Genomic DNA, 57,671 nt, shown 5'->3' with positions numbered 1-57,671 from the left:
CACGGCCCTTCCTCATCGGGCTGCTCGCCGCCCTCTTCGGCGTCGCCACGATCATCATCTGGGCCATGATGGGCCGCGTCATCGCCGACTCCCGCCGCGAGACGGCCGTCTTCCGGGCGATCGGCGCCAAGCGCTCGGACATCATGAAGGTCTACGTCCTCTACTCGATCTGGGTGGCCGTGCGGATCGCCCTCTTCGCTGGCCTGCTCGCCGCCGCCATCGTCGTGGGCATCGAGGTGTTCTTCACCGAACGCGCTACTCGCGCAGCGCAACTCGCCTACGGAGTCTTCGACGGTGACGCGCGCTTCCACTTCCTCGGGATCCCGGGACCGGTGTTCTGGGCGATCCTCGCGGGGATCCTGCTCATGTCCCTCGTCGCCATCACTCCGCCCCTGCTGCGCAACATCCGGCGCAACCCGATCCGCGACATGCGCGACGAGTGAGGGTCACGCCCGGGCGAGGATGACGTCGCGGGTGACCTCGAGCTGGCCCAGGTGCTGGGCCAGCTCCTCGTAGACGTGCAGGAGAATCGCACCCTGCGTGGCGTATGCCGTCCGGTCCCGGCCCGTGGGCGGGTTCACCGGCGCTGCGGCCGGGTCGCAGGCGCGGACGTCCTCGTGGAGACGGGCCCGGCCCAGGTCGAGCAGGGCCAGCGCCTGGTCGACCGTCCCCGTCGCCGTGAACTCCGCATCGCGGTCGCGGGGTACGACGATGCCCCGATTGACCGTGCGTCCCCAACGGCCCATGACACCGACGATGTGAGCAACGAGGGCGAAGGCCGAGTTCGACCCGGGCAGGGGCGACCCGTCTGACAGGGTGACCACCTCGTTGAGGTGCGCCTCTCCCAGGGAACTCACGCACCCGGCATACCCGTCGATGGCGGCGTCGCAGAAGGCGAGGTACTCGTCGATGGTGATCACGCACAGGAGTCTTTCAGCCCGGACCCCTCCCACGACGAGGTCGCGTCGACAACAATGGCGACGACCCCGTCCCGGCAAAGGAGCCAGTCACCATGAGCAGCGCAGAGTCCAACCTCGCCTCACATCTCGTCCGCACCGCGAAGGCCATGCCGGACCGGCCCGCGATCAAGATCAACGGTCAGGACATCACGTACGCACAACTGCACGGGATGGCGGCGAAGCTCGCAGGATCGTTGCGCGCCAACGGAATCGAGCCCGGTGACCGCGTCGCGCTCATCCTCCCGAACGTGCCGGCGTTCCCGGTCGCGTTCTTCGCGACGCTCCTCGCGGGCGGGGTCGTCGTGCCGATGAACCCGCTCCTCAAGTCCGGCGAGATCGACTTCTTCTTCACGAACTCGGGCGCGAAGGTCGCGTTCGTATGGCCCGACTTCGTCGACGAGGCGACCAAGGGTGCGGAGAACTCGGGCACGCGCATCGTGGAGTGCAGCCCGCTCGGGCCGGTCGAGGGATCCTTCGACGGCGGCGACCCGATCGCCGAGGCCACCGAGCGCGAGGGCGACGACACCGCGATCATCCTCTACACCTCGGGCACGACCGGTCGGCCGAAGGGCGCCGAGCTCACCCACGACAACGTCAGCCTCAACGCGATGCGCTGCGCCGAGGTCATCCAGCAGATCACGCCGGACGACGTCATCATGGGCTGCCTCCCGCTCTTCCACGTCTTCGGGCTCGTCGTCGGGCTCAACGCCGCGGTGCGGGTCGGTGCCTCGCTCGCGCTCATCCCCCGCTTCGACCCGGCCGCGGCGATCAAGGTCATCGCCGACGAGAAGGTCACGGTGATGCAGGGCGTGCCGACGATGTATGCCGCGATCCTCAACCACCCGGACTCCGACTCCCTCGACGCGTCGTCCCTGCGCACGTGTGCGTCGGGTGGATCGGCCATGCCGCTCGAGGTGATGAAGGCGTTCGAGGAGAAGTTCGGCTGCGTCATCCTCGAGGGATACGGCCTGTCCGAGACGTCACCGGTCGCGTCCTTCAACATGCCCGACCGCGAGCGCAAGCCCGGAACCATCGGCCTGGCCATCCCGGGCTGCGAGATGCGGGTCATCGACATCGACGGCAACGAGGTCGAGCACGGAGAGGTCGGCGAGATCGCCATCCGCGGCGACAACGTCATGAAGGGTTATTGGTCCAACCCCGAGGCGACCGCAGAGGCGATCCCCGACGGCTGGTTCCGCACCGGCGACATGGCGACCCAGGACGACGAGGGCTACTTCACGATCGTCGACCGCAAGAAGGACATGATCCTGCGTGGCGGCATGAACGTGTACCCGCGCGAGGTCGAGGAGGTCATCTACCAACACCCCGACGTGCTCGAGGTCGCGGTCGTCGCTGTGCCCGACGAGTTGCTCGGTGAGCAGGTCGGTGCCGGGGTCGCGCTGCGACCGGGTGCGACGGCCACCGCCGACGACATCATCGAGTTCACCAAGGAGCGAATCGCGGCCTACAAGTACCCGCGGCAGGTGTGGTTCCTCGACGAGCTGCCCAAGGGACCGACGGGCAAGATCCTCCGGCGTGAGGTCAAGGCCCCGGCCTCGCCGTGACCCGGGGCCCCCGGTGGGTCGGGGCGGCCTGCGCCGCCCTGTGGCTCGTGCCCGTCGCGGTGGTGCTGTGGCTGACCGTCAACGCGTGGTTCTTCCGGGACGAGCCGGCGGACGACCCCCACGGTTACGTGGGGATCTTCGGCCTGCTCTTCAGCGTGCCCGCGCTGATCTTTGCCGGACTGGCGATCCGCGCCCTCTGGCTGCTCGCGCCGGGCCGTCGCGGCGCCGGGACGTGGCTGCTCGTCGTGGGCATCCTCGGCGGGGGCATCGGTGTGATGCTCCTGCCCGGGGCCCTGATGCCCATGACTGGCCCCGGCACTCCCGGCATCGAGCAGTCCTGGCCGGACTGGCCGCTCGTCGGCATGGCCGTCGCTCCACTCGCACTCGCCGTGGTCACCATCGTGGCCGCGGCGCTGCTCATGCGCGCTGAGCGACCGGCTCCTCCGGCGCTTCCGCTGCCGGCGGAACAGTCACCTTCCGCGCCGGGGCGTTGATCACGGCCGCTGCCCCGAGGACGATCACGAAGCCAAGGAGTTCCCACACGCCGAGCGACTCACCGAGCACGAGCACACCGAGGAGCACGGAGACGATGGGGATGAGATAGGTGATGGTCGAGCCGATGACCGGTCCGGCACCACGCACGACGTCGAACTGGAGAATGTAGGCGGCGCCCGTCCCGATGATGCCGAGCGCGAGGATGCAGAGCAGCGGCAGCCAGACCCAGCCGCCTCCGTCGCTGCCCGCCTCGATCGCAGACGTGCCGAGTCGTGCCCGGTCGTAGGCCCAGATCGACGCGATGCCACCGGGCTGCAACGCTCCCCACACGAGCGTCACCGGAACCATCAGCACCGTGCCCATGAGCAGGGTGGCCGCGGGCTGGCTCAGCCCGCCGAGGTCGGCCCGCGCGAGGAAGCGACGGTTGTAGGTCCAGCCGAGGCCGTAGCAGACACCTCCGCCCAGGGCCATGCCGAAGCCGACGAGGTCGGGTCGCACCGACGTCCACGGCTGCATGATCGTCACGACCCCGATGAAGCCGACGACGATGGCGGCGACCTTGTTGCGCGTGACCCTTGCGCCGGGGAGGAACGCCATCGTCGCGAGGACCGTCGCGATCGGGGTCGTCGCGTTGCCGATACCCGCGAGGGCCGAGCTGACCCGCGTCTCCGACAGGGCGAACAGCGTGAATGGCAGTGTGCCGAGCAGGAATCCGGTCACGAGCAGGTGCCCCCACACCCAGCGCTCCTTCGGCAGTGCCCCACCCCGAGCCCAGAGCAGCACGCCGATCGTCAAGGCACCGGTGAGCAGCCGCAGCATCGCGATCTGCACGGCGGACAACGACTCGAGGCCGACCTTCATGAGCAGGAAGCTCGAGCCCCAGATGAGGACGAGTGCGAGGTACTTCGCCTGCCACGGGACGCGCGGTGCGGGTGACATCAGTCCTGCTCCTTCTCGGTGAGTTCTCGGGCGGTGTCGACAGCCACACGTTGAACGGCGACGGCCCCCCGGGGTGTGAGCGCGGGGAGACCACACGCGGGAGTGACGGTGACGTCCGCGAGGCGGGCGGACGGCATACCCACTGCTCTGAAGCCGTCGACGACGCGAGCGGTCGCGGTGCGCACCGCGTCCGCGGCGGACTCCGGCTCGCTCGTCGGGACGACCCCGGCCCACAGGCGCGTGCCCGCTTCCACGATCTCGGCGACGGACTCCCAACGATGCGGGGTCGCGGACGTGAGGTCGAGGGCGAGGGCCGTCGCGCCCGTCGCGGCGAGGACCGCGACCGGGGCGTCGGGGTGGCACGAGTGGAGGGTCACGTCACCGTCGAATGCCTCACGAACCCTGCGTATGCCGTCCGCGACCTCCGTGCGGTCGACGGCCCGTACGCGTCCGTAGCCGGAGGCGGTGGGCAGCTCTCCGCGCAGGACGGCGACGACGGACGGCTCGTCGACCTGGAGCGTGAGGGTCGCGCCGGGGACGAGCCGCCGCACCTCGGCGACGTGCTGCCGGACCCCCTCGGCGAGGGAGGCCGCGATGTCGCGGCGGGCGCCCTCGTCGGTGACGGCGCGTTCGCCCCGGTTGAGCTCGATCGAGGCAGCGAGGGTCCAGGGGCCGGCGACCTGGAGCTTGAGCGGGCCGTCGTAGCCGTCGTACGCCTCGGCGAGCTCGTCGAGGTCCTGGCGCCAGAGTGACCTGGCGCGGGCGACGTCGCGACCGGGGCGGTCGGTGAAGCGCCACCCCGACGGCTGGAGGTCGACGGAGAGGTCTGCGAGGAGAACTGCGGAGCGGCCGATCATGTCGGATCCCGGTCCGCGAGAAGGGATTTCGGGCAGATAGGGCAGGCCCAGGCCCTCCGTGTCGGTGAGCAGGTCGCGGACCGTGACGATGGCCTCGCGTGCCGACTCGCCGGGCCAGGAACCGATTCCGGATACGTGTGTCACGCGAGAACTCTCGCAGCCGCGAACTCGCGCACGGACTCTGGCACCTTCGCGGCGGACGAGGTCGGCGCCGGCTGGGGTTCGAGCGCCACGGTGCGCAGTTCGACGACGCCGTGCCAGGCATCGGTCTCCTCATCGGGAGCACTCGCGGTGCCGGTGCGGGTCTTGACCATGAAGCCGTCGTCGGTGATGGGGAGTGCCATCACAAGGGTCTTGGCCTGCTCCTGACGGGTCATGGGACGGACCTCGGCGTTGCGACCCGGGAGGATGCGCTCCGAGAGAGCGTCGAGGGCGGCGGGCCGCTCGTCATCGGACAGCGGGGTGAGCGCGCCCCGGACGACCGCCGAGCGGTAGTTCGCCGACGAGTCGAAGGTCGTGTGGCCGACGACCAGCGCGTCGACGGAGATGACCGCGAGGGCCGCCGGGGCGCCGGCCGCGACGTGGCGTAGGGCCCCGGCACCGGTCGAACCGTGGAGGAGGATGCGATCGCCCTGCCGTGCGAAGAGCATCGGCACGACCCAGGGTTCGCCGTCCACGACGGTGCTCAGCGTGCCCGCGAGGACATCGTCGAGGATCGCGTCGAGGGCGGCACGCTCGGTGCTGCCGCGCTCCTTGTGGCGGTTGAGGCTGTGCAGTGGGCCCGGAGGGCGCGACGGGGCAGGGTGGGTCACCGGACCATTGTCCGCGCCAAGTGGTTCGGCTGCGAGAACCACTATCGGGGTTCTGTCAGGACCAGTATTCTGGTCGCCATGCCGCGCGCTCCCCGCTCGACGAGTCTGCCTCTGACCCTCGACGGCAGTGACCGGCCATTGCGCCAGCGCGTCGCCGACGCCGTCGTCGCCGAGCTCCGCGAGGGGCGGGTTCGTCCGGGCGATCCCCTGCCGTCCACGCGGGTGTTGGCGACGGAGCTCGGCATCTCCCGCGGCCCGGTCGTCGCGGCCTATGACGAGCTCGCCGCGGCCGGGTTCATCGAGACGCGCCCGGGCTCCGGAGCGGTCGTGGCATCGGGTGCGGACCGGGCCGCTCGGGCTGGGGCGCTCTCGTCCGTCGAGCCGGTTGCACCGTGTGCGACGGGGCCGACTGCCGGGCCGGCACGGCACGAGGTGCGCTTCGACCTGCGTCCCGGGCGGCCCGACATCGGCTTCCTCGACCGTGCCGCGTGGCGGCGGGCGTGGCGACACGCGGCCTCGCTCGTGCCCGGCAATGACATGGACCAGGCTCCCCCGCACGTCCGTCTGCGCCAGGTGCTCGCCGACCACATCCGGCGCAGCCGCGGCATCGCCCTCGACCCTGACGACCTCCTCATCACGCCCGGCGTGAGCGCGACCCTGCGTGCGTTGCCGTCGGCGCTCGGGCTCGTCGGGCGCACGGTTGCCATCGAGGACCCGGGCTATGTCGAGGCCTGGACTGCGTTCTCGGACAGCGGAGTTCGCACACGCGCAGTGTCGGTCGACGACGATGGCCTCGACCCCGCGCAGCTCCGGCGCACCGATGCCGCCACCTATGTCACCCCGTCGCACCAGTACCCCCTCGGTGCCCGCATGCCCGTCGTCCGGCGGACAGCGCTGCTCGACTGGGCACGCGCCAGCGGCGGCATCGTCATCGAGGACGACTACGACGGCGAGTTCCGCTACGACGTCTCGCCGCTGCCCGCGCTGCGCTCCCTCGAAGGCGCCGACGACCACGTCCTCTACATGGGCACGGCGTCCAAGATCCTCGTCCCCACCCTGCGCGTCTCTTGGGTCGCTCCCCCGCGGCCGCTGCATGACGCCGTCCGTCTCGAACTCGAACGCCACAACCTCGTCGTCAACGAGATGACCGGCGAGGCGGTGGCGGAGTTCATCGCCAACGGGTCACTCGCGTCGCACCATGCCCGCGCAGCGCGCACCTACGCCGGGCGACGGGCACGACTCGTCGCGGCCCTCGACCGCCACCTCCCCCATCACCGCCTCAGCGGGGTCGATGCCGGGCTGCACCTCGTCCTCCTACTGGACTCCGACCTCGACGACCACGAGGTCGCGACGGGGCTACTGCGGCACGGCGTTGCCGTGAACCCGCTCTCGGCCTACGCCGTCGAGTCCGAGCGCCGCGGACTCGTCATCGGGTATGCCGGCCTGCCCGAGTCGCGCGCCGACCTCGCCGTGCGTGCCCTCGCCCGCGGCCTGACGCCCTGAACTCGCCCCAACATTTCCTCCCCATGAGGGCACGTGAAGGGTCCGGAGGCTTATGTGGCCTCCGGACCCTTCACGTTCCCTCCGGTCACCGATCCACAGCGCGTATGCCGTCCGCCCACCCGAGCGACCGCCTGCCGTCGGCTGGCTCGCGCGGTCAGAGGACGTCGTGGCCGGGGTGCGGTTCGGACGGGATCGTGCCGAGGCGACCGGCCTGGAAGTCCTCGAACGCCTGCATGAGCTCGGCGCGGGTGTTCATGACGAACGGGCCGTAGGCCGCGACCGGCTCACGGATCGGCTGCCCACCCATGATGTAGAGGTCGAGGCTCGGGCTGCGGCTCTCCTGGCTCTCGTCGGCTCCGACCTCGATGACGTCACCGGCACCGAGGACCGCGAGCTGGCCCATGCCGATCGGGCGGCGCTCACTACCGACGGTGCCGCGACCGTTCAGGGCGTAGACGAGTCCGTTGTAGTTCGCGTTCCACGGCAGCCGCACGCGCGCCCCGGGAGCAAGCGTCGCGTGGACGATGCTGATCGGGGTGTGCGTGATGCCCGGGCCGTCGTGCCCGTCGAGCTCGCCGGCAATGACGCGCAGCAGCGCACCGCCGTCCGGGCTCGAGAGGAGGGCGACGTCCCCGCCCCGGATGTCCTGGTAGCGCGGCGGCGCCATTTTGAGGGTGCTCGGAAGGTTGACCCAGAGCTGCAGCCCGTGGAACAGCCCGCCGCTCATGACGAGTGACTCGGGCGGCGTCTCGATGTGCAGCAGCCCGGAACCAGCCGTCATCCACTGGGTGTCGCCGTCGGTGATCCGGCCACCACCGCCGTGCGAGTCACGGTGGAGGAACGTGCCGTCGATGATGTAGGTGACGGTCTCGAAGCCGCGGTGCGGGTGCCACGGGGTGCCCTTGGGCTCGCCCGGGGCGTACTCGACCTCGCCCATCTGGTCCATGTGGATGAAGGGATCGAGCGCGGCGAGGTCGACACCGGCGAAGGCGCGGCGGACGGGGAAGCCCTCACCCTCGAAGCCGGCGGGTGCGGTCGTGACGCTCCGGACCGGCCGGGCCACGGCGTCCGCGCGAGGCTCACTGACGCGGGGAAGGGTGAGGATGTTCTCGACGGTCACGGCAGGCATGAGCACTCCTTCGCTCGGTCGCCATCAGAGGTGCGGCGAACTCACCACTGTCAATGTAATTGAATTCTGAACTATTCCGCAAGACCCACTGGGCCCGCATGAGGTCAGGCGGGGACTCCGGCGCGCGAGGTCTCGGCGATCGTCGCCGACCCGATGACCCGCGTCCCGTCGTAGAGGACGACGGACTGACCCGGAGCCACACCGCGCAGCCGCGAGTCGAGGCGCACGTGCACCACCTCGGGGTCATCGGCGTGCACACGAGCAAACGCGGGGACCTCCTCGCCGTGCGCCCGGACCTGGGCACCGACGCGCACCTCCCCCTCGGGAGCGGTCCCGCACCAGCGGGCGTGGTCGGCCCGCAGCACGTCGACGCCGAGCAGGTCCTGGGTGCCGATGAGGACGCGGTTGCTCGACGCCTCGACCCCCACGACGTAGCGCGGGTCGCCATCGAGCGAGGACCGGTCGAGACCGAGCCCGCGCCGCTGCCCGATCGTGAACCCATAGGCCCCCTGGTGCGACCCGACGACGTCTCCCGTCACCGCGTCGACGACTTCGCCGGGCTGCTCCCCCAGCCGCTTCGTCAACCACCCGCGGGTGTCGCCGTCGGCGATGAAGCAGATGTCGTAGGAGTCCGGCTTCTTCGCGATCGAGAACCCGCGCTCGGCCGCCTCCGCACGGATGTCCGGCTTCGTCGTGTCACCGAGAGGAAAGAAGGCCCGCGCCAGCTGATCCTCGTCGAGCACCCCGAGCACATAGGACTGGTCCTTCGACGCATCGACCGCGCGGTGGAGCTCGCGCACGACCTCGCCGTCCGCACTGACCCGCTCGACGATCTGCGCATAATGCCCGGTCGCCACGGCGTCGAACCCCAGCGCCAGCGCCTTGTCCAACAGCGCCGCGAACTTGATCGACTCATTGCAGCGCAGGCACGGGTTCGGGGTGCGCCCCGCCTGGTACTCCGCGACGAAGTCCTCCATGACGTCCCGCTTGAAGCGCTCCGCCATGTCCCACACGTAGAACGGGATCCCCAGCCGGTCGGCCACGCGCCGCGCGTCCCCTGCGTCCTCGATCGTGCAGCACCCGCGCGCCGACTCGCGCAGCGTGGCAGCCGACTGCGACAGCGCGAGGTGCACACCGACGACGTCGTGTCCGGCGTCGAGCATCCGGGCGGCGGCCACTGCCGAGTCCACTCCCCCGCTCATCGCGGCGACGACGCGCATCAGGCCGCCCCGCTCGCCCGTCGCGCACGCTCGACGACACCCGGCAGCGCCGCGAGGAACGCGTCGACGTCAGCCTGTGTCGAGGTCCACCCGAGCGAGAGCCGCAGCGCCCCACGCGCCTCCGCCTCGGGGTAGCCCATCGCGAGCAGCACATGGCTCGGCCGGGGCACCCCGGCCTGGCACGCCGAACCCGTCGAGCACTCGACCCCAGCGGCGTCGAGTAGATAGAGCAATGAGTCGCCCTCGCACCCGGGCACGAGCAGGTGCGCGTTGCCGGCGAGGCGCGACTCCGCGTCGCCCTCGGTCCAGCAGCCGCTCACGGTGATCCCGAGCCCGAGGCCGAGCGCGCCGGTGATGAGCCGGTCGCGCAGGGCGGTCACGCGCGCCGTGGTCGCCTCGCGCTCCGCGACCTCCTCGGTCAGGGCGACAGCGAACGCGCGTATGCCGGCCGCGTCCAGGGTGCCCGACCGCACCTGCCGCTCCTGCCCACCTCCGTGGACGATGGGCACGAGCTTGGCATCGCGTCGGGCGAGGAGTGCCCCGACCCCGACGGGTCCACCGAGCTTGTGGGCGGACACGGTCATGAGGTCGGCGCCGCTGTCTGCGAAGCTGACGGGCAGCTGGCCGATGGCCTGCACCGCGTCGGTGTGGAACGGCACCCCGGCCTCCCGGGCCACGGCGGCGAGGTCGGCCACGGGCTCCACCGTGCCGACCTCGTTGTTGGCCCACATGACGCTGACGAGGGCGACCTGCTCGGCCACACCCGGGTCCGCGAGAGCCGCCGCCAGATCGTCGACGGCGATGTGGCCGCACCGATCCGGCTCGAGCCACGTCACCTCGGCGCCCTGGCGGCGCACCAGGTGCTCCACCGGGTCGAGGACGGCGTGGTGCTCGATCCCGCTCACGACGAGACGGGAGGCACCCACGGAACGGGAGCGGGCGGCATACGTGCCCTTGATCGCGAGGTTGTCGGCCTCGGTTCCCCCGGACGTGAAGACGACCTCGCTGGGACGCGCGCCGAGTGCGGCAGCGATCTGCTCACGCGACTCCTCGACGACCGCGCGGGCGGAGCGGCCGGAGGTGTGCAGCGACGACGGGTTGCCGACCCGCTCACTCTGCTCGAGCCACGCGGCACGTGCCGACGCCCTCATGGGGGTCGTCGCCGCATGGTCCAGATACGCACTCACCGACAAATCGTACGTCCGCTCCCACAACGCGACTGATTGTGAGTTCGCCCCCTCCCGACGCACGTCACCGTGCGCTGGAAGGGGGCGAACTCACAATCAGTCGATTTCAGCCCTTGGCCTTCTTGACGACCTCGGTCGCCTGCGGCAGGACGGTGAACAGGTCACCGACGACGCCGAAGTCGACGAGCTCGAAGATCGGGGCCTCTTCGTCCTTGTTGATCGCGACGATCGTCTTGGACGTCTGCATGCCGGCGCGGTGCTGGATGGCACCGGAGATGCCCGCCGCGACGTAGAGCTGCGGCGAGACCTGCTTGCCGGTCTGGCCGACCTGGTTGCTGTGCGGGTACCAGCCGGCGTCGACGGCGGCGCGCGAGGCACCCACCGCAGCGCCGAGCGAGTCGGCGAACTCCTCCACCGGACCGAAGTCACCGCCGGTGCCACGACCACCGGAGACGACGATCTTGGCCTCGGTGAGCTCGGGGCGACCCGTGGACTCCTTCGGCTTCGACTCGGTGATCTTCGCGGCCTTGGCGGCGTCCGACAGCGTGATGTCAATCTTTTCGACGGCGCCCGCGGCCGGGGCCGGCTCGATCGCGACCGAGTTCGGCTTGACCGCCACGATGGCCGAGCCCTTGGTCACGGTCGCCTTGACCGTGTAGGAACCGGCGAAGACCGACTGCGTCGTCTCGACGCCCTCGGCGCCGGCGACGACGTCGACCGCGTCGGTGATGACACCGGACTCGGTGCGGATACCGAGGCGGGCCGCGATCTCCTTGCCGGCCGAGTTGCTCGGGATGAGCACGGCGAGCGGGGAGGCCTTCTCGACGACGGACGCGAGGATCTCGGCCTGCGGGGCGACGAGGTACTCGAGGGCGTCGGGTGCGTCGTAGACGTAGACCTTGTGCGCGCCGTACTTGGCCAGGGTGACCTGGGCGGTCTCGGCGTTCGGGCCGATGTAGACGGCGGAGGGCTCGCCGAGGCGGCGAGCGATGGTGAGCAGCTCGGCGGTCGCCTTGCGGATCTTGCCGCCGGCGTGGTCGACGAGGACGAGAACTTCAGCCATGGGTGCTAACTCCTCAGAGGAACTTCTGGGCGGACAGGAACTCGGCGAGCTTCGTGCCACCGTCACCCTCGTCGGTGACGATCTGGCCCTGCTCGCGCGGCGGACGCTTGGCGAAGGAGGTCACCTTGGTCCAGGCGGCGTCAAGGCCCACCTGACCGGCGTCCACGCCCAGGTCCGCGAGGGTCCAGGTCTCGACCGGCTTCTTCTTCGCGGCCATGATCCCCTTGAACGAGGGGTAGCGCGGCTCGTTGATCTGGTCCGTGACGGACACGAGCGCAGGGAGGGTCGACTCGATCGTCTCGGAGGCAGCGTCGCCGTCGCGGCGGATCTTCACCGACTGGCCGTCGAGGGTCAGCTCGGAGGCGTAGGTGACGGCCGGCAGGCCAAGGCGCTCGGCGACCATCGCGGGCACGACACCCATGACACCGTCGGTCGAGCTCATGCCCATGAGGACGAGGTCGGGGTTGGCGTCGCCGGAGGCCTTCTTGATGGCCTCGGCGAGGATGAGGGAGGTCGCGGCGGCGTCGGAGCCGTGGATGGCCTCGTCGCTGACGTGGACGGCCTTGTCGGCACCCATCTGGAGGGCCTTCTTGACCGCGTCGACGGCCTGGTCCGGACCGACGGTGACGACGGTGACCTCACCTTCGCCGGCCTCGGCGAGCTTGAGCGCTTCCTCGACGGCGTACTCGTCGATCTCCGACAGGAGACCCTCGACGCCCTCGCGGTCCGTGGTGTTGTCCGCCTCGTTGAAGGTGCGGTCGGACTGTGCGTCGGGCACGTACTTGACGCAGACGACGATGTTCATGCGTGCCTCGTCCTCTTCTCTGGGATCGTTCAGTGGATTTCGGGACTACGACCGAGCGTATGCCGGGTGCTCGCCTCCCGGAGAATCCTCCGGGCGTGATGGTGGGCACAGAAATTGCTTTCCTCTGCTCGTGATCGACCGCTGGACCCTGTGAGTCGGGCAACATCGAGGGGTCAGGAGCCCGTCGATCACTCGAGGAGGAGTGCCCGTGATCAAGGTGCTGCTCCTCGACCTCGACGGGGTCCTGCGGATCTGGGACGACGCCCTGACCGCGGCGGTCGAGAGCGACCACGGTCTCCCTGCCGGCACGCTGCACCGGGTCGCCTGCACGCCCGAACGCCTCCTGCCGGCGATCACCGGAGTCATCGACGACGGCACCTGGCAGGCGATGATCACCGACCTGCTCGTGGCCGAGCACGGCGATCGGGCGCGGGACGCCGTCCACGACTGGCTCGGTCCGGCCGGGACCGTCGACACCGACGTCCTCACCGTCGTCCGGCACGCCCGCACCCGGCTCCGGGTCGCCCTTCTCGTCAACGCGACGAGCCGGCTCGAGGACGACCTCGCCCGCCTGGACCTGACGGGCGAGGTCGACTCGGTGACGAGCAGCGCCCACCTCGGCATGGCGCTTCCCGAGCCCGACGTCTACAGCACCGTGGCCATGCGACACGGGCTGATGTTCAGCGAGATCGCCTACGTCGACCAGTCCACGGTCAACGTCGCGACGGCCGAGATCCTCGGGATCCGGTCGCACCACTACACCGACGTCGACGGACTCCGGACGTTCGTCGACAGTGTGATGGCCTGACCCCGGATCAGGCGCCCTCGAACGTCGCCTTGCCCGGGCCGTTCTCGATGAACGACTGCATGCCCGTCGTGCGGTCCCTGGTGGCGAAGACCGACGCAAAGAGCATCCGCTCGATCTCGAGGCCACTGTTGAGGTCGGTCTCGAGGCCGGAGTCGATGGCCTCCTTCGCGGCGCGCAGAGCGTAGGCCGGCCCACCGGCATACTGCTTCATCTTTGCCTTGGCGGCCGCGAGGATCGGAGAGTCAGTCTCGGAATCCGCGTTGGGGTCGATGACCTCGTCGACGAGGCCGATCGCAAGGGCTTCGTCGGCGTCGACGAATCGGCCCGTGAAGATCAGGTCCTTCGCCTTGGCCGGGCCGATGAGACGCGCGAGACGCTGCGAACCGCCCGCACCCGGGATGACACCGAGGAGGACCTCGGGCTGGCCGAGCTTGGTGCCCTTGGCCGCGATCCGGAAGTCACACGCGAGCGCGACCTCGCACCCGCCACCGAGGGCGTAGCCGGTGATGGCTGCGACCGTCGGCTTCGGGATGGCCGCGAGCGCCTTGGTGAAGTCCTGGAAGAGGACCGAGTGGTCGACCATGTCGGTGTAGGACCAGTCGGCCATCTGCTTGATGTCGACGCCGGCCGCGAAGACCTTCTCACCGCCATAGACGATGACGGCGCCGACGTCCTTGCGCTCGGTCGCCTCGGCCGCCGCGGCGATGATGCCGCGCTGGACCTCGTCGTTGAGCGCGTTCATCGGCGGCCGGTCGAGCCGGATGATGCCGAGGCCGTCCTCGACCTCGAGGCGGACGACCTCGCTCACGGCGCGCCCTGTCCCGGCGTCGAACCGTTGGCGTCCGGGCCGGGTTGGCCGCCCTGGTCGCCGGGGCCGGCCTGACCGCCCTGTCCACCCTGTCCCGGCTCGAGGCCGAGCGCGCGCTCGTGCCACAGCTGGACCGCCGAGAGGATGATCGAGGTGCTCACCTGGACGAGCGTGGCGACGTCCGCGCCGGGCGTGACGAGGTGCTCGCTCGTGACCACGAGGGTGTTGTTGGCGACGCCCGTCTTGACGCAGTTCAGCGACAGGTTGACCTCGTTGCAGGTGGCCGAGACCTTCGCAGCGTCCGCGGCGACCTCGTCCGGCAGCGTCCACTGGCCGAAGACGCGCATGACCGGCAGGTCGCCCTCGGTCGCGCGGATGAAGATCGTCTGCTCGTTGGCCTGGAAGGCGACGTCACCGTCGTTGTCGATGTTGGGCTGGGCTCCCATGTCGACGAGGACGTCGAGCACGCGACCGCGCAGCGGGTGCTCGTTGGCCGGCGGCGGGAAGTTCGGGAGGGAAGTCGGATCGCTCATGTCCCCACCTTGTCACGGGCCCGGCGCGACGCGCGCGAGACCCGGCAGACGATGCGGGCGTCCCACCCCGTCTCTAGGCTGCCGCCATGACGCCGTTGACGTCCGCCACCTCCGTCCCTGCCCTGCGCATTCCCCGCGACCTCCCTCCCGCGCCCGGCGTCACCGTCGTTGACGGTGGCGTCGAAGTGAGTGTGTATGCCGGTCACGCCGGTTCCGTGGAGCTGTGCCTGTTCGACGAAGGAGACTTCGCGGGCGTGACCGAGCGCCGGGTGGCGCTCGTCGACCACGCGTTCGGGTGGTGGTTCGGGTTCGTGCCGGACGTGGGCGTGGGGCAGCGCTATGGCTTCCGCGTCGACGGCGAGTGGAACCCCGAGCAGGGGTTGCGCCACAACCCCAATCAGTTGCTCATGGATCCCTATGCCCGAGCCATCGAGGGCGAGGTGCGGTTCGGGCCGAGCGTCTACGGGCACGAGGTGGACGAGAAGACCTGGCACGGTGACGGGTTCGCGGCGTCGACGTCGGACTCGGCGCCGGACATGCCGCGCAGCGTCGTAGTCGACGACCGTTTCGACTGGGGCAACGACACTGCCCCGGCGGTGACGCGGTCGGAAACCGTCATCTACGAGACGCACGTCCGCAACCTCACGATGGAGCTCCCGGGTGTCCCGGAGGACCTTCGTGGCACCTATGCTGGTCTGGCCCACCCCGCAACGATCGAGTACCTCACCTCGCTCGGCATCACCGCCGTCGAGTTGCTGCCGATCCACTCGTTCGCCTCGGAGCCGTTCCTCGTCCAGAAGGGGCTGGCCAACCACTGGGGCTACAACACGTTGGGCTTCTTCGCACCGCATGCCGCCTATGCCGCGGCGAAGGACCCGCAGGGCGCGCTCGACGAGTTCAAGGGCATGGTCAAGCTGCTCCACGACGCCGGGCTCGAGGTCCTGCTCGACGTCGTCTACAACCACACCGCGGAGGCGAGTGGCACGGGTGCGACGCTCTCGTTCCGTGGCCTCGACAACCGGGCTTACTACCGCCTCGACGAACGCGGTCGCGACATCGACGTCACGGGCACCGGCAACACCCTGGACCTGCGCCACCCGGTCATGTGCCGACTCGCCCTCGACTCACTGCGCTACTGGGTGCAGGAGTGCCACGTCGACGGCTTCCGCTTCGACCTCGCCGTCGCGCTGGGGCGAGGCCGCACGGACGAGTTCGACCCCGACCACCCGTTCCTCGTCGGGTTGCGCACCGACCCGGTGCTGTCGCGCACCAAGCTCATCGTCGAGCCGTGGGACGTCGGCATGCACGGCTGGCGCACCGGTCAGTTCCCGCCGCCGTTCTCGGAGTGGAACGACCGCTTCCGCGACTCGGTGCGCGACTTCTGGTTGGCCGACCACCGCCCGGCCGTGCCGGGCCAGGTGGCCCACGGCGTCCAGGACCTCGCGACGCGCCTGGCCGGATCCCGCGACCTCTTCGGCACCCGCGACCGCGGGCCGACTGCGTCGGTGAACTTCGTGGCGGCACACGACGGATTCACGCTTGCCGACCTCACGGCATACAACGAAAAACACAACGAGGACAACGGCGAGGACAACAACGACGGCTCCAACGGCAACCGCTCCTGGAACCACGGAGTCGAGGGCCCCACGGACGACGAGCAGGTCCTCACGCTGCGGCGACGGTCGATGCGCAACCTGCTGGGCACGTTGTTGCTCTCGTCCGGCATCCCGATGATCAACGCCGGCGACGAGTTCGGGCGGACGCAGAACGGCAACAACAACCCCTACAACCAGGACAACGCGACGACGTGGTTCAACTGGGACCGCGCCCCCTGGCAGGACGATCTGCTCGCCACGACGCAACACCTCATCGCGATCCGTCGCGAGCACCCCGCGCTGCGGCAGCGGACGTGGGCCGAGGGCAAGGAAGTGCACGAGGACGGCTCGATCGACCTGGCCTGGTACGCCGCCGACGGCTCCCCCATGCAGGACTGGACGGAGCCGGGGCAGCGCACCCTCCAGATGCTCGTCAACGGCGCCTGGCTCGGCCATGAATCGGTCCTGGTCGTCCTCCACGGTGGGCTCAACGAGCAGACGGTGTCTCTGCCCGAGGCGCCCGGGCTGTCGGCGTACCGACTGCTCTGGGACAGCGTCTGGGAGCGTCCATCGGACGGCGATGTCGTCACCGCCGGTGCCGACGTCACCCTTGCGCCGTTGAGCATGCGCGCGTATGCCGTGACCGACCCGACCTGAGTCACCGCACCTGCCGCTGTGGATAACTTTCGGGGCGGGTGAGCGGATTTCCCTAGCGTGGACGTATGCCGTCCACGACCACTTTTGACGTCACTCTGCGCTGGCCGAGCCGCCGGCAGGGAGTGGCCGATGTCCGCATCACCGCACCCGAGGGGACGACGCTTGGCGAGGTGCTGCCGCTCCTGGCCGACGTGGCCGGGCATTCGCCCAGCCGGGTGTCGTGCGCGGGTGAGACGGTGACGATGGAGGCGGTTCTCGGTACCCCTCCCCTGCTGCACGGTGTGGTCCTCGCCCTCGACGAGCCACGCCGCGTGACCGAGTCGCCGTCAGGCCCCATGGAACTGACAGTCGTGGCCGGTCCCGATGCCGGACACCGCCTGCCGATCGGGGCCGACCCGGTCGTCGTCGGACGCACGGCCGGGACGGGCCTCAGCCTCGGCGACGTGCGTCTGAGTCGGCGCCACGCGCGAATCACCCTGTCCGACAGTGGATTTCAGGTGACGGACCTGTCCTCGACGAACGGCACGCGATGTGGGGGTGCCGATCTCGAGCAGGGTGGTGCGGCGGCCGTCATGGACTCCGACACGATCGCCATCGGGTCCTCGCGCCTTCGCATCGAACGCTCGCGCGGGCTCGCGGCGACGACACGTCCCCGCGGTGATGGACACCTGCTCGTCAACCGCTCACCCCGCACCGTGGCGCCGGCGACGTTCTCGACGGTGACGGCGCCGACACCACCGACACCCCCGCGCCGGGGCCGGATTCCGTGGGTCGCGGCAGCCCTGCCGGTGCCTTTCGCGGGATTGCTCGCGGTCTTCTTCGGACCCCAGATGCTCGCCTTTGCCCTGTTGTCCCCGCTCATGCTCATCGGCAACGTGGTGAGCGACCGGTGGGGCGCGCGCCGGGAGTACGCCCGCGACCTGGCCGCGCACACCCTCACCCTCGAGGAGCGGCAACGCGAGTTCGACACACTCCGGAACCTCGAGCGCGAGCAGCGGTGGCGAGAGACGCCCGACCCGGCGGAGGTCCTCGCCATCGCGACGCGGCCCGGGAGTCGGCTGTGGGAGCGCAGGCTCGGCGGGGCCGACGTCAGTCGCGTTCGGGTCGGAGTGGGGTCGTTGCCGAGCCGGACCGGCTGGTCGGGCGGTGGGCGCGGGAACTCGAACGGCGGGAGTGTCCGGCTCGGCAGTGGCGGAAGCGTCGAACACCCTGACCTCGACGACCTCCCCGTCGAGGTGGATCTCGAGGAAGCGGGCGGGCTCGGGATCGCCGGCCCCGAGAGCGACGTGGAATCCGTCGTGCGCTCCATCCTCGGGCAGCTCGTCGCCCTCCACTCGCCGCGCGAACTGCGGCTCATCGTGTGCACCTCCGGGGACGAGGGTCGGTCCGCGCTGTCGTGGCTGCGCTGGCTTCCGCACACGGCGACCTTCGGCGACCTCGACGAGTGCCTCGAGGCCCTGCGCGACGTCGTGTCGGGCCGCGAGTCGCGAGCCACGACGTCGGGCGGCGTGCTGGCCGGTTCGGCTCGTTCAGCCGGACCGGGTGAGCCGCGCGTTCTGTGTGTCATCCCGGACGCGGCGATCGATTCCGGCTCCGGACTCGTCGACCTGCTCGAACGTGGACGCGGGTTCGGCGTGTGGTCGCTCGCCGGGGCCTCGTCCACCGCTGCCCTGCCCGCCTCGTGTCGCGCGGTCGTGGGACTGGGCACCAGCGGAGGAGCGGGTCGGGACAGCGCCCGCCTTGACGTCGACGGAGCGACGCCGGTCGCGGCGTTCACGCCCGACCAGGTCGGCTGGTGGTGGGGCGAACGTATCGGCCGCTCGCTCGCGCCCCTCCTTGATGCCACCGGCGAGGGCGAATCCCTGCCGTCGTCCGTGGATCTGCTCGACCTCCTGCCATGGGTCGACCCGGACGCGGGCGTGGAACCCGCACTCCTCGCCGACCACTGGCGCGCGGGAAGCGGTCGCCCCCTCGCCACGCTCGGGCGCGTCATGGGCGATGACTGGACCATCGACCTCGCCGCCGACGGACCACATCTCCTCGTGGGAGGCACGACGGGTTCGGGCAAGTCCGAATTGCTCCGCAGCCTCGTCACCTCGTTGGCCCTCGAGAGTTCACCGCAGGACCTGACCTTCGTCCTCGTCGACTACAAGGGCGGGTCGGCCTTCGGCGAATGTGGCGACCTGCCCCACACGGTCGGCCTCGTCACCAATCTGGACGACGGTCTGGCCCGGCGCGCGCTCGTGAGTCTCGAGGCCGAGATCACCCGCCGGGAGAGTCTCCTGGCGGGATCGGGAGCACGCGACTTCGACGAGCACCGTCGACTTGCGGGTGGGCTCCCGCGTTTGGTCATCGTCATCGACGAGTTCCGGCTGCTCGCCGACGAACTGCCCGACTTCATCGACGGCGTCGTCTCACTCGCTGCCGTGGGGCGGTCGCTCGGGGTCCATCTCGTCCTCGCCACGCAACGACCTGCCGGGGCCATCACGGCCGACATCCAGACCAACGTCAACCTGCGCATCGCGATGCGGATGCGCGACGCTTCCGACTCGCAGGACGTCATCGGTGCCGCCGACGCCGCGCGCATCCCGCCGACCTTGCCCGGACGTGGATACGCACGTGGCGGGGATGGCGAACTCGTCGAGTTCCAGGCAGCTCGCGTCGGTGTCGGTCGCACGACCGGCCCGGCAACGGTCGCGCGGCTCGACGACCACGGGCACCCGCTCGCTCCGCCGGCCCGGCTGAGCACCAACAGCAGTGCAGGGGGAACGGTCGGCACGGGAGACGTTGGCACGGACTCCAACCTCGCTGTCGTGGTCCGGGCGATCCGGGACGCCTCCGCGGCAGCGGGACACGAACGCCCCCACCGCCCGTGGTTGCCGCCGCTCCCCGAGCACCTGGCGTGGGGCTCGGGAGATGGCACGGCCGTCGGTCTCGTGGACAGTCCGGCTCGTCAGCGTCAGGATCGGTTCGCCCACGACGGTCACGGTCACTGGCTGCTCGTCGGGGGCCCGCGATCGGGTCGCACGAGCGCTCTGCGGACCATCCTCGCGTCGCACCTGGCGCAGGCCGACCGGACCGTCCATGCCTATGTCATCGACAGCAGCGGCCGGCTCGACGACCTCGCCTCACTCCCCCAGGTGGGTGCGGTCGTGCGCTCCGACGACCTGCCTCGGGTTCGCCGGCTCGTCGCGCGGCTGCGCGAGCACTCCCGGGCGACTGATGGCGACGCTTCCCATCGTCCGGACGTCCTCCTCCTCGTCGACGGATGGGATCGCCTCGATGCCGACGACGATCTCGCCCTCGACGGTGCGCGCGACCAGCTCCTCGACCTTCTCCGCGCTGGCGAAAGTGGTCTGCGCGCCGTCGTGACGAGCGATCGGTCGGCCCTCTCGAGCCGGCTCGCGGGCCTGTGCGCCGAGACCTTCCTCCTGCCCCTCGCCGATCCGTCCGAAGCCCTGTATGCCGGGCTCTCACCGCGCGATCTCCCGTCCACTTCGGCCCCCGGTCGCGGCGTGAGGTTGCGCGATCGGCTGGAGGTTCAGTTCGCGCTGCGTGACGCCCTCGACGAGGTCGGCTCCCTCCCCGCGGGGTGGACCACTCCCATCGAGGTCGTGGACCTGCCCGACGGTGTCGACCACGCCGAGCTCCTGGCTCGCGCCCCTCGGGATGCGAGGTGGCCCATCGGGATGTCCGCAGACTCCGGCACGACCGCCGCCATCGATGTGGTCGTTCATGGACGCCGGCTGCTCGTGACCGGTGCCGCACGATCGGGCCGGTCCACCGCGCTGGCGACCATCGGCCGGGCCGCAGTGCGAGACGGCCGGGCGGTCGTGGTCGTGGAGCGACCAGGGGCAGGAGTCGCCGCTCAGTGCGGCGCACTCCTGTCGATCGACCCATGGGAGGTCGACCCCCTGGTCCGGGCCAGGCAGGAGCACCGCGACCTCGTCGTGCTCGTCGACGACGCCGACCGCCTCGAAGGCACGCCCGTCGAGCCGCTCCTCACCGAGATCGCGGGCCTCGTCGACCGCGACGGTGGCGCCATCGTGCTGACGACGACGCCCGGCGCGGCCGCACAGGCCTTCCGAGGCCCCATCCACGCGGTGGCCGGGGCCGAGTCCGGGATCGCCCTGTGCCCTCGCACCCCGGGCGACGGGGAACCGTTCGGGATCCGTGCCCCACGAGGACTGCTTGCCATTCCGGGTCGGGCGCTGCTCGTCTCGGGGCGCCGCGTAGAGGAGATCCAGGTGGCTATAGGCGGGGCGGTCGCGGCCGCCCCCGCACCGGCCTTTGCCGCCAGCAGCATCACCGCGGAGCCTGCACCGGGCCAGTCACGCGTCTGAGACTCCCGGTGGCCGGCACGGAACACGTTCGGCCTCCGAGGCGTTGGGCGTGGGGGAGGTCACCAGCGTTCCTCGTCGAATCCGCAGATCAACCCCACAGAACCCGTGCGGAATTGGGTCGCGGGGTCTAGACTGGCGGTTCGGACGTCTGTGTGTCTCGTCCGACGGTTTGCAAGGACGCAACCTCCCGGTTGGTCCTTGCTCACCCTTGTAAGCGGCCAGCACCACTGAACTCCACGGAACAGGAGCACCACCCATGGATTGGCGCGACCGCGCTGCCTGCCTCGATGAAGATCCCGAGCTGTTCTTCCCCATCGGGAACACCGGCCCGGCGATCATGCAGATCGAGGAAGCCAAGGCTGTCTGCCGCCGCTGCGAAGTCGTTGACACCTGCCTCAAGTGGGCACTGGAGTCCGGACAGGACGCCGGTGTCTGGGGCGGTCTCTCCGAGGACGAGCGACGCGCCCTCAAGCGTCGCAACGCCCGCGCTCGCCGCGCAGGCTGACTGACAGCACGACACTCGACGGCCTCGCCTCACGGCGAGGCCGTTCTTGTGTCTCCCCCCCCTTCCACTTCTTGCCCCGCCCCACTTCTTGCCCCCGTGAGACACGCACCGCCCCACTTCTTGCCCCCGTGAGACACGCACCACCCCACTTCTTGCCCCCGTGAGACACGCACCGCGTCGCCACGCATGTCCCAACGGCGCAAGAAGTCGACCCACGAACACACAGCACCGCCCCACCTCTTGCCCGCGTGAGACACGCACCACCCCACTTCTTGCCCGCGTGAGACACACACCGCGCTGCCACGCATGTCCCAACGGCGCATGAAGTCGCCCGACGAACACACGGCACCACCCCACTTCTTGCCTCCGTGAGACACACGCCGCGCTGCCACTCATGTCCCAACGGCGCAAGAAGTCGAACTGACGAGCACGCCCTATGTCCCACTAGCGCAAGGAGTGGTCAGCGCGAGGTGAGGGGGCGCAGGCGCGCCGTGAACTCGACCCGAGTCCCCTGCGGACTCGCCGACTCCCACCGGATGCGGCCCTGGAGGTCCTGGACGAGCGAGGTGACGATGCGCGTGCCGAGACCCGCGAGCACCGGCCGGAACCCCGCCGGCAGCCCCGTCCCGTCATCGGTGATGGTGACCGTGAGGCCATCCACCCCCGGCTCGACCTCCGCGCGCTCGACCTCGACCGCGATCGAGCCACCGCGTGAGGCCAGACCGTGCTCGACGGCGTTCTGGACGAGTTCGGAGACGATCATGGCGAGCGACGTCGCGTCCTCGGCCCGCATCCGCCCGAACGAGCCGCGGACCGTCGAGTCGACTGGGTGCTCCGTGACGGCCACGTCGACCACGGCCCGCAGGCCGCGGAGGGCGATCTCGTCGAAGTCGACCGTTTCGTCGATGCCCTGGCTGAGCGTCTCGTGCACGAGCGCGATCGTCCCGACGCGGCGGACCGCCTCGTCGAGGGCGTTGCGCGCGGTCGGGTCCGGGATGCGCCGCGACTGGAGGCGGAGCAGGGCCGCCACGGTCTGGAGGTTGTTCTTGACCCGGTGATGGATCTCGCGGATCGTCGCGTCCTTGGTGATGAGTTCCTGCTCGCGGCGACGCAGCTCCGAGACGTCACGCAGGAGCAGCATCGCACTCTCGCGCTGACCGGACGCCGTGAGCGGAATGGCCCGCAGCGTCACGCTCGCGGACTGCGTCGACACCTCGGTCCACCACGGGGCCCGTCCCGTGATGACGACGGCGAGGGATTCGTCGACAGCAGTGCCGGACGACTGGAGCAGCTCCGTGACGACGGTGGCAAGCACCTCACCGATGACGTCGCCACGGTGCCCGAGCCGGTGGATCGCGCTGATCGCGTTGGGGCTGGCATAGAGGACCTTGCCCTCGATATCGAGGTGGACGACGCCATCGCCGACGCGGGGCGCGCCACGCCGCGCACCCGTCGGCGCCGACGTGCTCGGGAACTCCCCCGACGCGATCATGGTCGCCAACGCATCGGCCAGGTGGCGATAGGTGAGCTCGAGCCGGCTCGGCGTGCGACCCGAGACGACGTTGGTGTGGCGGGTGATGACGGCGAGCGCGCGCCCCTCGTTGACGACGGGAATCGCCTGCTCGCGGACCGCGACGTCGCCCTGGGTCTCGGGTTCGCGGGCGTCAACGATCCGACGGTGCCGATAGGCCTCGTCGAGGATCGAGTCACGCCACCGACCCGACGTTCGACCGACGACGTCTTCGTAGAACACCATCGGACCGGTGTTGGGCCGCACGTGAGCCACGGCCCGCCACCCGTCGAGGCCGGACGGCACCCACAGGACGAGGTCGGCGAAGGACAGGTCGGCAATGAGCTGCCAATCACCGACGACGAGGTGGACCCATTCGATCTCGTGGTCGTCGAGGGTTGTCGAGGTCCGAAGCGACTCGGCGAGGGTGCTCACGCGCCGAGCCTAGAAGGTCGCCGCCTCACTTGCCGGAACGGACCATGGACCGAAGCGCTCGCAGACCCACCGAGAGTGCCGCACTGTTGGGCTTCTCGAGAGCCCGTATGCCGGTGAGCTGGCCGGAGCCGCGTTCGATGGCGTCCGCGTTGGCTCGGCTCCACGACTCGATGCGCTCGTCCGCGGTGACCGTACCGTCGCCGTCGAGGTCCTCCTCGAACTCGAAGGCACTGCGGGTGAACGCCTCGAGGACGCCGTAGAGGTCATCGCGCAGGGCACCGCGAGCCAGCGAGTCCCACCGGTCGTCACGCGGCAGCGCGGCGACCCGGTTGAGCATCGTGTCGATGCTGAACCGCTCGGACATCCGGAAGTAGACCTCGGCCACCTCGAGTGGCGTGTGGTCGAGGTCCGTGGCGATGTCGACGACGTCGAGGAGCGAGTACGAGTCGAGCAGGGACGCGGCGCGCTGGGCGAGTCCGGCGGGCACGCCGGCCTCCTCCCACGTCGCGACCTGTGCCGTCACGCGCTCGCGCTCGCCGCCCTGGAGCAGCTCCGGGATGCGCGGCCCGAGGTCGGCGACGACCGGCGCGAACCGCTCGACCTCCGTGGTGATGTCGAGCTGCCCGGGCCGTGCCGCGAGGAGCCAACGCACTGCCCGGTCGAGCAGGCGGCGGAACTCGAGGTAGAGCTGGGTCTGCACCGACGTGGGCAGGACGTTGTCGAGCGCCTCGATCTCCTCGACGTAGCCGCGCAGGTCGAAGACCTCACGGCAGACGATGAAGGCGCGAGCGACCTGCTCCGGGCTGCCGGCGGCCTCCTCCTGGGCGCGGAACGCGAAGGTGATGCCGCCGCGGTTGACCATCGAGTTCACGACGGAGTTCGTCACGATCTCGCGGCGCAGGGGGTGATCACCCAGCTCCGCGGCATACGCCTCGCGCAGTGCTGCCGGGAAGTAGTCGGCGAGCGTTCCCGCGAAGTACGGGTCGTCGGGCAGCGCGCTCTCGAGGATGTCCTTCTTGAGGGCGAGCTTCGCGTAGGCGACGAGGACGGCGAACTCGGGCGACTTGAGCCCGATCCCCTCGGACGTACGCTTCTCGATCTCGGCGTCGGTGGGGAGGAACTCGAGTCCGCGGTCGAGTTCGCCACGCTCCTCGAGCCAGCCCATGAGGCGCTGGTGCACCGGCGCCATGGACACCTCCTGCGCGCGGGCGTTGCCCAGCAGGACGTTCTGCTCGTAGTTGTCGCGCAGCACGTGCTCTGCCACGTCGTCGGTCATCGACGCGAGGAGGGTGTTGCGCTCCTCGACCGTGAGGTCGCCGCGGCGGACGACGTCGCCGAGCAGGATCTTGATGTTGACCTCGTGGTCGGAGGTGTCGACGCCGGCGCTGTTGTCGATGGCGTCAGTGTTGACGCGGACTCCGGACAGGGCGGCCTCGATGCGGCCCAGTTGCGAGAGTCCGAGGTTGCCGCCTTCGCCGACGACCTGGACGCGGAGCTCGTCACCGTTGACGCGGATGGCGTCATTGGCGCGGTCACCGATCTCGAGGTGGCTCTCGCTGCTCGCCTTGACGTAGGTGCCGATGCCGCCGTTCCAGAACAGGTCGACGGGCGCGAGCACGATCGCGTGGATCAGCTCGGTGGGCGTCATCGTCGCAACGCCCTCCGGCAGCCCGAGCGCCTCGCGCATCTGCGGCGTCACGGCGATCGACTTCAGCGACCGCGCGAAGACGCCACCGCCCTCGGAGATGAGCGACCGGTCGTAGTCGTCCCACGAGGAACGCGGCAGCTCGAAGAGACGCTTCCGCTCCTGGAACGACTGTGCCGCAACGGGATTGGGGTCGACGAAGACGTGCCGGTGGTCAAAGGCGGCCACCAGTCGGATGTGCTCCGACAGCAGCATGCCGTTGCCGAAGACGTCACCACTCATGTCACCGACACCGACGACGGTGAAGTCCTCGGTCTGGGTGTCGACACCCATCTCGCGGAAGTGCCGCTTCACCGACTCCCACGCGCCGCGGGCGGTGATGCCCATGGCCTTGTGGTCGTAGCCGGCCGAGCCACCGGACGCGAACGCGTCGTCGAGCCAGAAGCCGTAGGACTGAGCGACACCGTTGGCGATGTCCGAGAACGTCGCCGTGCCCTTGTCCGCCGCGACGACGAGGTAGGGGTCGTCCTCGTCGTGCCGAACGACGCGGGTCGGCGGCTGGATCTCGGTGCCGACGCGGTTGTCGGTGAGGTCGAGCAGACCGGAGATGAAGGTCCGGTAGGCCGACTGCCCCTCGGCGAGCCAGTCCTCGCGCGACACGGCCGGGTCGGGCAGCTGCTTGGCATAGAAGCCGCCCTTGGAGCCGGTCGGCACGATGACGGCGTTCTTGACCATCTGCGCCTTGACGAGTCCGAGGATCTCGGTGCGGAAGTCCTCGCGCCGGTCGCTCCAACGCAGCCCGCCGCGGGCGACGGAGCCGAACCGCAGGTGCACACCCTCGACCTGGGGGCTGTAGACCCAGATTTCGTATGCCGGCCGCGGGGCCGGGAGGTCGGGTATCGCCTTGGGGTTGAGCTTGAGTGAGACGTAGGGCTTGCTGTCCGCCACACCGTCCTGGTCGACATCGGTCTCGGCGCCGGCGGCGACCGTCTGGAAGAAGTTGGTGCGCAGCGTCGCCTGCATGACGGCGAGGAAGGCACGGATGATCCGGTCCTCGTCGAGCGAACTCACGTCGTCGAGGGCGCTGGTGATGCGCTCGGCGATCTCGGCCTGGGCTGCGTCGCGCTGGGGCCCGGCGGTGCCGGAGAAGGCGTCCGGGTCGAAGCGTGCCTCGAAGAACGCGACGAGGTCGGTGGCGATGCCCGGGTTCGAGACGAGGGCGTCCTCGAAGTAGGACTGGCTGAACGTCGCCTGCGTCTGGCGGAGGTACTTGGCGACGGTGCGCAAGATGACGACCTGCCGCCAGGTGAGGCGCGCGGCGAGGACGAGTTGGTTGAAGCCGTCGGACTCGGCGCTGCCGTCCCAGACCGCGAGGACGGCGCTCTCGAAGAGGTCACGCAGCCGCTCGTGGGTCACGCCGGACCACACCTCGGGGTCGTTGACGCGCAGTCCGAAGTCGTAGACGTGGAGCTCGGAACCGTCGGTCCGGGTGACCTCGTAGGGCTGCTCGTCGACGACCTCGACACCCATGTCCGTGAAGATCGGGAGGATGTCGGTCAGCGACAGCGGATCGATGCGGAAGAGCTTGAAGCGGCGGAGGTTCTCGGGAGAGTCGGTGGGCCGGTAGAGCGCGACACTCGTGCGTCGGTCGTCGCCGAGCCGGTCGAGGTGGTGGAGGTCGGCCACGCCCTGGACGACGGCAAAAGTCTCCTCGTAGGCCGTGGGGAAACCCCGTCCGAAACGGTCGAAGAGGCGGTCACCCTCGACCTCGCCGAGCCGGTCGCGCAGGCCGTCGCCGAGACGGTCGGCCCAGTTGCGGGAGACCTCGACGAGGCGGCGCTCGAGGTCGGCACGCTGCTCCTCGTCGAGCGACCGGATGTGCTCGCCCGCAGGCATGCGGACGACGAATTGCAGTCTGGACAGCGCTCGCTCACTCACCCGTGCCGTGAACTCCACGCTCTCGCCACCGAACGCGTCCTTGAGGATCGCGGCCATGCGGGTGCGCACGCCGGTGTTGTAGCGGTCGCGCGGGATGTAGACCTGACACGACACGAAACGGCCGAAGTCGTCCTCGCGCAGGAAGAGCTTGGTGCGCCGCCGCTCCTGGAGCTGGGCCACCGCCATGGCCGTCTCGAAGAGCTGGTCCGGGGAGGCCTGGATGAGCTCGTCGCGGGGGTAGGTCTCGAGGACCTCGATGAGGTCCTTGCCCGTGTGGGAGTCGGCGGCCAGGCCGGAGCGTTCCACGACGGCGGCGACCTTCTCGGCGACGACGGGGAGCCGGAGGACGGACTCGGTGTAGGCGGTCGAGGCGTAGAGGCCGAGGAAGCGCTTCTCACCGAGCGTCTGCCCGTCCGGAGAGTACGTGCGCACGCCGACATAGTCGAGGTATGCCGGACGGTGCACCGTGGAGCGCGAGTTCGCCTTGGTGAGGACGAGGACTCCCTGCTCGCGAGCCTTGCGGCTCGACTCGGGCGATAGCGGCACGAGGGGCTTGTCGGCGGGCGGGTCCTGCTGGAGCATGCCGAGACCGGAGCCGGGCAGCGGTCGGATGACGTCGCCGTCGGGGGTCTCCTCGAGGGAGTACTCGCGGTAGCCGAGGAAGGTGAAGTGGTTGTCGGCCATCCAGCGCAGGAAGGCCACGGCCTGGCTGACCTCTTCGGCCGGCACGCCCACCGGGGGCGCGCCCTCGAGTTCGGCGGCGATGACGAGGCAGCGGGTGCGCATGGCCGGCCAGTCGGCGACGGCCTCGCGCACGTCGACGAGGACGTTCTCGAGGATGGCCTGGAGCTCCTCACGACCGGCCTCGTCGCTCTCACGGTCGATGGTGAGCAGGATCCAGGACTCGGCGATGACGCCGTCCGCGCCGTCGGCCGGGGCGACACAGTCCTCGTCGCAGGTCTCGAGCAGCGCGCCCGATGCATCGCGGCGCACCCGGAGCTGCGGGTGGACGACGAGGTGGATGTCGATGTCGCGCTCGACCAGGGCAGAGGTGACCGAGTCGACGAGGAAGGGCATGTCGTCGGTGACGATCTGGATGACGGAGCGGGCGCTCGACCAACCATCGGACTCCGTCGTGGGGTTGAAGACCCGGACGGCGGCCGTGCCCGGCACGCGCTGCTGTGCGAGATCGAGGTGGGACTTCACCGAGCCGGCGAGGGTCTGCGCAGGTCGCGCGCTGAGCTCCTCCTCGGGCACGTGACGGAAGTAGCGGCTGACGACCACCGCCCCGTCGGGTCGGTCGTCAAGCTCGGCGAAAGCCCTGACGATGCTGTCCAGTGTGGTCGATCGGGGGTGGACCGATGACTCAGTCATGGTGCGCTGCAGATCCTTTGAGTTGCCCGTCGCCGATGGCCCTCGGCGGGACACGACAATGTGTCCGAGCCCGAGCGTACCCACCTCCGGGGGCCTGTGGATGACGGCCCGACGGACTGGCCGGACCGCACTACAGTGACGAGGTGCGCAACTCCGTGGACCCCAGTGCCCTCACCGAGGTGAGCGGTGTTCTCGAGGGACTTTCCCGGACTGCCGCATCGGTCGAGAACGACCTTCTGTCGTGCCTCGTGGTCATGGGTGAGCCGGACGCGCAGGCGGTCGTGGACGGCTGGGTCGACCAGTTCGTCGACCTGCTCCGCGCGGTCGACGAGACCACGGAGCGTCACGTCACGACCCTGGCCCGGGTGACCTCCCGCGTCGACGGCCGCCCGACCCACGACGAACCCGCAGCCGATGCCCGGGCGGAGGCCGCAGCGCAGTCCGCGGAGCGGCCGTGAGGAACCCGGTCCCCGGCGATCCCGGCTCCATCGGTGCCGCAGGCACCGCCGCCCGGCGAGCGGCGCGCGAGGTGCACGCGGCCAGCGAGACGGGCACCACGGCATACAGGTCGCTCAAGGAACTGTGGGCGACCGCAACCTCCGTGCGCACGCGCAAGGAGGGACAGCTGTCGCTGAGCGCGCTCGCACGGGGCGGCCGGGAGGCCGACGCCGTCGGCGCCGCACTGCAGGCGTATGCCGCGGACCTCAGTGAGCTTCAGGCGCGCGCCCGCCGCGTGCTCGACTCCGCCGCCACGGCCGGACTGTCCGTCGACGGGGGCAGGGTGAGCCTCGCCTGGGGAGTGACCGGCGAAGCGGACGTCGATGCCGCGCGGGACCGAGCCGCACTCATGCACACCCTCCAGCAGGAACTCGACGGCCTCGCGGCGCAGCACCGGGTGCGCCGCGACCGGCTGGTGGGCGAACTCGAGGCCTCGACGCGCAGGCTCGACGCGATCGCCACCGACGTCCGCCTCGGATGAGCATCGTGGTGAGAGGATCGGATCCCCGCCACGTGAGGAGACGCAGGTGAAGTTCACCCATCGAGCCGAGTACGCCGCCAGCCCCGACGAGGTCTGGGCCACCATGAGCTCCCAGGAGTTCCAGGACGCGAAGTGTGAGGCGACGACGACGGGCGAGTGGACCTCGAACGTCTCGACGACGGGCGATCGGACGACGATCACGAGCGACCGGGTGCTCCCGACCGACGACCTGCCCGACATCGCGAAGTCGTTCGTCGGGTCGAAGCTGACGATCGCCGAGGTCCAGACGTGGGGTCCGGCCGCTGCCGACGGGTCGCGCACCGCCGACCTCAACGTGCACATCAAGGGCGCGCCGATGACCCTCAAGGGCACGGCTCGCCTGTCCCCCAACGGTTCTGGGACGGTTCAGGAGATCCAGGGCGACGTGAAGGTCAGCGTGCCGCTCATCGGTGGCAAGCTCGAGAAGGCCGCCAGCGAGCCGCTCATGTTTGCCGCGAAGACCGAGACCGACCTCCTGCGCGACCGCCTTTCCTGACCTGCCACTTCTTGCGCTGTTGGGACACGCTCGCTGGCGCTCGCGTGTCCCAACGGCGCAATCAGTGCTCAGCCCATGTGGGGGTAGGTGTGGTTCGTCGGGGGGACGAACGTCTCCTTGATCGAGCGCGGGCTCGTCCAGCGCAGCAGGTTCTGCGCCGAGCCCGCCTTGTCGTTGGTGCCGGACGCGCGCCCGCCACCGAACGGCTGCTGGCCCACGACGGCGCCGGTCGGCTTGTCGTTGATGTAGAAGTTGCCGGCCGCGAAGCGCAGGCGGTGCGCCGCCTCGGCAACGGCAGTGCGGTCCTGGGCGAGGATGGAGCCGGTCAGGGCGTAGGCCGACGCGCCGTCGATGACGTCCATGATCTTGCCGAACTGGCGGTCGGGGTAGACGTGGACCGAGAGCAGCGGGCCGAAGTACTCGGTCGTGAAGATCTCGTCGTGCGGGTCCTCGCCGACCATGATCGTCGGGCGGACGAACCAGCCCTCGGAGTCGTCGTAGGTGCCGCCCGCGACGATGTCGATGTTCGTGGCGGCCTTCGCCCGGTCGATGGCGTTCTTGTGCTTGGCGAACGCGCGGTCGTCGATGACGGCACCCATGAAGTTCGAGAGGTCCGTGACGTCACCCATCGACAGGCCCTCGGTGAGGGCGATCAGGTCGTTTTTGATGACCTTCCAGATGCTGCGCGGGATGAACGCACGTGAGGCGGCGGAGCACTTCTGGCCCTGGTACTCGAATGCGCCACGGATGAGCGCGGTGCGCACGACGTCGGGGTCGGCGCTGGGGTGCGCGAGGACGAAGTCCTTGCCGCCGGTCTCGCCGACGATGCGCGGATAGTGGCGGTAGTTCGTGAGGTTGGAGCCGATCTCCTGCCACAGTTGCTGGAACACACGGGTCGAGCCGGTGAAGTGGAGTCCGGCGAACTCGGGGTGCTTCAGGACGACGTCGGACACGTCCGCGCCGTGACCACCGACGAGGTTGATGACGCCCGGGGGCATGCCGGCCTCCTCGAGGATCTCGAGGACGAACTGCGACGCGAGCTGCTGCGTGTGCGACGGCTTCCACACGACCGTGTTGCCCATGAGGGCAGGGGCGGTCGGCAGGTTGCCGGCGATCGCGGTGAAGTTGAACGGCGTCACGGCATAGACGAAGCCCTCGAGCGAGCGGTAGTCCGTGCGGTTCCAGATGCCGGGAGCGTTGGCCGGCGGCTGCTGCTCGAGGATCTCGCGCGCGAAGTGGACGTTGTAGCGCCAGAAGTCGATGAGCTCGCAGGCGCTGTCGATCTCTGCCTGGTATGCCGTCTTGCTCTGTCCCAGCATCGTCGCGGCGTTGACCTTGGCTCGGTAGGGACCGGCCAGCAGATCTGCTGCCTTGAGCAGGATCGCGGCGCGGTCGTCGAAGGACATGTCACGCCATGCGGGGGCCGCGGCCTGGGCGGCGTCGACCGCTGCCGTGGCGTCGGCCTTGGTCGCGTCACGCAGGACGCCGAGCTTCTTCTTCGTGGCGTGGGGCTGGGTGATCGTGATCTTGCTGCCGCGGCCCTCGACGCGCTTGCCGCCGATGGTGTGCGGGAGGTCCCAGGTCTGGCTGCCCACCTCGGCGAGCGCGACCTCGAGGGCTGCGCGCTCGGGGCTGCCGGGCGCGTAGTCGCGGACCGGTTCGTTGATCGGGGCGGGGACGTGGGTCACAGCGTCCATCGGTGGCTTCCTCGATTCCTTCGGGGTCAGGGGTCGCGTCCCATCGTCGCACGGTGTGACGAGCACAACTCTCCCACCTGATCGCGCCGCCTTCCCTCGGTCGGCGACGGAAGCCGGTCAGGCCGTCGGGTGGGCCAGGGCGATGACGTCGTCGAGTTCGGTGATGTCGTACCAGAGCAGGTCCTCGATCCCGCTGCCCGGCTCCTCGTCGACGTGGAACGACGCGATTCTCGGCAGGGGGACGGCGCTGCCGACCTCGACGGCGGTGCCTTCCTCGTCGGCGCGAGTCACCACCGCCGCGTCGACGTCCGCCGAGGCGACCACGCGCCGATCCCCCTGTGCCACAACGGAAGCGGCGTCGTCAGCGGCAGCGGACCACGCGGCATACTCGCGTTCTTCCTCGTCGTTGCCGATCGTCGGCCGGGCAGCCGCGGCCACCGCAGCGTGGGCGGCAACCGGCGCGGGGCCGAGTTCACCGGATCGCCGCAGTGCGGCCAGTCCTTCGCGGTCGAGCGGGACGAAGACGCGGACGAGAGGCACGGCGGTGGTCCTTTCAGCGTTTCCCGGCACGGGGGGCCTCGAGCAGCTCCTGGAGGGCGTCGACGATGGATTGACCGAGGACGTCGACGTCGGGGAGGGCGTCGCGGTCGGCGTTGAGGCCGTAGTAGACGCCGCCGTCATAGGAGGTCAGGCCGATCGACAGCGCCTGCGACTGACCCAACGGCATGACCGGATAGGTCGAGGCCATCTGGGCACCGGCGACATAGAGCGGGTGCTGCGGGCCGGGGACGTTGGTGACGGCGACGTTGTAGAGGCGCCGCGACATCGCGCCACCCAGGCGCGCGGCGAGGGTGTGCATCGTCGGCGGTGCGAAGCCACCCAGCCCGGACAGGGTCTGGGCGTCGACCGCGCGACCGGCCTCCATCTGCTGGCGCATCGCGAAGGCGATCTGGTGCAGCCGCATCGACGCGCCGGGCTCCCCCACGGGCAGGTCGACGAAGCACGCCGTCAGCTGACGCCCGGAGGAGCCGCGTCCGTCCTCGGTGTGCACGCTCACCGGGACCATGGCCCGGACCGTCGTGCCGCCGTGGACGCTCTCACCGCGGGTCATGAGCCAGGTTCGGAACGCCCCGGTCACCGTCGCGAGGATGACGTCGTTGATCGTGACGTCCTCGGCGACCTTGCCCTTGGTCAGGCGGGACCGGATCTTGCGGTAGTCCTCGAGGTCCGTGCCGACCATGACGTAGCGCCGGGCCCGACCGATGCGCGTGTTGAGCGGTGAGGTGGGTGCCGGGCTCGTCGAGGCCCGCGCCAGGGTCGAGGCCACTCCCCCGGCCTGATTGAGCAACCGGCCGGCGGTTGCCTTGACGTCGGTGACGCCGGCCTGGAGGGTCTCGACGATCTGGCTCGGAGTGCGGACGGTGTCGGCGAGAGCGCTCACTACGAGCTCCGTCGTCGAGGGCTCACGGCTGGGGTGCCACGTGTCCGCGACGGCCTCGGCGCTCGGCACTTCGGAGTCCTCGAGGATGAGGTGGGCGATGTCGACGGCATGCACTCCGTCGACCAGCGCCTGATGGGTCTTGGTGATGATGGCGAAGCGGTCCTCGGCCAGACCCTCGACGAGATAGACCTCCCACAGGGGGCGGCTGCGGTCGAGCGGTCGGGGCTGGATGCGGCCGATGAGCTCCTCGAGCTGCTCGTCGTTGCCCGGGCGCGGCAGGGCGGAGCGGCGCACGTGGTAGCTCACGTCGAAGCGCTCGTCGTCGATCCAGACCGGGTTGGCCAACTTGCCGGGGACGGTGCGGACCCGCTGCCGGTAGCGCGGAACGTAGGCGATGCGCCGCTCGATGACCTGCACGAGCCGGTCGTAGTCGAAACCCTCGCTCGGCGTGTCGAAGACCATCACGGAGCCGACATGCATCGGCGTGGTGGGCTCCTCGAGCGCGAGGAAGCTGCTGTCGAGGGTGCTCAGTCGATCGGCCACGGGCCCATCGTTCCAGATGCACCGAGCCGGAGGAGTCTCCGCCGACACGTGGGCGCATTCAGCGCGTCAGCGCGGGCGTTCCGGCTGCGGATCAGCGCTTGGCGGACGCGACACGTCGCCGACCGCGAGCGCGCCCGGCCCGCGTGTCGCCCGTGGCTGCAGTCTTGGGACGCAGCACGTCGACCACGCGCGCGAGCGCCTGCGTCACCGGAGCGTTGGGCGCCGACTCGACGAGACTGCGCCCGGCCAGGAGGGCGGCGTCGCACTCGTCCGGGGCCCACGGCACGAACATCGGGTCCTCGAGTCCGGCGAAACGGCCGAGCACGTCGCCGATCGCCTTCTCCGGCCGAGCGCCGGCCACCGAGGCGCGCACCTTGTTGACGACGATGAGCGGCTCCGGAGACGGCACGACTCCCACGTCCTGGACGGCGCGCACGAGGCGTTGGAGGCCGATCGGATCGGCGCCTCCGACGACGACGAGGGAGTCGCTGCACTCGAGGGCGGTGAGGGTCGTGGCGTTGCGACGCGGCGCTGCCGTGTCATAGCTCAGCTCCTCGTCGTCCTCGATCGCGAACCCGCAGTCGATGACGACGTGGTCGACGAGTCCGCGCGACTTCTCGAGGAGATCCTCGACTGCCGCGGCGCGCAGTTCTGGCCACCTCTCGGGCTTGGGTATGCCGGTCAGCACCCTGAGTCCGGGACTCACCTCGGGTGCCACTCGGGACAGGGCGGCTTGGTCGAGCGTGCCCTGCTCGGAGGCTCGGGCAGCGGCGGCCACTCCCGGCGCCTCGTCGATGAGGGCGAGTGCCTGGGCGACGCTGGCACCCCACGTGTCGAGGTCGACGAGGAGGGTGCGCACGCCCCTCGACGCCAGGCAGGAGGCGATCGTGATCGCGGTCGTCGTGCGCCCGGGGGCACCGGCGGGTCCCCACACGGCGGTCAGAATCGCGCGCCTCGGCCCGTCGGCGTCCACGTGGTCGCGAGGGCCTCCGGACGCGTCGAACTCACTCAGCGCCGAGAGGGCACCGCCGACACCGGCTGCCCCGGCCGACCCGCCGACCGTTGCTGCTCCCCGTCCGCCCACTCCGTCGAACGCACGGGCGTCACGTGAGTCGTGGCCGTCCTCGAGCCACCGGGCGAGGTCCTCGTCGCTCACGGTCGAGCCGGAACCGCCACCAGCACCAGCACCAGCGCCGCCACCACTCGCACCACCCACTGAGCCGGTTGCCCCGTCGACGAGTTCGACGACGAGGCGCGACAGCTCGTCGGGCGCGGTCCCTGGACGGATGAGTGTCGTCACGCCGAGCTGGCGCAACCGCACCTCGGCCGCGTCATCCCCCGCCGAGACGTAGCCCGCCACGCGCACCCCGTGTCCGGCGAGGTGCCGCAGGGCGTCGCGGTCGAGACCCCGGAAGTCTGCCGACACGATCGCCACGTCGGCCACACCCGAGGCGCCGGTCGACAGCAATTCGGCGACGTCGGCGCAGCGCCGCACGACCTGGATGCCGGAGGCCGACTCCACGCTCCGGACGAGCTCCTCCTCGTGGTGGTGGGTCACCCCCGTGATGAGACTCGTCATGACGTCGCGGAGTCGAGGGCGCCGGGCACGGCGACGAGGGTGATCCGGGATCCGAGGTCCACGTCGCCGACGAGCTCGCGCACCTTGTCCTCGGGAACCATGACCTGCACGGCCCGCGTGTCGCCGGCACCGCCCATCATGGAATCGCCCTCGGCGAGGCTGACCACCGTGACCCGCGGCAGGGCCAGGTTGGGTCCTGCGAACGTCGCCGTTCCCACGGCACCCTTGGCCTGGCGGGCGGGGCGGTTGACGTAGACGTCGACGATCGACCCCTCGCGCAGGGTCGAGGCCGAGGTCGCGTCGACCTGGAGGGTGACGGGTCGCGCCGTCGCCTCGTCCTCGCCGCCGACCGCCGTCTGCGGGATGAGCTCACCGGCGCGCACCTCGCGCAGCACGAACGACTTCTCGGGCAGACCCTCGGCGGCCCCGAGGTAGTCGCCGGCCGACTCCCCCAACTGGACGTCGACGCGCACGACGTCCTCGGACGTCAAAGGCTGGCCGGCCATGAGACCGGACTTCGCGGCATACATCGGAACGCGGTCGTCGGCTCGGCTGACGACGTAGGCACCGATGGCCGTCGAGGCCAGCACGAGCAGGAGGCCGACGAGCAGGCGGCTGTCCCGCCACGAGGGCTTGCGCAGTCGTTGGGCGGTGGGCGTGGGCAGGTCACTCATGTGGGCGGGCTCCGGATACGCGGTCAGCGGTCGTGGGAATGCGGAGGATCGCGTCGAGCCGAACCCCCCGCAGAGATTGTGGCCCACAACGGCTCACGGCGCGCGTCGAGGACCAGCTGCCTGTGGACAACGTGCCACGCCACGCGCCCTGTGGACAACCGTCGGGGTCGGTGCACACCTGCGTGGCAAACTGGTCCGGCACGCCCGAGGACGACGAGAGGAGACGACTGTGGCCAAGCGGTTCATCCCGCTCACCGAGGTGTCCGAGGTCCTCGACATCTCCTCGGCGCAGGCCTACGCCCTCGTCCGCTCCGGCGAGCTCCCTGCGATCAAGGTCGGCGGCCGCGGCCAGTGGCGGGTCGAGACGACCGAGCTCGAGAACTACATCCAGCGCATGTATTCACAGACGCGCGAGTTCGTCCGTTCCCACGGCGAGGACTGACGCGGGCGGCTCGGGCGGTCAGCGCGCCTCGACGAGGACGACCGCCCAGAACGGCACCGTATGCCGTTCGCGCACGTTCTCGGGTCGCCGGCTCTCCCCGATCGCGTGCTCGGAGAGGTCGAGTGAGTCGGCTCCCACGACGTCGATGGTCCCCGTGAGGACCTGTCCGCTCGTGTCGGTCATTGCCACTGGGGCGCGATCGCGCGAGAGCGCCCGCAACGCGTAGCCGAGCGCGAACCGGCGTGCCGTCCGTGCCGCCGAGGCGCGCTGCGGGAGGCCGGAAATGCCCACCACCGCGGCGAACGGGACGACGGCCTGGCGACCCGTCTCGAGCTGCACGAGCAACCAGTCCTCACCGAGGTCGAGCAGCTCGCCCCGCAGCTGAGTCCCCGAGACGAGGCGGAGGCGCACTGCGGTCCCGACGGCAGCGGCCAGCCGCGCGCCGAGCTCGACGGTGGCCCGTTCGCGCCGGGTCCGATCGGCGACCTCGGAGTCGCGTTCGCGTCGCTCCTCGGCGCCCAACTGGGCCTCGAGGTCATCGAAGAGCAGGTCCCACCTCATGGTCGGAGCGTAGGGCCACCCCGAGACGGCCTCCTGTTGCGCCCCCAATCGACATGCAATATGGTCATGCGCATGCAAACCGCAGCAAACAGCATCAAACGACATCTTTCGAGCACAAGACCCAACGTTCTCGTGCGGGTCGGGTGCGTTGCTGCGGTCTCCCTCACGGTCGGGGCCATCACCGCTTGGGCCCTGGTCGGCGCCTGGCTCAGTGCCCACTCGGCCGTCACCGCCGCGGGCCCGGCCAGCCTCGACGAGCTCGTCATCCTCACCGCGTCGTCGCTGGCGCTGGCGATCGCCGCCTGGCTCTGCGCTGGCACTCTCCTCGAGCTCCTCTCCCACGTCCCCGGTCGGATCGGACGGGTCGCGCAGCGCTGGTCCGACCGCCTCACACCGGCGCTGGCCCGGCGCGTCGCCGCCTTCGTGCTCGGCGTCGGCGTGGGCGTGGCCGGCGGACCCACCCAGTCGGTGGCTGCTCCGCGTGGGTCGGGTTCCTCCGTCGTGGCCTCGGTGGCCGACCCCGGGTTCCTCCCCGCACCGAGCAGCTCTGCCCCCGCGAACCCGGCGACCCCCGCAGTCCCTGCGGACCCGGGGTTTGCCCCGGCACCGCCCGAGGCCGGCTTCACCCCGGCCTCCCCGACGGTGCGTCCCCAGCCCGACCCCGGCCTCCTCGCCGGTCGCCCCCACCGCACCGGTCAGCCCGGCGACCCGCCGCTCACCGGCGCGCACGACGACGCCCAGGTCGTCGTGCACCGCGGCGACTCGCTCTGGTCGATCGCGGCGCGTCACCTCGGCCCGCGTGCCACCGACGCCGAGATCGCGGCCGAGTGGCCCCGGTGGTTCGAGGCCAACCGATCCGTCATCGGCGACGACCCCGACCGCATCCTCCCCGGCCAGATCCTGCGCGTGCCCGACGCCCAACCGACTGCGAGCGTGAACCGATGACAACGGCCCTGCGATCCCACCTGCGCCCAGTCAAGGTGCAGGCCGAAGCCGCACCCCGCCCACCAGCCGTGCACCTGACCGAAGCGTTGCTGCGCGCGGGCGACGGACTGGGGCACACGGCATACGTGCAGGATTCTCTGGCGGTCGACCTCGCGGCGGCGAGCGACGAGCAGCTCTTCGGACCCCAGAGCACCGCCCGCGTCGACCTGCCGGACCCCGTCCCGTGGGTGAGCCAGATGGCGCAGGCCATCGTCGAGGTCATGTCCGGGCTGCGCCCGGCAGCGCAGGTCGTCCGGTGGACGACCCCTCAGGTGTATGCCGTGATCGCCCGTCGCGGGGCCATCGCGGCACGGCGTCGCGCCGCCAGGACGCCCGCCGCAGCCCAGCGTGCGGTGGTGCGGTCGGTGCACGTGTGCGAGCCGGCCGACGGCGTCGCGGAGTGCAGCCTCGTCGTCAGTGAGGGCGAGCGGGTGCGCGCAATGGCGGTGCGTCTCACCGGGCAGGACCGCCGCTGGCGCGTCGAGGCCCTCCAGATCGGCTGACACCTCCACTGATTGCCCGTTTGGGCGGTTTCCAGCGACGGCTCGCCTCCGCGAAACCGCGCCCAAACGGGCAATAAGTGGAGCAAGAAGTTCTGGGTCAGGCGCCCTTGCCGTGGCACATCTTGAACTTCTTGCCCGAGCCACAGGGGCAGGGCGCGTTCTTGGGCGTCGACGACATCTGCTCGGCGGTGAGGCCACCGTTGCCGCTGGCGCGGTTCAGAACGTCCCGCTCCTCGACCTCACCGGACTCCGACGGCGCCGTGTAGTGCAGCTGCGCGGGCTGGCGCGGACGCTCGAGGCCCACACCGGCGACCTCGACGTGCGGGGTCTCGGCGAGCGTGTCGGACGTACCGTCCGAACCCTCGCCGCCGCCGGCGAGCCCGCCGAACACGTCTGAGACGTGCTGCGGTGCTGTCGCGACCTCGGGCGCCTGCTGCTGGTCGACCTGGACATCGACGTGGAAGATGAGGTTGACGGCCTCTTCCTTCACGGACTCGTTCATGGCCTCCCAGAGCTGGAAGCCCTCACGCTGGTACTCGACGAGCGGGTCGCGCTGGGCCATGGCGCGCAGGCCGATGCCCTCCTGGAGGTAGTCCATCTCGTAGAGGTGCTCGCGCCACTTGCGGTCGAGGACGGAGAGCATGACGCGCCGCTCGACCTCGCGCATGACCTCGCTGCCGAGCTGTTTCTCGCGCTGGTCGTACGCGTGGTGGGCGTCGGAGAGGAGCTCCTCCTTGAGGGTCTCGTTGCGCAGGCCTGAACGACCGCCGGCTGCGTCGATGACCTGTTCCTGCGAGACCGAGATCGGGTAGAGCGCCTTGAGAGCGGTCCAGAGACGGTCGAAGTCCCAGTCCTCGGCGAAGCCGGCCGCCGTCTCGGAGTCGACGTAACCACCGACGACGTCGTTGACGAAGTAGCGCATCTGCTCGTGCAGGTCCTCGCCCTCGAGGACGCGGCGGCGCTCGTCATAGATGACGGTGCGCTGGCGGTTGAGGACGTCGTCGTACTTGAGGACGTTCTTGCGGATCTCGAAGTTCTGCGCCTCGACCTGGCTCTGCGCCGACGCGATGGAGCGGGACACCATCTTGGACTCGATGGGGGTGTCCTCCTCCATCCCGGTCGAGGACATGACGCGCTCGACCATGCCCGCGTTGAACAGGCGCATGAGGTGGTCCTGGAGCGAGAGGTAGAAGCGCGACTCGCCCGGGTCACCCTGACGGCCGGAACGACCACGCAGCTGGTTGTCGATGCGGCGCGACTCGTGGCGCTCGGTGCCGAGGACATAGAGCCCACCGAGCTCCTGGACCTCCTCGTGCGAGGACTTCACGCGAGCCTCGGCGGCCTCGAGCGCGGCGTCCCACGCGGCTTCGTACTGCTCCGGCGTCTCGACCGGGTCGAGCCCGCGGGCCTTGAGGTCGGCGACGGCCATGAACTCGGGGTTGCCACCGAGCATGATGTCGGTGCCTCGACCGGCCATGTTCGTCGCGACGGTGACGGCGCCCTTGAGGCCGGCATCGGCGACGATCGCGGCCTCGCGCTCGTGGTGCTTGGCGTTGAGCACCTCGTGCTTCACGCCGCGGCGACGGAGCTGCTCGGAGAGGTACTCCGACTTCTCGACGGAGACGGTGCCGACGAGGACGGGCTGGCCGGTGGCGTGGCGCTCGACGATGTCGTCGACGACCGCCTTGTACTTCGCCTCCTCGGTCCGGTAGACGAGGTCGGCCTGGTCCTTGCGGATCATCGGGCGGTTCGTGCGGATCGGCACGACACCGAGCTTGTAGATCGAGTTGAGCTCGGCGGCCTCGGTCATGGCCGTACCCGTCATGCCCGAGAGCTTGTCGTACATGCGGAAGTAGTTCTGGAGGGTGATCGTCGCAAGCGTCTGGTTCTCGTTCTGGATCGTCACCCCCTCCTTGGCCTCGATGGCCTGGTGCATGCCTTCGTTGTAGCGGCGACCCTTGAGGATGCGGCCCGTGTGCTCGTCGACGATGAGGACCTCGCCGTCCATGACGACGTAGTCCTTGTCGCGGGTGAAGAGCTCCTTGGCCTTGATGGCGTTGTTCAGGTAGCCGATCAGGGGCGTGTTGGACGACTCGTAGAGGTTGTCGATGCCGAGGTAGTCCTCGATCTTCTCGATGCCGGGCTCGAGGACGCCGACCGTCTTCTTCTTCTCGTCGACCTCGTAGTCACCACGCGACGGGATGCCGCGCATCTGGTCGCCGCCCTCACCGCGCTCGAGGTGCTCGACGGCCTTGGCGAACTCGGTATACCACTTCGTCGGCTGGTCGGCCGGGCCGCTGATGATGAGCGGCGTGCGCGCCTCGTCGATGAGGATCGAGTCGACCTCGTCGACGATGGCGAAGTTGTGGCCGCGCTGCACGAGCTCGTCGGTCGACCACGCCATGTTGTCGCGGAGGTAGTCGAAGCCGAACTCGTTGTTCGTGCCGTACGTGATGTCCTTCGCGTACTGCTCGCGACGCTGGTCCGGCGTCATGTTCGCGAGGATGCAGCCGGTCGAGAGGCCGAGGGCGCGGTGGACGCGACCCATGAGCTCGGCCTGGTATTCGGCGAGGTAGTCGTTGACCGTGATGACGTGGACGCCCTTGCCCTCGATGGCGTTGAGGTAGGAGGGCAGGGTCGCGACGAGGGTCTTGCCCTCACCGGTCTTCATCTCGGCGACGTTGCCCATGTGCAGCGCGGCGCCACCCATGAGCTGGACGTCGAAGTGGCGCTTGCCGAGGGTGCGGCGGCCCGCTTCACGGACGGCGGCGAACGCCTCGGGGAGGATGTCGTCGAGCGTCTCACCGTCGGCCAGACGAGTGCGGAACTCGTCGGTCATGCCACGCAACTCGTCGTCGCTCATCGCGACGAAGTCGTCCTCGATCGCGTTGACCTGGTCGGCGATGTTCTCGAGCTTCTTGACGATCCGGCCTTCACCGGCGCGCAACAGCTTCTCGACGATCTTCACCACGGGTTGGACTCCTCGTTGAACAACATGTCTCGGAACGCGACACCAGTGTCGCGGTCGGCCGCCCCGTTGGCAGTCCACGAGACCTGCCAAGGGTAGTCGAGCCACAGGGCCAACGAGCACCACCCGTTAATCGGTTCCGCCGCCTTCCGCTTCCGTGATGACATTCCGGTATGCCGTTCCCAGACTCAGTCCCTGTCCTCACCGATGGCGTCGTGCGGCTTCGCGCGCACTCCGAGCACGACACCGCCCGCATCGCGGAGCAGTGTGTCGACCCCGAGAGCGTGCGCTGGACGCAGGTCCCGCGCGGCTACACGGAGGACATGGCGCGCGAGTGGCTCATCGACATCGCGAAGGGCTGGGATGAGGGCGGCGACCAGCTGTGGGCGATCGAGGAGGTCGTCGAGGGCGCCGGCACCAGCGAGGGCACCGGCAACGGGGACTTCCTCGGCACGATCGACCTGCGCCCACGTTCGGGCGGTCGGGCGGAAATCGGCTACGGCCTGCACCCGGAGGGCCGAGGGCGCGGTCTCATGGCGCGCGCGCTCAAGCTCGTGTCGCAGTACTGGTTCGACGCCGGTGGCGAGCGCGTCGACTGGTACGCCGAGAAGGGCAACTTCGCCTCGTGGGGTCCGGCGCGGTCGGCCGGGTTCGAGTTCGTCGCGACCCTCCCCGGGCACGTCGTCCACGGCGACGGCGGGCTCATCGACGCGTGGTTCGGGTCGCTCGGCAAGGGCGACGCGATGTCTCCCCGCGCGGAGTGGATCACTCCCCCGGTTCTGGAGGCGGACGGCATACGCCTCCGTCCGTGGCGCGACGACGACAAGGCGAGCACGGAACCGCACGACCACCCCACGCACCACCTGCCGTCGCGCGCGATTCCCGTGTCGGAGACGTGGGAGCCGTGGCTGGAGCGGCGCCGGGAGTTCATGGCGCGCGGGTCGAGCGTCAACTGGGCGATCGCCGACGCCGAGACCGACCGCGCGCTCGGCGAGATGCTCGTCTTCGTTCACGCGGGTGCGCTGGCCGATGGGGACACGGCGGAGTTCGGCTACTTCCTCTATCCGTCGGCGCGCGGCAAGGGTGCGGCGAGGAAGGCGGCACGCCTGGCCCGTGACCACGCGTTCGCTCCGAAAGAAGAGGGCGGTCTCGGGCTGCGCCGCCTCGTCGCGGAAACGGCGGCGGACAACCTGGCGAGCAACGCGATCCTCGAGTCGGTCGGCTTCACCCGGTGGGGTCACGAGGAGAAGGCAACGGCTCCGGACGGTTCGGTCGGCCCGGCCGACCACTGGGACCTCCTCCGCCCCTGAGCGTGGGGAGACGGCGGTTGGCGCGGCCGGTGACGGGGGTGGCGTGGGCAAGGCCGCTGAGGACTGCTTCCTCGGTGGCTTCGGCCACGGCCCGGAAGGCGTCGTCGAGCTGGGCGACGTCGGGATCGTGGACGGGTGACCTCGACGTACTGAAGGCGAGGACGATCTCGCCACTGCCGTGTGTGGTCACACAGCCGGTGCGGGCGAGGCCGTTCTGGGCACGGGCCGCGACCCTTCGCAGGGTGACGCTGTCGAAGGGAGCATCGGTCGCGACGACGATGACCACCGAGCCCGGCGGCTCGGCGCTCTCCGGCTCTCCCGTCGGCTGGACATGTTCTCCACCGATCGTCAGGTCACCCCAGCGTCCGTAGTTGCTCACGAGCGCCACTCCGAGTGTGTGCTCTGACGCCCCCGACCCGAAGACGCGCGAGGCCGTGCCGAACCCACCGGCCAGCCCGAAGGTGCGCATCCCCGTGCCCGCGCCAACGGTCCCCTCCGTCACCGAACCAGCGGCAGCCGCCTCCAGGGCAGCCACGAATTCGGCCTCACCGCACCGGTGTTGGCGCGGATCGCTGACATATGCGTCGTTGCACTCGAGCACGACGAGATTGACCGAGCGGCCCGTCTCGACGTCGCCGATCGTGGGATCTGCTGCCAAACGACACCTCAGCATCGCCTCGTGCACGGACGGCACGGCGAAGACGCTCGACATGGCGATGACCGACTCGAGCGTGCCGAGTTCGGCGACCTGCACGAGCCCGGTCGACTTGCCGTAGCCGTTGATGACGTGGACCGCGGCCGGCAGTGGCCGCACCTCGACGTCGGGCGGCACGACGACGGTGACGCCCGTCGCCACTCCCCGAGCCGGTTCGGTCACGGTCCCATGGCCCACGAGCACGCCGGGGACGTCGGTGATGGCACCGACCGGACCGGACGGCATACGCCAGGTCGGCAACGGCGGCGACCACGTCACCGAACGACCTCGACGTCAGCCAGGCGGAGCCACTGCGCCATGAGGCCGAGCTCCTCGTGGAGTTCGCGCACGTCGTCCGCTCCCCCGCGCCCGGGCTCCCACGTGACCCGCCGCGCGAGCAGCCGCCCACCGGCGCGGTCGGCCTTGAGGTCGGCGCGCGCGACGAGGTCCTCGCCGAGCAGGAACGGCAGCACGTAGTAGCCGTGCACCCGCTTCTCCTCGGGCACATAGATCTCGAGGCGGTAGTCGAAGCCGAACAGCGCCGACGTCCGATCCCGTTGCCAGACAAGGGAATCGAACGGAGACAGGAGTGCCCGCGCCGAGATCCGTCGTGGTCGCCGAGCGCTCGGATCGAGGTATGCCGGCCGCTTCCATCCGTCGATCGTCACCGGTTCCAGCTCGCCGGACTGCACGAGCGAGGCGATGGCGGGGCGGGCCTGTTCGGGTTTGAGCCGGAAGTAGTCGCGCAGGCACTGCTCGGTCCCGACGCCGTGGGCCCGGGCCGCGATCCGGATCAGCTCGACGAACGCCTCCTCGGCGCTCGGCCGCGCGTCGGCGGACTCTGCCACGTCGCGAAGGTGAGGCGGGAGGACACGGGAGGGGACGGCATACCGGCGCTCGAACTGCGTGGTCCGCCCGGCGGAGCTGACCTCCCCTGCCCAGAAGAGGTGCTCGAGGGCGGACTTCACGAGCGACCAGTTCCAGCCCCACTGGTCGCGTTCGCGCGGGAGGTCGTGGGCGAGGGCCGCTTCGAGTTCGCGTGAAGTGATGGGGCCGCGGGCGCGCACTTCGGCAAGGACCGCGTCGACGAGTTCGGGGTGGTTGCGTTTGACGCTCTGCATCCCGCCCCAGGACTCGTCGTGGGCGCGGCGCATGCGGAAGTCGAGGAGCGGCCACGTCGCGGGCGGGACGAGGGAGGCCTCGTGCGCCCAGTACTCGACCAGGCGGCGCGGCGCCTTGTCGCGGGCGCGGTCCACGAGCGCGGAGTCGTGCGGACCGAGACGCGAGTAGAACGGCAGGTAGTGGCTGCGCGAGACGACGTTGACGCTGTCGATCTGGACGATGCCGACGGTGTCGATGACGCGCTGCACGTGCCGGGACGTCGCGGTCCACGCGGGCGGACGTGCCACTCCGAAGCCTTGGGCGGCCAGGGCGATGCGGCGTGCGGCGACGGTGCTGAGACGCATGGCCCCATCCTGCCGGTCACCGCCGACAGCGCGCCGATCCCTTACGCGTCGGGTTCGATGAGGTTCCGGCGCATCGCGTAGAGGGCCGCCTCGACCCGCGAGTGCAGCTGGAGCTTCTCGAGGATGTTGCGCACGTGGTTCTTGACTGTGTTCTCGCTGATGAACAGCTGGGACGCGATCTCCTTGTTGGCCTTGCCGCGCGCGACGAGGCCGAGCACCTCGAGCTCGCGGTCGGTGAGGCGCGGACCCGGGGTGGCGTCCTTGGGCGGCTCATTGCTCAGGCGGGAGAACTCGGCGATGAGCTGGCTGGCCATGTGCGGCGGGATCATCGACTGGCCGGCGTGGGCCATGCGCACCGACTGGGCAATCTGCTCAGTCGGCAGGTCCTTGAGGAGATAGCCACTCGCGCCGGCCTTGATCGCGGCGAAGAGGTCGGCCTCGTCGTCGGACGCGGTGAGGATGAGGATCTTGGTCCGGGGCGCCTTTTCCTTGATCGCCGTGCAGGCCTCGATGCCGCTGTTGCCGGGCATGCGGACGTCGAGCAGGACGACGTCGGGGTCATATTCGAAGCACTTCTCGACGGCCTCGATGCCGGAGGCGGCTTCGGCGACGATCTCGAGATCCTGTTCAAGACCGATGACCGCCTGCATGCCACGACGGTAGAGGTCGTGATCATCGGCGATGACGATTCGGATGCGGTCTCGATTCTCCCCCAGGGACGAGGACCGAGACCCCTGCTCTGCTGGGGACGGACTCACCGGCACATCGTGCCACGGCGAGTCCGCCCCCGGAGGCAGATTGAACAACCTCGTTGGTGCAAAAGGACCAGTTCCGATGAACCGGGTCCAAATGACCCCTTCTCAGGACGCTTCGGCGCGCTCCGCCACGGATGAGGCCGGCGGGCCCGGGTCCTCGCGGTCGTCGAAACCCTCCTCGGGTTCGGTCGCGTGCGGCACCTCGCCATTGAGGTCGAGGTGGAGGACGCCATAGGACCAGCCGCGACGCCGATAGACGACGGACGCCTTGTCGGTCTCGGTGTCGTGGAAGAGGTAGAAGTCGTGACCGACGAGCTCCATCTCGCGCAGGGCCTGCTCGAGGCTCATGGGCGCGGAGGTGTGGACCTTCTCGCGGACCTCGATGGGCGAGTCACCGAAGGGACCGCCGTCGTCGTCCGCAGCAGCATCGGGGGCACCGGTCCCGTCGGGGACGAACGCGGTGGCGGCGGCAACCGATTCCTGCGGGTTGCGCCCGCGGCGGACCGTGCGGTCGTGCTTGCGCCTCAGCCTCTCGAGGAGCTTCTCGAGCGCGACGTCCAGCGCGGCGTACTTGTCCTCCTGGCACGCTTCGGCGCGGATGACGGGTCCCTTGACGTGAACGGTGATCTCCACTCGGTCACAGGCCTTGGACTGCCGGCGGTTCGCTTCGTGGCTGATGACGACGTCGATCCTGCGAGTGCGCGGAGCGAGTTGCTGGACCTTGTCGAGCTTGTCCGCGATGTGCTGACGGAATCGGTCCGAGACGGTCGTGTGGCGTCCGGTGACGACGATGTCCACGAGTCCTCCTAAAAGTCGGGTGGGCGTGCCTGTCAGATGCCTGTCGAGGGCTATAGGCGGCGGCACCACCTCCGAGTCAGGGGGAGGATGCGTTCCATGAACAGACGGTAGACCCGTCACCTGACCCTTTCAAGAGATGGGGCTGGCAAGTTGCTGGGCATGCTCGGCCCGCCGCCTCGTCGCCCCGAGAGCGGCCGCGATCACCTCGCTCGCGCCCGCCTCGCGCAGCGCTCGTGCGGCTTCGGTGAAGGTCGCACCGGTCGTCATGAGGTCGTCGACGACGAGGCACACCGAGCCGGCGACGACCGGCCGGCCCCGGGAGCGCACCTCCATGGCCCCGGCGAGGTTCGCCGCGCGTTCACCGGCGTCGAGCGTCGACTGGTCGCGCGTCGTCCGCGTCGGCGCCAACACGGGGGCCACCGCCACCCGCCCCCACAGCGCGGACCGCACGGCCGACCGGACGAGTGGGACGAGCGGCACGTCACCTCGTCGCCGACGGGCCCTGGGCGACCCTGTCACCGGCACGACCACAAGGCCACGACCGGCGAGGGCGGCACGAGCGTCCCCGCTGCTCGCGACCGCGACGGAGAGGGCCGGGGCGAGCCAACCGGCGAGCGGTCGGACCAGGTCGCGCCGGTCCTCGTCCTTGTATGCCGTGATCGCGGCTCGCAGCGCACCGCTCGCCTCCCCAGAAACCCAGCACACCGGCATACCGGGTGGGCAGGGTGACGGAACCGCACGAAGCGGGGACGGGTGCAGGCAATCGCCGACACTGCGCCGACAGTCCGCGCACAACGGCCCCGACGGTCGGCGGCAGAGGGCACACGAGGCCGGGAGCATGAGGTCGATCAGGGACGTGAACACCGAACAAGCCTGTCCGGCAACGGGATTCACCCGCCAGCCCGCCCCACGATCTGTGGACGACGAGCAGGTGATCAGCCGCCTGTGGACAGGACGAGCGCGTCAGCGCCCGGCGACGAGCACGTCGGTGCCCTTGCCGAGCGTCACCCACTGCTGACCGGCGCGGCTCAGGACGGTGCCGTCGGAGGTGGTGACGAGGATGCCGCGCTCCCCTCCCCCGGAGGTGATCGCCGTGGCGGTCGGCGTCGCGGTGAGGGACAGCGCCTGCCCGTCCACGGTGATGACCCACGGGCTGCGCGGACCGGCCGTGCCCTGGCGGGTGGCGAGGGTGGCGATGCTGAGGTCCGAGAGCCAGACGAGTCCGGTGACCCCGACGAGGGCGTCACCGAGGCGTTGCGGGGACGACAGCCGTTCGGGACGGCCGACTGCGCCACGGATGACACCGGCGACGTCGATGCGGGGGTCCTTGCCGTTGTCGGCCGTGTGCAGGATCGCCACCCGGTCGCCGTTGGGCGAGGGCTTGGACTCGATGACCTTGCGTCCCTTGAGCCAGTCCGCCTCGATGGGGGTCGCGGGCGACTGTCGCGTCTGGGTCGGGTCGGCCGTGACGTTGAAGGCCCACAGCCTCATCTCCGAGTCGTCGTCGATGCCCCGCCCGCCGGCCCACAGGTAGCCGCGGGTGTCATAGGCCGGGTGGCCGACGTCGGTGCCGTAGAACGGCATCTCGTAGCGGGTCGTCCCCCGGAAGCGGGACAGCCCCTGCCCGTCGGGGTCGACCGCCGCCATCTCGGAGCGGTCCGGCGACAGTGCGAGCGAGTGGAAGGCACTCTCGACGTCGACGTGCCCGGACTTCTGCGGGTCCTGGTCGACGGTCGAGGTGTTGGGCAGGAGATAGAGACCGGTGCCGCGGCGCACGACGGGCCGGCCCAACGCCGGGGTGGGGGTCTCCGGGAACTTGATCTGGTCGAGGGTGCGGACCGGCAGGTCGACGTCGGGCAGCTCCAGGGTGGTGTCCTCCACCTTGACGGTGACGCCCTGGATGCCGCTGTCCTGGAGGAGGGTCGAGACGATCTGGGCCCAGACGTTCTCGCGCTGCACCTGGTCGGTCGGGACGCGACCGGTGATCTCGACGCTCGCGATGCCGTCCGTCACCGAGACCGCGTCGGCCGTGAGCCGTGCACCGCTCGGGATGTCGTTGCGCACCGAACCCTGGAGGTATGCCGGTGGGTCGGCCAGCTGCGCACGTGCCAGTCGCGTGGCGAGGTGGTCGCGCGGGAACCAGCGCCGGTCGGGGACGAGGGCGCGGCGGTCGGAGGCGAGGTAGTGGACGGTGTAGGGCTTGAGCAGTCGGCCGAGGTCGGACGTGGTGATCCAGCGGCCGAACTCCTTGGGAACATTGCTGATTCGCCATTCGCCGTTGATCCGGGCGAACTCGAACTGGACGCTGCGCTTGGCCCCTCCGGGAGCGTTGACGTAGCGACCGTCCGGGCTGATCGTGCCCTCGATGACGCCGGAGAGGGTGGCGAGGTTGGGCAGTTGCGGGGTCACGGTGAACGCGGTGGTCGTCGAATAGAGGACGATCTCGCCCTCGGGTCGCCACCCCTTGGCTGCCTCGGGCGTGAGGTAGCTCATCGCGATCTCGTAGTTGCCGTCGCTGGCGGCGCCGGCCCGGACGAAGCCGGAGACGATCTGTTGCTGGGTCGCCTGCGGCGGAGGCGTCGGGAAGATCGCGCGCACGGGTTCGACGTCGCCGCCACGGACCTCGAGTCCGGGTTCGACGTCGCGGGGTCGTCCGATGGAGGTGCACCCGGAGACGAGGACAGCGACGACCGCCAGAACAGTGACGAGGGCGCGGGCCGAGCGAAGGGTGCTCATGTCCGCTCCCCCGGCGAGAGCGGTAGCGGTGACGAGGTGAGCGAGTCACCTGCCCGCTGCGGCAGGGTCAGTCGGAAGCGTGACCCGACGCCGGGCTCGCCCCATGCCTGGAGCCAGCCGTTGTGCAGGCGCGCGTCCTCGAGGGCGATCGCGAGTCCGAGGCCGGTGCCGCCGGTGGTGCGTGCGCGGGCCGGGTCGGCGCGCCAGAAGCGGTTGAACACCATGGACGCCTCGCCCTGACGCAGACCGACGCCGTGGTCCTCGACCACGACGGCGACCGAGCCATCGCCGGCGCGCAGGTGGACGGTGACGGGCTTGCCCTCGCCGTGCTCGATGGCGTTGACGACGAGGTTGCGCAGGATGCGTTCGACGCGGCGTTCGTCGACCTCGACCTCGACCGGCCCGGGGGCCACGACGTCGACGGTCGACCCGCGTCGGTCGGCGAGCGGTTGGGCGGCGGCGATGACGCCGGCGACGGTGCCGCGCAGGTCGACGCGGGCGGGGTCGAGAGCTGCCGCACCGGCGTCGAAGCGGCTGATCTCGAGCAGGTCGGACAGGAGCGACTCGAAGCGGTCGAGTTCACCCTGGAGCAGCTCGGCCGAGCGCGACGCGACGGGCTCGAAATCCGCGCGGGAGTCATAGAGCAGGTCGCCGGCCATGCGAATCGTGGTCAGCGGCGTGCGCAGCTCGTGGGAGACGTCGGAGACGAACCGCTGCTGGACGCGGCTCAGCCCTTCGAGCTGGCGGATCTGCGACTGGAGGCTGTCGGCCATCGCGTTGAACGACGTGCCGAGGAGGGCCAGATCATCCTCGCCGCGGGACGGCATACGTTCATTCAGTTTGCCCGACGCGAGACGTTCGGAGACCTCGGCGGCGCGTCGAACGGGGGTGACGACGAGGCGCGTGACGACCCAGGCGACGGCACCGACGAGGGCGATGAGCGTGAGCCCGGCGATCGTGAATGCCGTGGAGATCAGACTCATCGTCTGGATCTCCTGCGTCATCGGATAGATGTAGTAGAGGTCGTAGCGACCGGCTCGCGGCACTTCGACGCCTGTGCCGACGAATACGGCCGGGACCTGCTGGCCGTCGAGGAGGATCGTGCTGACCATCTTTTGCTGGTGGGTCGGGTCGGCGGCGACCTTCTGCCGGATCTCCTGCGGCACCGCGGCGACGCCGAGCCCACCGGACTCGAGTGCGTTGAGCTGGATCTGCTCGGTGTTCTTCACGCCGCGCAGCATGATGACGTAGCGCGACGGCTCCGGCCCCGGCGGCGTGAGCAGCGACTTCATGATGTCGATGGCGGACAGGTTGAGGTCCTGCGCGTTCGACGCGGTCGTCGTCTCCCAGCGGTCCTGCGCCTGGGCGGTGAGGGTGCGCGCCTCGTATTCGCTCGTCTCGATCCGCTGGTCCTCGAGCCCCGTGGCGATCTCGTTGTAGAGGTAGGAGCCGAGCAGGGAGACGACGATCATGCCGAGGACGACGGTCGTCGACACGACACGGAACTGGAGGGAGCGCCGCCACGTCCGGGTCAGCGCGGCGACGACACCGCCGACGGCGTGACCCATGGAGCGCAGGCTGCGCCCGACGTTGATGCCGAAGTGCTGGGCGCGGCGCGCCGCGGTGGCCGATGACGACGCGGGAGACGGTGCCGACCCTGCGCCGGTGGGACGGGCGGTCGGCGAGTCCGCCATGGTCAGGCCGGCCCCGCTCGGTAGCCGACACCGCGCACCGTCACGACAATCTCGGGCTTCTCGGGGTCCTTCTCGATCTTGGAGCGCAGCCGCTGGACGTGGACGTTGACGAGGCGGGTATCACCGGCGTGGCGGTAGCCCCACACCTGCTCGAGCAGCACCTCGCGGGTGAAGACCTGCCACGGCTTGCGGGCGAGCGCGACAAGGAGGTCGAACTCGAGCGGGGTGAGGTTGAGGGTCTCGCCGTCGCGCTTGACGGAGTGGCCGGCGACGTCGATGGCGAGGTCGCCGATGGTGAGGCGCTCGGGCTCGACGTCGTCGCCGCGGCGGAGCCGGGCACGCACGCGGGCGATGAGCTCCTGCGGCTTGAACGGCTTGACGACGTAGTCGTCCGCGCCCGACTCCAGGCCGACGACGACGTCGATGGTGTCGGTGCGGGCGGTGAGCATGACGATCGGGACGCCGGACTCGGCGCGGATGCGACGGCATACTTCGAGGCCGTCGATGCCGGGCAGCATGACGTCGAGGAGCACGACGTCGGGGCGGGTCTCACGGAACGCGCCGAGCGCACTGTTGCCGTCGGCGACGTGGTCGACCTCCAGGCCTTCGTTGCGCAGCACGATGCCGAGCATCTCCGCGAGAGCGAGGTCGTCGTCGACGACGAGCACGCGACCCTTCACGTCAGTCCTCCTGTGGCACGGGATCAGTGGCACGAATTTCGGTGGCACACCTGAGCCGGCGCTGCCCAGCGCCGGTCCCCCATGTTCGCACAGCGAACTGGGTGAGCCGGGCACCTTGGGCGTGCTGGGGAGTCCTGTTGTTGCGCGGTGGGAGCGTGGCGTGGGCCCGTGGCCTTGCGCGTCGGGTCCCTCGCGTGATCTCCGGGTATGCCGGGAGCGCGCGTTCTCGTGGGGCGCGGGCTTGCGTCGTGGTGGTCCCGGGAATGGTGCACGCGGGCGCGCCGGATGCCCTGTCGCGCAGGGGCGGCAGGGTGTGGGGCGGGGTCATCGTCGGTGCCTGGAACTGTCGTCGCCGGAGGCGAAGGGCAGGGGTGTCCGCTGTGCGAGGGCATCGTCGTAGGCACCGGGGGTGCGGTCCCAGACGACGTGGCTTCGTCCCTGCTCGTCGGTCTCGACGCTGCCGAAGTAGCGCTGGGAGTGGACGACGGTGTGGTGGCGCTGGCAGAGCAGGGCGGCGTTGTCGAGGTCGGTGAGGCCGCCGTCGATCCAGTGAATGAGGTGGTGGGCATCGCACCACGCCGGGGGCGCGTCGCAGCCGGGATAGGTGCAGTGCCCGTCGCGCTGCCAGATGCGCTTGATCTGTCCGGGTTGGAAGAGGCGTTCGGCTCGGCCGAGGTCGACGACTTCGCCGCACGAGTTGAGAACGGTCGGGATGATCGTCGCGTCGCAGGCCCATTTGCGGACCGTCTCGGGGGTGACGAGGTCGCCGGTGGACAGTCCGCCGAGGAGGGAGCCAGCGCCGGCGCGGCGTTGGAGGTCCTCGAGGCCGATCTTGACGAAGATCTGCGCCTTGGTGGAGGACCACGTGGTGTCGAGGAAGCGGCGTTCACCGATCCGGTACGGCGTCATCGCCGACGTGCTCGCTGCGACGGCGTCGACGAGCTCGACCCCGCTGTCGCGGTCGAAGACGACCGGCTCCCCCGTCACCGCGTCGACGGCGGCAACGAGCAGCCGCTGGTCCGTGGGCCATTCGGCGCCGGGCAGGCGAGAGCGCACGACTGCCCGTCACCGTTCTGCTGCAGCGCCATTCGTCGTGTCGAGCTCGAGCGCAGCAGCACCCAAACGGCGACGCATGTCTGCCGGGTCGGAGGACGCGGCGATGAGGGCGTCCGACCACGCAAGGTAGTCCGGACCGGACACGGCACGGCCCGGTGACCCGGGCCGCCCTCCCGACCCAGCCGCCGGTCACGGGAACCTGCGTGGCGGCATACAACTCTGTGAGCGGGGTCGGACCCGTCACGAGCGCGGCCGTCGTCGAACCCGACGACGTGCCGATGACCACGTCCGCGGTGGTGACGTCGAGGCCGGCTTCGGCGAGGCCGGCGAGGACGCCGATCTGCCAGGCGTTGCCGGCCGCTCCCCCGCCGGCGAGGACGAGTGCGCAACGGTGGGTGAAGCCGGTAGATGATGTGGTGTTCATGGGAGTCGCCTTCCGCGAGAAGCCCGGTGGCGCTCCCGACGCGGCTACGCGGCTCGCCGGATCGTGCGCGGCGAGGGAGCACCCTGCGCTGACACTGCGTTCACGGGTCTCACCTCCAGCCGGTCGGTCACGATCGGCTGCAACGTAGCAGCGTTGGTCACCGTGGCGCCTTCCAATTTCCGATTCACTGGCGAGCGCTGCGGCGCGCTCGGCGGGCTTGAAGGAAGCCGGCCACGAGCGCACCTGCGAAAAACAGCATCCACAGAATGAGCGGCCAGTAGCCCGTCATCAGCGCCCACACGAGTCCCGTGGCCACGAGCAAGGTGGGCAGCAGCAGGAGAATCACCGAACTCGCATCCACCCGCCACCGCTGATCCGTCATGTCACCAGCATGACGCAGACGTCGCCCTCGCGCCGCGCGGCCGACAACGTTAGCCGAGCAGCAGCGCCACGGCGACCACACCCACCAATGCAAGGAGGGCGACGGCGATCCAGACGAGTGACGGGCCGCGTCGTTCGTGCGCTCCGTGTCGATCGGCGGCATGTTTGGCACCGTCCCACTCCGGCGGCGGCTCCTTGAGGTGCTCGTCGCCCTCGCGGTACTCGTCGGTCCAGATGTCGCCGTCCCAGTAACGGAAGGTGCCGTTGCCGACGTAGACCCACTGCGGCCGGTCGTAGTTCACCGAGTCACCGCCACACGGGTTCGCATGTTGCGAGGCTAGGGTGCGGCGCCGCGAGGCCGTGCGCGTTTCCGACGCAAGCGAACCCAAGTGCCCATCCCGTGGGCGAACGGCACCATCCGGACGGACCGGCCCTAGGGGGTGGCGTAGTCCAGGAGCTGAGGCCCGTTCACCGCGCGCTCGATGAGCGGCATCATCGCCTCCATGTCGGGCTCCTCGGCAGGACCCGCCGAGGGGTCGGCGGTGATCATCGCAACGTGCATCCGGCCGATCTCCTGGTTGGCCTCGACGTAGTCGCGCATTCGCTCCTCGTAGTTGGCGAACCCGACGGTCGGATCCCAGCGCGCGGCGGCTAGCTCGCCGGCGAGGAAGTAGGCGCCGACCAGGGCGAGCCCGGTGCCGCCTCCCGACATCGGCGAGGCGCTCCACGCGGCGTCACCGATGAGCCCGACCCGTCCCGTGTGCCACTGGGGCATGACGACCTGCGCCACCTGGTCGAGGTAGAAGTCGGGGGTGTCGTCGAGGTGCTCGAGGATCCGCGAGGTCTCCCACCCGAAGCCAGCCATGTGCTCGCGGAGCAGGCGCTTCTGGGCCTCGACGTCGCGGTGGTCGAACTCCTCCTCCGGCGCCGGGAAGGACAGCATCGCGATGGCGCGCGACGGGTCCGGCACCGGCCGCAGCCCGGCCCAGCGCCCACCCTCCCGGTAGTCGAGCAGCCAGCCGTCGATCCCGAACTCGTTGGGGACGGTGTAGAACGCCAGCACGAGACCCAGGTGACGCACGAACTGTTCGCGCGGCCCGAAGACCATCGAGCGCAGCGACGAGTGCAGCCCATCGGCGCCGACAACGAGGTCGTAGCGCGCCCGACGTCCGCTTGCGAAGACGACGTCGACCCCGTCGTCGTCCTGGGTGAGCTCGGCAATGCGGTCGCCGAAGACGTACTCGACGTCATCGCGGGTGTCCTCGTAGAGGATCCGGGTCAGGTCGCCGCGGAGGATCTCGATCTCGGAGACGTAGCCATCACCGTCACTGTCCTCGACCGGCATCGTCTCGAGCACGGTCCCGTCGGCGTCGACCTCGTAGGCACCCTTGGTGTTCGTGCACGCCGCCCGGATCGTGGCGTCCAGCCCCATCCGGCGAATGGCCTCCTTGGCGACACCGCGCGCGTCAACGGCCTGCCCACCCGGCCGCAACTCGGGCGCGATCTCGACCACGGTCACCTCGGCACCGTAACGGTGCAGCCAGTGGGCCAACGCCGGCCCCGCGATGCTCGCCCCGGACACCAAAACCTTGACCTTGCTCATGCGCACTCTCCCTCTGGATGGGTCACTGGTTGCAGCCTGTCAGTCACACCACGAACGGAACCACGCAGATACGACACATCCCACGCCCCGATCCGCGACTCACCCAGCCACAAACGGCGGTATGCCGCCCGCTCTTGGTGAGCGGACGGCATACCGGATGCGTTGTGAGACAACGCGAAAGGCGACTCGAGAGGCGAACTCTCAGTAGCGGTAGTGGTCCGGCTTGTACGGACCAGCAACGTCGACGCCGATGTACTCGGCCTGCTCCTTGGAGAGCTCGGTGAGCTCGACACCCAGGGCGTCGAGGTGGAGGCGCGCAACCTTCTCGTCGAGGTGCTTGGGCAGGACGTAGACCTGCTTCTCGTAGTCACCGGTCTTCGTGAAGAGCTCGATCTGCGCGATCGTCTGGTTCGCGAAGGAGTTGCTCATGACGAAGGACGGGTGACCCGTCGCGTTGCCGAGGTTGAAGAGGCGACCCTCGGACAGGACGATGATGGAGCCGCCGCTCGAGAACGTCCACTCGTGGACCTGCGGCTTGATCTCGGTCTTCGTGATGCCGTCGACCTTGGCCAGTCCGGCCATGTCGATCTCGTTGTCGAAGTGGCCGATGTTGGCGACGATCGCCTTGTTCTTCATCGCCTGCATGTGCTCGGCGGTGATGATGTTGAAGTTGCCGGTCGTCGTGATGAAGATGTCGGCGTTCTCGACAACCGACTCGAGGCGAGCGACCTGGAAGCCCTCCATCGCGGCCTGGAGCGCGCAGATGGGGTCGACCTCGGTGACGACGACGCGCGCACCCTGCGCGGCGAGCGCCTGGGCGCAGCCCTTGCCCACGTCGCCGTAGCCGGCAACGACGGCGAGCTTGCCCGCGATGAGGACGTCGGTCGCGCGGTTGAGGCCGTCGATGACGGAGTGGCGGCAGCCGTACTTGTTGTCGAACTTGGACTTGGTGACCGAGTCGTTGACGTTGATCGCCGGGAACAAGAGGAGGCCAGCACGTGCCAATTCATAGAGCCGGTGCACGCCGGTCGTGGTCTCCTCGGTGACACCCTTGATCTCCTCGGAGACCTTGGTCCACTTCTGGCCGTCCTGCTCGAGGGTGCGGCGGACGAGCGCCTTGAAGATGCCGAACTCCTCGGAGTCCTCATCGGTGGTGGGCGGCACCTGACCGGCGGCCTCCCACTCGCGACCCTTGTGGACGAGCATCGTGGCGTCGCCACCGTCGTCGAGGATCATGTTCGCGCCCTCGCCGGGCCACGTGAGGATCTGCTCGGTGCAGTCCCAGTACTCCTCGAGCGTCTCGCCCTTCCAGGCGAAGACCGGGACACCCTGCGGGTTGTCGACGGTGCCGTTCGGGCCGACGACGACGGCCGCAGCGGCCTCGTCCTGCGTCGAGTAGATGTTGCAGGAGGCCCAACGGACCTCGGCGCCCAGCGCGGTCAGCGTCTCGATGAGGACGGCGGTCTGCACGGTCATGTGCAGCGAGCCGGCGATGCGAGCGCCCTTGAGCGGCCGCGATGCACCGAACTCTTCGCGCAGCGACATGAGGCCGGGCATCTCGTGCTCGGCCAGGCGGATCTGGTGACGGCCGGCCTCGGCGAGGCCCAGGTCGGCAACCTTGTAGTCAAAGGACATGCGTGAACTCTTCCGTTGAGTGTTGGGTTTACGACCCGGCGCAGCCCATCTGGGCGAACACATGAGAGCGGGGTATCACCCGCGCCGGCACCCTCCACTCTAGCGACTTCGCGCGGTACAACTGGACGTGCACGGTTCTCCCCTCCCGATCGAGCACGACGCAGCGAACGGAGCACGCGATGAGTGGCACGGCCAAGAACACGGAAGCGGACGGCATACGCGACGAAGTCCGTCTCGACCTCGACAAGGACGCGATCGACGAGTGGGACGAGGTGAGTGACGACTACGCCGTCGATCCCGACACCGACTTCTCCCGACCCGCGCTCAGCGACGACGGCGAGGAGTTCGGCGACGACCTCGAAGAGGACGACGACGACCTCGACGACTGGGACGAGGACGACGAGGAAGACGCCGAGGCCGAGGGCGGCGACGACTGGGACGACTCCGACGACGAAGAGTGAACATTCCAAGACGTCGAGGCGCTAAACCCCGTCACGGCGCGACTCGTGGTTGCGTGGAGAACGTCCACCGGAAACATCCCCGAGTGATCGTCAGGAGAAGACCATGGGGTTTGACGACATCAAGAACAGCGCCGAGAACGCCGCCGACCAGGTGGCCGGCAAGGCCAAGGAGCAGTGGGGCAAGGCCACGGGCGACGACTCCCTCCAGGCCGAAGGCGCCATCCAGGACACCACCGCCGAAGCCCGTCAGGGCGTCGACGAGGTCCGTGACCGCTTCGACGACACCGAGGGCAGCTTCGGCGACAAGGTCGATGCGGCCCGCGACGAGGCCGGCGACCAGTTCGACCAGGTCAAGGACACCGTCGGCGACAAGGTCGACAACGTCCG

Annotated in this window: 51 protein-coding genes and 1 pseudogene (2 of these 52 cut by a window edge); 17 read left to right on the top strand and 35 right to left on the bottom strand. The window is 69.8% G+C overall.

The window, feature by feature from the left end:
* On the top strand, window positions 1-443 hold the final stretch of the coding sequence (locus N803_RS12835; protein ID WP_035905931.1) for an FtsX-like permease family protein. It extends 1,549 nt beyond the left edge of the window; only the last 443 of its 1,992 coding nucleotides appear in the window; its start codon lies off the left edge, out of view; the stop codon is at window positions 441-443.
* A 3-nt stretch (window positions 444-446) separates the two neighbouring features.
* Here N803_RS12835 and N803_RS12830 read toward each other — a convergent pair whose 3' ends face one another.
* Window positions 447-920, bottom strand: coding sequence for a mycothiol transferase (locus N803_RS12830; protein WP_035905929.1), 474 nt, complete (start codon window positions 918-920; stop codon window positions 447-449).
* Window positions 921-1,012: 92 nt separating this feature from the next.
* Between N803_RS12830 and N803_RS12825 the strand changes: the two genes are divergently transcribed.
* Together N803_RS12825 and N803_RS12820 are read left to right on the top strand one after the other, a co-directional pair.
* Window positions 1,013-2,524 carry a long-chain-fatty-acid--CoA ligase gene (locus N803_RS12825; RefSeq protein ID WP_035905928.1) on the top strand — a complete coding sequence of 504 codons (1,512 nt, stop codon included), beginning with the start codon at window positions 1,013-1,015 and terminating at the stop codon, window positions 2,522-2,524.
* Window positions 2,521-3,018, top strand: coding sequence for a hypothetical protein (locus N803_RS12820; RefSeq protein ID WP_035905926.1), 498 nt, complete (start codon window positions 2,521-2,523; stop codon window positions 3,016-3,018). The genes N803_RS12825 and N803_RS12820 overlap by 4 nt, the downstream gene beginning before the upstream one ends.
* Here the strand turns inward: N803_RS12820 and N803_RS12815 are convergent.
* From N803_RS12815 to N803_RS12805, 3 genes are read right to left on the bottom strand one after another with little or no spacing between them, the layout of a single operon-like run.
* Complete coding sequence (locus N803_RS12815) at window positions 2,942-3,958, bottom strand: DMT family transporter (RefSeq protein ID WP_052112261.1); 1,017 nt, start codon at window positions 3,956-3,958, stop codon at window positions 2,942-2,944. The two genes, N803_RS12820 and N803_RS12815, sit on opposite strands and share 77 nt — an antisense overlap.
* Window positions 3,958-4,959, bottom strand: a complete 1,002-nt coding sequence (locus N803_RS12810) for a uroporphyrinogen decarboxylase/cobalamine-independent methonine synthase family protein (protein WP_035905925.1) — start codon at window positions 4,957-4,959, stop codon at window positions 3,958-3,960. Before N803_RS12810 ends, N803_RS12815 begins: the two co-directional genes overlap by 1 nt.
* Window positions 4,956-5,627, bottom strand: a complete 672-nt coding sequence (locus N803_RS12805; protein ID WP_245617242.1) for a pyridoxamine 5'-phosphate oxidase family protein — start codon at window positions 5,625-5,627, stop codon at window positions 4,956-4,958. Before N803_RS12805 ends, N803_RS12810 begins: the two co-directional genes overlap by 4 nt.
* 78 nt (window positions 5,628-5,705) lie before the next feature.
* Here N803_RS12805 and pdxR point away from each other — a divergent pair, with 78 nt between their 5' ends.
* Window positions 5,706-7,130 (top strand): MocR-like pyridoxine biosynthesis transcription factor PdxR, encoded by a 1,425-nt coding sequence (gene pdxR, locus N803_RS12800; protein ID WP_035905924.1) that lies wholly within the window; start codon window positions 5,706-5,708, stop codon window positions 7,128-7,130.
* Between the two features lie 154 nt (window positions 7,131-7,284).
* Here the strand turns inward: pdxR and N803_RS12795 are convergent, their stop codons facing one another.
* From N803_RS12795 to N803_RS12775, 5 genes are all read right to left on the bottom strand, one after another.
* On the bottom strand, window positions 7,285-8,259 hold the full coding sequence (locus N803_RS12795; protein WP_035905923.1) for a pirin family protein: 975 nt from the start codon (window positions 8,257-8,259) through the stop codon (window positions 7,285-7,287).
* Between the two features lie 104 nt (window positions 8,260-8,363).
* Window positions 8,364-9,479, bottom strand: a complete 1,116-nt coding sequence (gene mnmA / locus N803_RS12790; RefSeq protein WP_035905922.1) for a tRNA 2-thiouridine(34) synthase MnmA — start codon at window positions 9,477-9,479, stop codon at window positions 8,364-8,366.
* Window positions 9,479-10,666: a cysteine desulfurase family protein gene (locus N803_RS12785; protein ID WP_035905920.1), complete on the bottom strand. Its 1,188-nt coding sequence runs from the start codon at window positions 10,664-10,666 to the stop codon at window positions 9,479-9,481. Before N803_RS12785 ends, mnmA begins: the two co-directional genes overlap by 1 nt.
* 106 nt (window positions 10,667-10,772) lie before the next feature.
* Complete coding sequence (locus N803_RS12780; RefSeq protein WP_035905919.1) at window positions 10,773-11,729, bottom strand: electron transfer flavoprotein subunit alpha/FixB family protein; 957 nt, start codon at window positions 11,727-11,729, stop codon at window positions 10,773-10,775.
* Window positions 11,730-11,742: 13 nt separating this feature from the next.
* Window positions 11,743-12,534 carry an electron transfer flavoprotein subunit beta/FixA family protein gene (locus tag N803_RS12775; protein ID WP_035905917.1) on the bottom strand — a complete coding sequence of 264 codons (792 nt, stop codon included), beginning with the start codon at window positions 12,532-12,534 and terminating at the stop codon, window positions 11,743-11,745.
* A 208-nt stretch (window positions 12,535-12,742) separates the two neighbouring features.
* Here N803_RS12775 and N803_RS12770 point away from each other — a divergent pair, with 208 nt between their 5' ends.
* A complete protein-coding gene (locus N803_RS12770; protein ID WP_052112260.1) occupies window positions 12,743-13,342 on the top strand; it encodes an HAD family hydrolase in 600 nt (199 codons plus the stop codon).
* Window positions 13,343-13,349: 7 nt separating this feature from the next.
* Here N803_RS12770 and N803_RS12765 read toward each other — a convergent pair whose 3' ends face one another.
* Together N803_RS12765 and N803_RS12760 are read right to left on the bottom strand one after the other, a co-directional pair.
* Complete coding sequence (locus tag N803_RS12765) at window positions 13,350-14,150, bottom strand: enoyl-CoA hydratase/isomerase family protein (protein WP_035905915.1); 801 nt, start codon at window positions 14,148-14,150, stop codon at window positions 13,350-13,352.
* Complete coding sequence (locus N803_RS12760) at window positions 14,147-14,683, bottom strand: T3SS (YopN, CesT) and YbjN peptide-binding chaperone 1 (RefSeq protein ID WP_035905913.1); 537 nt, start codon at window positions 14,681-14,683, stop codon at window positions 14,147-14,149. Before N803_RS12760 ends, N803_RS12765 begins: the two co-directional genes overlap by 4 nt.
* A gap of 86 nt (window positions 14,684-14,769) precedes the next feature.
* On the opposite strand from N803_RS12760, the gene glgX reads away from it, so the two are divergent.
* The 3 genes from glgX (at window position 14,770) to N803_RS12745 (ending at window position 21,783) form a co-directional block, all read left to right on the top strand.
* Window positions 14,770-16,935: a glycogen debranching protein GlgX gene (gene glgX / locus N803_RS12755; protein WP_052112259.1), complete on the top strand. Its 2,166-nt coding sequence runs from the start codon at window positions 14,770-14,772 to the stop codon at window positions 16,933-16,935.
* A 65-nt stretch (window positions 16,936-17,000) separates the two neighbouring features.
* Window positions 17,001-21,278, top strand: a complete 4,278-nt coding sequence (locus N803_RS12750) for an FtsK/SpoIIIE domain-containing protein (protein WP_084764483.1) — start codon at window positions 17,001-17,003, stop codon at window positions 21,276-21,278.
* 256 nt (window positions 21,279-21,534) lie between these two features.
* Window positions 21,535-21,783 (top strand): WhiB family transcriptional regulator, encoded by a 249-nt coding sequence (locus N803_RS12745; RefSeq protein ID WP_035905910.1) that lies wholly within the window; start codon window positions 21,535-21,537, stop codon window positions 21,781-21,783.
* Window positions 21,784-22,243: 460 nt separating this feature from the next.
* On the opposite strand, the gene N803_RS12740 is transcribed toward N803_RS12745, so the two are convergent.
* Together N803_RS12740 and N803_RS12735 are read right to left on the bottom strand one after the other, a co-directional pair.
* Window positions 22,244-23,728, bottom strand: coding sequence for a sensor histidine kinase (locus N803_RS12740; RefSeq protein WP_035905908.1), 1,485 nt, complete (start codon window positions 23,726-23,728; stop codon window positions 22,244-22,246).
* Between the two features lie 25 nt (window positions 23,729-23,753).
* Window positions 23,754-28,685, bottom strand: coding sequence for an NAD-glutamate dehydrogenase (locus tag N803_RS12735; protein WP_035905907.1), 4,932 nt, complete (start codon window positions 28,683-28,685; stop codon window positions 23,754-23,756).
* 143 nt (window positions 28,686-28,828) lie between these two features.
* On the opposite strand from N803_RS12735, the gene N803_RS12730 reads away from it, so the two are divergent.
* Genes N803_RS12730 through N803_RS12720 form a run of 3 tightly spaced genes read left to right on the top strand, consistent with a single transcriptional unit; the run spans window position 28,829 to window position 30,199 of the window.
* Complete coding sequence (locus N803_RS12730) at window positions 28,829-29,143, top strand: hypothetical protein (protein ID WP_156969781.1); 315 nt, start codon at window positions 28,829-28,831, stop codon at window positions 29,141-29,143.
* Entirely contained in the window at window positions 29,140-29,664 is a 525-nt protein-coding gene (locus tag N803_RS18580) for a hypothetical protein (protein WP_035905903.1), read from the top strand. The genes N803_RS12730 and N803_RS18580 overlap by 4 nt, the downstream gene beginning before the upstream one ends.
* Window positions 29,665-29,710: 46 nt before the next feature.
* The gene (locus tag N803_RS12720) at window positions 29,711-30,199 is read left to right on the top strand and encodes a DUF2505 domain-containing protein (protein WP_035905900.1); all 489 of its coding nucleotides are present in this window, start codon (window positions 29,711-29,713) and stop codon (window positions 30,197-30,199) included.
* A gap of 68 nt (window positions 30,200-30,267) precedes the next feature.
* On the opposite strand, the gene pruA is transcribed toward N803_RS12720, so the two are convergent.
* The 5 genes from pruA to N803_RS12695 all read right to left on the bottom strand — a co-directional run bounded on the left by pruA (window position 30,268) and on the right by N803_RS12695 (window position 36,133).
* Window positions 30,268-31,896, bottom strand: a complete 1,629-nt coding sequence (pruA, locus tag N803_RS12715; RefSeq protein ID WP_035905898.1) for an L-glutamate gamma-semialdehyde dehydrogenase — start codon at window positions 31,894-31,896, stop codon at window positions 30,268-30,270.
* A gap of 117 nt (window positions 31,897-32,013) precedes the next feature.
* The gene (locus tag N803_RS12710; RefSeq protein ID WP_035905895.1) at window positions 32,014-32,436 is read right to left on the bottom strand and encodes a DUF6912 family protein; all 423 of its coding nucleotides are present in this window, start codon (window positions 32,434-32,436) and stop codon (window positions 32,014-32,016) included.
* 13 nt (window positions 32,437-32,449) lie between these two features.
* Window positions 32,450-33,880: a WS/DGAT/MGAT family O-acyltransferase gene (locus N803_RS12705; RefSeq protein WP_035905894.1), complete on the bottom strand. Its 1,431-nt coding sequence runs from the start codon at window positions 33,878-33,880 to the stop codon at window positions 32,450-32,452.
* A gap of 91 nt (window positions 33,881-33,971) precedes the next feature.
* Window positions 33,972-35,459 carry a CpaE/TadZ family protein gene (locus tag N803_RS12700; RefSeq protein ID WP_035905892.1) on the bottom strand — a complete coding sequence of 496 codons (1,488 nt, stop codon included), beginning with the start codon at window positions 35,457-35,459 and terminating at the stop codon, window positions 33,972-33,974.
* Window positions 35,456-36,133 carry a CpaB family protein gene (locus N803_RS12695; RefSeq protein WP_035905890.1) on the bottom strand — a complete coding sequence of 226 codons (678 nt, stop codon included), beginning with the start codon at window positions 36,131-36,133 and terminating at the stop codon, window positions 35,456-35,458. The genes N803_RS12700 and N803_RS12695 overlap by 4 nt, the downstream gene beginning before the upstream one ends.
* 229 nt (window positions 36,134-36,362) lie before the next feature.
* Here N803_RS12695 and N803_RS12690 point away from each other — a divergent pair, with 229 nt between their 5' ends.
* The gene (locus tag N803_RS12690) at window positions 36,363-36,575 is read left to right on the top strand and encodes a helix-turn-helix domain-containing protein (RefSeq protein WP_035905889.1); all 213 of its coding nucleotides are present in this window, start codon (window positions 36,363-36,365) and stop codon (window positions 36,573-36,575) included.
* Between the two features lie 18 nt (window positions 36,576-36,593).
* On the opposite strand, the gene N803_RS12685 is transcribed toward N803_RS12690, so the two are convergent.
* Complete coding sequence (locus tag N803_RS12685) at window positions 36,594-37,136, bottom strand: hypothetical protein (protein WP_035905887.1); 543 nt, start codon at window positions 37,134-37,136, stop codon at window positions 36,594-36,596.
* A gap of 72 nt (window positions 37,137-37,208) precedes the next feature.
* Between N803_RS12685 and N803_RS18390 the strand changes: the two genes are divergently transcribed.
* Both N803_RS18390 and N803_RS12675 read left to right on the top strand, forming a co-directional pair.
* Window positions 37,209-38,081: a LysM peptidoglycan-binding domain-containing protein gene (locus N803_RS18390; protein WP_211253515.1), complete on the top strand. Its 873-nt coding sequence runs from the start codon at window positions 37,209-37,211 to the stop codon at window positions 38,079-38,081.
* On the top strand, window positions 38,078-38,623 hold the full coding sequence (locus N803_RS12675) for an Rv3235 family protein (RefSeq protein WP_035905886.1): 546 nt from the start codon (window positions 38,078-38,080) through the stop codon (window positions 38,621-38,623). The genes N803_RS18390 and N803_RS12675 overlap by 4 nt, the downstream gene beginning before the upstream one ends.
* Window positions 38,624-38,720: 97 nt before the next feature.
* Here the strand turns inward: N803_RS12675 and secA are convergent, their stop codons facing one another.
* On the bottom strand, window positions 38,721-41,594 hold the full coding sequence (gene secA / locus N803_RS12670) for a preprotein translocase subunit SecA (RefSeq protein WP_035905884.1): 2,874 nt from the start codon (window positions 41,592-41,594) through the stop codon (window positions 38,721-38,723).
* A 170-nt stretch (window positions 41,595-41,764) separates the two neighbouring features.
* On the opposite strand from secA, the gene N803_RS12665 reads away from it, so the two are divergent.
* Window positions 41,765-42,901, top strand: coding sequence for a GNAT family N-acetyltransferase (locus N803_RS12665; protein WP_035905882.1), 1,137 nt, complete (start codon window positions 41,765-41,767; stop codon window positions 42,899-42,901).
* Here N803_RS12665 and N803_RS12660 read toward each other — a convergent pair.
* From N803_RS12660 to ahcY, 15 genes and pseudogenes are all read right to left on the bottom strand, one after another.
* Window positions 42,816-43,874: a P1 family peptidase gene (locus N803_RS12660; protein WP_156969779.1), complete on the bottom strand. Its 1,059-nt coding sequence runs from the start codon at window positions 43,872-43,874 to the stop codon at window positions 42,816-42,818. The two genes, N803_RS12665 and N803_RS12660, sit on opposite strands and share 86 nt — an antisense overlap.
* Complete coding sequence (locus N803_RS12655) at window positions 43,871-45,061, bottom strand: winged helix-turn-helix domain-containing protein (protein ID WP_035905881.1); 1,191 nt, start codon at window positions 45,059-45,061, stop codon at window positions 43,871-43,873. The genes N803_RS12660 and N803_RS12655 overlap by 4 nt, the downstream gene beginning before the upstream one ends.
* A gap of 41 nt (window positions 45,062-45,102) precedes the next feature.
* Complete coding sequence (locus N803_RS12650) at window positions 45,103-45,819, bottom strand: response regulator (RefSeq protein WP_052112256.1); 717 nt, start codon at window positions 45,817-45,819, stop codon at window positions 45,103-45,105.
* Window positions 45,820-45,921: 102 nt separating this feature from the next.
* A complete protein-coding gene (gene hpf / locus N803_RS12645; protein WP_035905880.1) occupies window positions 45,922-46,614 on the bottom strand; it encodes a ribosome hibernation-promoting factor, HPF/YfiA family in 693 nt (230 codons plus the stop codon).
* A 129-nt stretch (window positions 46,615-46,743) separates the two neighbouring features.
* Window positions 46,744-47,319, bottom strand: coding sequence for a ComF family protein (locus tag N803_RS12640; RefSeq protein ID WP_169743091.1), 576 nt, complete (start codon window positions 47,317-47,319; stop codon window positions 46,744-46,746).
* Between the two features lie 258 nt (window positions 47,320-47,577).
* Window positions 47,578-49,350 (bottom strand): LpqB family beta-propeller domain-containing protein, encoded by a 1,773-nt coding sequence (locus N803_RS12635; RefSeq protein ID WP_035905879.1) that lies wholly within the window; start codon window positions 49,348-49,350, stop codon window positions 47,578-47,580.
* Window positions 49,347-51,044, bottom strand: a complete 1,698-nt coding sequence (gene mtrB / locus N803_RS12630; protein ID WP_245617238.1) for an MtrAB system histidine kinase MtrB — start codon at window positions 51,042-51,044, stop codon at window positions 49,347-49,349. Before mtrB ends, N803_RS12635 begins: the two co-directional genes overlap by 4 nt.
* A gap of 2 nt (window positions 51,045-51,046) precedes the next feature.
* The gene (gene mtrA / locus N803_RS12625; protein ID WP_035905877.1) at window positions 51,047-51,724 is read right to left on the bottom strand and encodes an MtrAB system response regulator MtrA; all 678 of its coding nucleotides are present in this window, start codon (window positions 51,722-51,724) and stop codon (window positions 51,047-51,049) included.
* A 324-nt stretch (window positions 51,725-52,048) separates the two neighbouring features.
* On the bottom strand, window positions 52,049-52,780 hold the full coding sequence (locus N803_RS18575; RefSeq protein WP_052112254.1) for an HNH endonuclease signature motif containing protein: 732 nt from the start codon (window positions 52,778-52,780) through the stop codon (window positions 52,049-52,051).
* Between the two features lie 9 nt (window positions 52,781-52,789).
* Window positions 52,790-52,924, bottom strand: a complete 135-nt coding sequence (locus N803_RS19040; RefSeq protein ID WP_281175008.1) for a hypothetical protein — start codon at window positions 52,922-52,924, stop codon at window positions 52,790-52,792.
* Between the two features lie 148 nt (window positions 52,925-53,072).
* Window positions 53,073-53,204 (bottom strand): annotated as a pseudogene (locus N803_RS19115) (patatin-like phospholipase family protein); the annotation flags it as partial.
* 184 nt (window positions 53,205-53,388) lie between these two features.
* Complete coding sequence (locus N803_RS12615) at window positions 53,389-53,586, bottom strand: hypothetical protein (RefSeq protein WP_035905876.1); 198 nt, start codon at window positions 53,584-53,586, stop codon at window positions 53,389-53,391.
* A gap of 49 nt (window positions 53,587-53,635) precedes the next feature.
* Window positions 53,636-53,887, bottom strand: a complete 252-nt coding sequence (locus N803_RS12610) for a hypothetical protein (RefSeq protein ID WP_035905875.1) — start codon at window positions 53,885-53,887, stop codon at window positions 53,636-53,638.
* A 131-nt stretch (window positions 53,888-54,018) separates the two neighbouring features.
* Window positions 54,019-55,188: an FAD-dependent monooxygenase gene (locus N803_RS12605; protein WP_035905873.1), complete on the bottom strand. Its 1,170-nt coding sequence runs from the start codon at window positions 55,186-55,188 to the stop codon at window positions 54,019-54,021.
* A 201-nt stretch (window positions 55,189-55,389) separates the two neighbouring features.
* Window positions 55,390-56,823, bottom strand: a complete 1,434-nt coding sequence (gene ahcY / locus N803_RS12600; protein ID WP_035905872.1) for an adenosylhomocysteinase — start codon at window positions 56,821-56,823, stop codon at window positions 55,390-55,392.
* Window positions 56,824-57,002: 179 nt separating this feature from the next.
* On the opposite strand from ahcY, the gene N803_RS18380 reads away from it, so the two are divergent.
* Window positions 57,003-57,284: a hypothetical protein gene (locus N803_RS18380; protein ID WP_052112253.1), complete on the top strand. Its 282-nt coding sequence runs from the start codon at window positions 57,003-57,005 to the stop codon at window positions 57,282-57,284.
* 103 nt (window positions 57,285-57,387) lie between these two features.
* Window positions 57,388-57,671, top strand: partial view of a CsbD family protein gene (locus N803_RS18740; RefSeq protein ID WP_035905871.1) — the 5' portion only. The gene runs 253 nt beyond the window's last position; only the first 284 of its 537 coding nucleotides appear in the window; the start codon lies at window positions 57,388-57,390; its stop codon lies beyond the right edge, outside the window.

Origin of the sequence: Knoellia subterranea KCTC 19937, assembly GCF_000768685.1 — a bacterium.
Taxonomy (GTDB): domain Bacteria; phylum Actinomycetota; class Actinomycetes; order Actinomycetales; family Dermatophilaceae; genus Knoellia; species Knoellia subterranea.
This window is presented reverse-complemented; position numbering and strand designations above follow the sequence as displayed.

What these genes read in the sequence shown, in the direction of transcription:
- N803_RS18390 (WP_211253515.1), top strand. Translation starts at nt 37,209, where the DNA reads ATGCAAACCGCAGCAAACAGCATCAAACGACATCTTTCGAGCACAAGA.
- N803_RS12695 (WP_035905890.1), bottom strand. Translation starts at nt 36,133, where the DNA reads ATGAGTGACCTGCCCACGCCCACCGCCCAACGACTGCGCAAGCCCTCG.
- pdxR (WP_035905924.1), top strand. Translation starts at nt 5,706, where the DNA reads ATGCCGCGCGCTCCCCGCTCGACGAGTCTGCCTCTGACCCTCGACGGC.
- N803_RS12825 (WP_035905928.1), top strand. Translation starts at nt 1,013, where the DNA reads ATGAGCAGCGCAGAGTCCAACCTCGCCTCACATCTCGTCCGCACCGCG.
- N803_RS12685 (WP_035905887.1), bottom strand. Translation starts at nt 37,136, where the DNA reads ATGAGGTGGGACCTGCTCTTCGATGACCTCGAGGCCCAGTTGGGCGCC.
- N803_RS12795 (WP_035905923.1), bottom strand. Translation starts at nt 8,259, where the DNA reads ATGCCTGCCGTGACCGTCGAGAACATCCTCACCCTTCCCCGCGTCAGT.
- glgX (WP_052112259.1), top strand. Translation starts at nt 14,770, where the DNA reads ATGACGCCGTTGACGTCCGCCACCTCCGTCCCTGCCCTGCGCATTCCC.
- pruA (WP_035905898.1), bottom strand. Translation starts at nt 31,896, where the DNA reads ATGGACGCTGTGACCCACGTCCCCGCCCCGATCAACGAACCGGTCCGC.
- N803_RS12775 (WP_035905917.1), bottom strand. Translation starts at nt 12,534, where the DNA reads ATGAACATCGTCGTCTGCGTCAAGTACGTGCCCGACGCACAGTCCGAC.
- N803_RS12760 (WP_035905913.1), bottom strand. Translation starts at nt 14,683, where the DNA reads ATGAGCGATCCGACTTCCCTCCCGAACTTCCCGCCGCCGGCCAACGAG.
- ahcY (WP_035905872.1), bottom strand. Translation starts at nt 56,823, where the DNA reads ATGTCCTTTGACTACAAGGTTGCCGACCTGGGCCTCGCCGAGGCCGGC.
- mnmA (WP_035905922.1), bottom strand. Translation starts at nt 9,479, where the DNA reads ATGCGCGTCGTCGCCGCGATGAGCGGGGGAGTGGACTCGGCAGTGGCC.
- N803_RS12815 (WP_052112261.1), bottom strand. Translation starts at nt 3,958, where the DNA reads ATGTCACCCGCACCGCGCGTCCCGTGGCAGGCGAAGTACCTCGCACTC.
- N803_RS12665 (WP_035905882.1), top strand. Translation starts at nt 41,765, where the DNA reads ATGCCGTTCCCAGACTCAGTCCCTGTCCTCACCGATGGCGTCGTGCGG.
- N803_RS12750 (WP_084764483.1), top strand. Translation starts at nt 17,001, where the DNA reads ATGCCGTCCACGACCACTTTTGACGTCACTCTGCGCTGGCCGAGCCGC.
- N803_RS12635 (WP_035905879.1), bottom strand. Translation starts at nt 49,350, where the DNA reads ATGAGCACCCTTCGCTCGGCCCGCGCCCTCGTCACTGTTCTGGCGGTC.
- N803_RS12735 (WP_035905907.1), bottom strand. Translation starts at nt 28,685, where the DNA reads ATGACTGAGTCATCGGTCCACCCCCGATCGACCACACTGGACAGCATC.
- N803_RS12655 (WP_035905881.1), bottom strand. Translation starts at nt 45,061, where the DNA reads ATGCGTCTCAGCACCGTCGCCGCACGCCGCATCGCCCTGGCCGCCCAA.
- N803_RS18380 (WP_052112253.1), top strand. Translation starts at nt 57,003, where the DNA reads ATGAGTGGCACGGCCAAGAACACGGAAGCGGACGGCATACGCGACGAA.
- N803_RS12675 (WP_035905886.1), top strand. Translation starts at nt 38,078, where the DNA reads ATGACAACGGCCCTGCGATCCCACCTGCGCCCAGTCAAGGTGCAGGCC.
- N803_RS12780 (WP_035905919.1), bottom strand. Translation starts at nt 11,729, where the DNA reads ATGGCTGAAGTTCTCGTCCTCGTCGACCACGCCGGCGGCAAGATCCGC.
- N803_RS12745 (WP_035905910.1), top strand. Translation starts at nt 21,535, where the DNA reads ATGGATTGGCGCGACCGCGCTGCCTGCCTCGATGAAGATCCCGAGCTG.
- N803_RS12615 (WP_035905876.1), bottom strand. Translation starts at nt 53,586, where the DNA reads ATGACGGATCAGCGGTGGCGGGTGGATGCGAGTTCGGTGATTCTCCTG.
- N803_RS12605 (WP_035905873.1), bottom strand. Translation starts at nt 55,188, where the DNA reads ATGAGCAAGGTCAAGGTTTTGGTGTCCGGGGCGAGCATCGCGGGGCCG.
- N803_RS12700 (WP_035905892.1), bottom strand. Translation starts at nt 35,459, where the DNA reads ATGACGAGTCTCATCACGGGGGTGACCCACCACCACGAGGAGGAGCTC.
- mtrB (WP_245617238.1), bottom strand. Translation starts at nt 51,044, where the DNA reads ATGGCGGACTCGCCGACCGCCCGTCCCACCGGCGCAGGGTCGGCACCG.